We start from the raw sequence: 57,671 nt of genomic DNA on the forward strand, positions 1-57,671 counted from the left end.
AGTCCTCGGGGATGGAGGCGGGGGTCAGCTCCTCGACCTCCAGGTTCCGGACGGCGGCCTCGTTGAGCGTGAACCCCAGGAAGTTGGTGGAGAAGTAGAGGACGCCCCCGGGGGCGAGCACGGCCTGGAGGGCCTCCAGCAGCCGGGACTGGTCCCGCTGGACGTTGAACGAGCCGCTCATGCGCTTGGAGGTGGAGAAGGAGGGGGGATCGCAGACGATGAGCTCGTAGCGGTCCGGCTCGTCGCGCTGCGCGTCGAGCCAGGCGGGGACGTCGGCCCGGATGAGCGCGTGGTTCGCGTGGGCCAGGCTGTTGAGGGCCAGGTTCTCCTCCGCCCAGTCGAGGTAGGTGTTGGACAGGTCCACCGTGACGGTGCGCGCGGCGCCCCCGTCGGCGGCGTAGACGGTGAAGGCGCCCGTGTACGCGAAGAGGTTGAGGAAGCGCTTGCCGCGCGCCTCGGACCGGACGCGGGCGCGCGTGAGCCGGTGGTCCATGAAGAGGCCCGTGTCGAGGTAGTCGCCGAGGTTCACCCAGAACTTCAGCCCCTGCTCCTCCACCACGAAGCGCTCACCGCCCTGGCCCATCCGCTCATACTGCTGGCGGCCCCAGGGCTGGGGCGTGTGCGTCTTGACGAAGATGTTCGTCGGCGCCGTCTCGAGCACGCTCGACACCGAGGCGAGCACCTCCTCGCGCTGCTGCGCCACCGCGCCCGTCTTGAGGGCGCGCCGGCGGGGGTACTCCACGAGGTGGATCCGGTCTCCGTACAGGTCCACCGCGTAGGGGTACTCGGGGATGTCGCGGTCATAGACGCGGAAGCAGGTGAGGCCCCGGGCCTGCGCCCACTTGCGGAAGTGCCGGGCATTCTTGCGCAGCCGGTTCTCGAACATGCCGTCTGGTGAGGGAGGGGAGGGGTGTTCAGGGGGAGGGGTCATGTCCATGCGTCCTTCTGGCCAGCTTAGAGCACGCAAGCGCTGAGTAGAACGCTCAAGGAGCAACTGTCACAGGAGCGCCGTGCCCTTGCTTGGGTATTCGCTGGCTCAATCACATCCTTGGCTCACGGTGTGCAACTGGCCCGCCTGGTGAGCAAGCCACCGAGCGGCAATATCAAAATATGTAGCGCCCGGGGCCACAGCGGGACGCGGATTTGCAACACATCAAGCTACAAATCCATAAGTCTCCGGCTTGAGAGCCTTCTGGGAAAGACAGGCATGGGGAATGCAATCCCTCTCCGCATCACCCGCTGACCTTCCCGGAGCACAACTCATGACCATGAAATGGAAGAAGAGCCCTTCACCCGCTTGGACCGCGCTTGGACTCGGCGCCGGTCTCCTGCTCACCGCGACGCCGAGCGCCGCCGCGGAGTGCCAGGAGTTCGCGGGCCTCCAGCACTGCGCCGTGGGAGAGGCGTCCTTGATTCCCACGAAGAACGGACTCGCCGTGGAGACCTACGGTGAGGACTCCGGCGTCCGCATCTCGACCCCTGGGCTGCGCTCCTGGGGCGCCAAGTTTGATCCGATCGCGCTGGAGAAGGGCGCCTCCATGAGCGTGAGGGGCTATGGCATCCAGGCCGACGGCACCGAGCAGCGGGTCGCCGAGGTCGCCGTGGCCCCCAATGAGGCCTCGCCCGAGGAGAAGATCATCTATCTGGACCTGTCTGCGAGCCGTTCCCAGACATTCTCCTATCGCGGTTACCTGCAAGGACAACTGGTCTGTGAGGAAAACGGCCTCTCGGCGATGACCACGGCCGGTCGGCCCGGGAAGACGCTCCCACTCTGGCTGATCCCAGTGGGCATCTACATCCTCAACCACGCGGATGGCCATGTGGAGTACAGCCAGAAGGAGGGCTGGTCCGGGGGCGTGAGCTGGAACGGCAAGGCCACCGTCAAGACGGGCAAGAAGGGCGAGAAGTCGTGCGTGGCCGACCTGATCATGTTCACCCCGGAGAATGCGGAGGTCCGGGCCACGGAGCTTGAGGCCACCGAGCTCACGGGCACCCACCTCAAGGGGCTCCACATCCTCCGCGAGGATCTGGACTGCACGCGCTTCTCCGGCATGGATCACTGCCCGGTGGGAGCCTCGGTGCTGGAGTCCACGGACGAGGGGCTGACCGTCAAGAGCACGGATGGGCAGGGCGCCGGCGTGCGCATCGATACGGCGGGCGCGTCCGGCTGGGATGCCTGGCTGACCCCCCTGGAGCCGCAGCCGCACACCCGGATGGAGGTGACCTTCCGGGGCGTTCGCGCGGACGGCTCGCAGGAGCTCCGGGAGCGGATGACCGTGGCCTTCTCTCCGAAGCACGGCCAGGGCGCCCTCTACGTGGATCCGTCGGTCCATGGCGCCGCCACCTACACCGTGAGGGGTTACAACCAGGGCAAGCTGGTCTTCGAGCGCGCCCGCGTGGCGCCCGTCCGCGAGGAAATCGGTGAGGGCGTGACCGCGGCCCAGCTGCTCTCCTTCCCGGGACCCTGGAGCAGCAACCACGGCATCATGGGCCCTGGCGGCTGCATTCCGGGCTTTGACTTTCCGTGGCCCAAGCCGGTCCGCTTCCCGGACTTCAAGGACACGCTGGCCGTGGATCTCGTCACCATTCAGCCCGAGGGCGTGAAGTTCAACTCGACCACGCTCAGCGACGTCACCTTCCAGGCCGCCGGCATGGACAGCTTCACGCTCCAGCGGGAAGTGCTCTCTCCCTGAGCGCCCGCTTCGGGCTCAGGGCCTTCGGACCCCGGGGACTTCCGCCAGCACGATGGCGTCCCCGGGACCGGGCCAGCCGATGCCGGGAAGGTCCATGGGTTGGAGTTCCCGGGGCGGCAGCGCGCTGGGTCCCCAATAGGGCCAGGTGCAGTGGATGAAGGGACTGTCCCGCCACATGGCGGGGTAATCCAGCAGGTAGCCCACCCCCCGCTCCTGCATGTACGGGAGCAGCTCGCCCCGCTTCAGGGCCCGCGCGGCGTCCTCGTTCACCACCCCATCGAGGTTCACCACGGTGTGGGGGCTCACGTACCCCATGATGCCGGAGTTGAACGCGCCGACCACCGCGCCCGGCGGCACGCTCTGGGAGAGTTTCCGGCCCGCGTGCAGCATCTCTGCCTGCCAGGGATAGGCGGGCACCTTCCGGGTGGCGAGGGTCTGGGACACGTCGCGGAAGAGGGTGGTCCCGCTGGCCGCCAGGAACAGCGCCACCAGGCCGAAGGACAGCCCCCGCGGCGCGGAGGCGGGCAGGCACAACCGGAAGAGGGCGGCCGGGGCCAGACACGCCACGAGCGAGACGGAAGGAAAGTACCAGGGCCGGGGCAGCCACCGCACGTAGCCGTGGATGAAGTGGAGCCCGGTGAGCCCCACGGCCAGCCCCAGCACGAGGGCCGTGGCCCAGGCGCCCCGCGGCTCGGCGAGGCGCTGGCGGCACGCCTGGACGAGCAACACCCCCAGGGCTGCCAGGACGCAGAGCCACAGCAGCGCCAACTGGGAGCTTCCCAGGAGGTTCTGGGTGAGGCGCAGCGCCTCGGTGAAGACGTCGAGGCCGTGCTGGTGGAGCTGCTCGGCGCTGGCGCCCGGGTGGAGGCGTTTCCAGTTGGCATGGAACAGCCAGGGCACGGCGGTGGCACTGCTCTGGAGAAACGAACCGGTCCGCAGCCAGTGGGTCAGGCTCAGGAGGACCACCCCGGCCGCGGTGCCTCCCGCGACGCGCACCGCATCCGGCCATGTCGCGCGGCGCAGCAGCAGCACCCCGCAGGCGGGCGCGAGCACCACCAGGGCATCCGAGCGCGCCAGCAGGGTCAGCCCCAGCAGCAGCGTCAGCCCCCAGGCCCGGCGCGAAGAGGGAGCCTCCAGGTAGCGCACCAGCGCCAGAACGCTCCCGGCCATGCAGGCCAGAGACAGGGCGGTCTCCAGTCCATTGAGGGACTCACGGACCACCCAGGGATTGGCCCCCAGGCACGCCCCCAGGACCAGCGCCAGGAGCCAGCTCCGCGTCCAGGCACGCACGATGAGCGTGACGCACACCGAGGCGAGCGCGATGAAGCCCGTGCCCAACCACAGGGCCCCTGTCACCGCCTGAGGGTCTCCCACCTCCGAGAAGGCGAACACCGGAAGCAGCAGCAGGAGCCACAAGTAGTGCAGCCCCGTGGCGGGAGCCGTGCCATCGAAGGTGATGCCTTGCCCGGCCCACACCCGGCGGGCGATCTGGAAATAGTAGAAGGCGTCATCGGGGATGACCCCGGCCACGAGCGCATCCAGGTCCGCGCGCAGCCAGTTCCACCTCAGGACTACGGCGAGCACGAAGTGGCCCACCCACAGCCCCACGAGCCCTGCGCCCACGAGAAGCCGCGCCCGGGTGCCCGGGCCCTCCGCTGGGTTCCTGACCGTCACAAGGAAGCGGAGATAGCACAGGCCGGTGCGGGCCCTGTCGCGGCCCGTTCCGGGAGGATGCAATCTTCCTGGCCTTTTCGCGTACGCTCTGAAGAGGGACGAGGCGGTACCGCCCGAGGAGCCGAGGACCATGAAGAAGGTGTGGGTGTTCGCCGTGCTGCTGGCCCTTGGCGCTGGCGCCGCGTATCACTTCGGCTATCTGGCGCGCTGGTTGGAGGGCCCCCGGTTCATTCCCAAGGATCCGGCGCTGCTGTCCTACTTCCGGCCGGACACCAGTGAGTGGCTGCTCGTGCAGGCGACCGAGCTGGACCTCCGGTTCTCGGGGGAGTCCCAGGCCAAGCTCGCGCAGCAGCTGCAGGAGTTCCATGCGAAGACGGGGATCGACGTGCGCAAGGACGTGGATGCGCTCGCCGTGTCCCTGGGGCTGGTGGCCGTGCGGGGACGCTTCGATTGGGAGCGGCTCTCGGCCCATCTCCAGTCCCAGGGGTATGCGCTCACCGAGCTGGGCGGTGTGCCCGCGGCGGTGAAGTCCGAGGCGGTGGATGTGGCGCTCGATGGGCGCTACCTGCTGCTCGGTCCCCAGGGGGAGCTGGAGCTGGCCCTCTCGCGCAAGCGGCGGGGCGAGGGCCTGGGGAACGGCAGCCCCATGGTGAAGGCGCTGGACGAGCAGGGCTGGGAGCACGCCCTGCTCGGGGGCATGGTGTCCGGTCCGCTGCTGTCGCTCCTCCAGGAGACCGTGGCCCTGCCGGCGCAGTCCCTCCTGGGCGTGCTCAACCTGAACGCGGAAGGCGCCGAGGTGCGCGGCTTCGCCACCACCAACGGCCGGATCCAGGCGGAGCTGCTGCGCGCGGCGCTGGAGGTGGCGCGCAAGGCGCTGCTCGTGGGCGCGGCGCTGGATTCGACTCCCGAGAGCCGCACGCTGCGCGCCTCCCTCGAGGCGGCCACGCTGGAGACGGATGCGCAGGGCCGGGTGCGCGGCACCCTTCGCTTTCCCCATGCGCTGGCGGAGCAAACCTCCGCGAACCTTTCCCAGTACTCGGTCCCGGAGCCGCTCCAGAAGTGGTTCCAGCTCTTCACGGGAGGGACACCGGCCGCGGAGGGAGCGCCTACCGCCGTCCCCCCGCCGGCGGTGTCCTCACCGGTGGCCGCCGCCACCGCCGGGGCGCCTGTGCGCTTGGACTGGAAGCCGCCCGTGCTCGGGCTGGTCCTGCTGGTGTTCGCGCTGGTGACGATGGGCGCCCAGACACGGCCGGGCATGTTCAACGTCCTGTTCCATCCGCTCTTCCTGCTGCCGTTCCTCGTCTCGACCCTGGGCGTGTTCGTGTTCCGGTGGACGGGGCACGCGGGCGGCGCGTTCGACGTGCTCGCCCTGCCGATGCCCGAGTGGCACCGCTTCGCCGCATACCCCGTGGCCCAGACCGTGGCGCTGAGCGCGGCGGTGCCCCTGGTCCTTGCCCTCCTCGCGGCGCCGGTGCGGTTCCTGCGGCCGTTCGCGGCGGGGCTCGGGGTGGGCTTCAGCGCCTACCTCGCGGTGAAGGCGCTCGCGGCCCCCTCCGTGCCGCTGATTCCTCCGGCCTACACGCTCTATTGGTACGTGGGCAACGCGGTGGCTGCCCTGCTCATCGCCCGGCTCGCGCTGCCCCCTCGCCGGGCGAAGGAGCCGCAGCCTCGGCGCGGGCCAGGATCTCGGAGATGACCGTTGTCTTGGCGTCCGCGTAGTGCTGCACGTACTTCCACGTGCGCGCGGCCAGCGCCTGCTTGGTGGTGGCGTACAGCGCGCGGTCCGCTGCGTTCGCGCGCAGCCAGTCCCGCATTCGCAGCATGAGGGTGATTTCGCGCGCGCCGGCGGAGAAGACGTGCAGGTTCACGTCAGGCTGGCGCCCTGTCAGGAGCCGGTGCTCTTCCCAGGCGGGCTCGCGAATGAGCAGCCGGTAGCCCGCCGCCTCCAGCGCAGGGACGTAGGCCGCTTCATCGGCGGAGTCCGCCACGGCGAGGACGAGGTCGAGGATGGGCTTGGCCGCCAGGCCCGGCACCGAGGTGGAGCCCACGTGCTCGACCGCGAGCGCCCGGCCTCCCAGCGCGGCGCGAATCTTCGCTTCCTCGCGCGCGAACTGGACCGGCCAGGCCGGATCGGAAGGGGAGAGGAGGATGGGACCGTTGAGCTCGGTGGGCCCACCGAGGGTCGCCGCGCGCAGCTCCTCCTCGGTCGTGGGGTTCTGCGCGCGGTCCGGGCCTCTCATCGGAGCGTCAGGCCGCGCTGCGGTGCAGGTAGTCGATGAGATCGATCTTCGTGAGGATGCCGACGATCTTCTCGCCCTCCTTCACCACCGCCACGTTGTCCTGCGCGAAGATTTCGCGCAGCCGGTTGAGGCTCGTGTCCGGAGAGACCACGCCCTGCAGCGGCGTCACGATGGCGTCGATGCTGTCGCCAAACCGCGTCTTGTTCGCCACCAGCGCGTTGAGCAAGTCGTACTCGTGGATCATCCCCACGGCCTGGCCCTCGGCGGTCAGCACGGGCATCTGGCTGATGCCGTGCTGGCGCATCTCCTCGACGATGCGGTCCACCCGGTCGCCCTTGCGCGCGGTGCGCACCTCGCGCCGCTTGTCCCCGAGCAGGTCGCGCACGGAGCCCGCGCCCTTCTCCTCGAGGAAGCCGTTGTCGCGCATCCACTCGTCCGAGTGGAACTTGCTGATGTAGACCATGCCGGAGTCGGGCAGCACGACGACGATGGTCTTGCCCTTGCCCACTTCCTTGGCGAGCTGCACGGCGACGTGCACCGCCGCGCCGGCCGAGCCGCCCGCGAAGATGCCCTCCTCGCGCGCCAGCCGCCGCGCCGCGATGAAGCACTGCTTGTCATCCACCTGCCGCACGTCGTCCACGACCTTGAAGTCCATGGCGCCGCACAGCATGTCCTCGCCGATGCCCTCGACCTTGTAGACGTGGGGCGTGGTGAGCTTGCCCGTCTTGAAGTAGCCCTCGTACACCGAGCCCATCGGGTCCACGCCCACGTTCTTCAGGCCGGGGATCTTCTCCTTCAGGAACTTGCCCGCCCCGCTCATCGTGCCGCCGGTGCCCAGGCCCGAGACGAAGTAGTCCATCTTCCCCTCGGTCTGCTCGTAGATCTCCGGGCCGGTGATCTTGTAGTGGGCCTCGATGTTGTCGGGGTTGTGGTACTGGTTGAGCATGAACGCGCCGGGCGTCTCGCGGTGGATGCGCTTGGCCGTCTCGTAGTAGCTGCGCGGATCCTCGGCCGGCACGTTCGTCGGCGTCACCACCACATGGGCGCCCAGGGCCTTCAAGCGGTTGATCTTCTCCAGGGACATCTTGTCCGGCATGGTGAAGATGCACTTGTAGCCCTTCACCGCCGCGGCCAGGGCCACGCCCATGCCCGTGTTGCCTGAGGTGTTCTCCACAATGGTGCCGCCGGGCTTGAGCTTCCCCTCCCGCTCGGCCTTCTCGAGGATGTAGAGCGCCATCCGGTCCTTGATGGACGCGCCGGGATTCATGAACTCACACTTGACGAGCACCGTTGCGTCGTTGGGCCCGACGAGCTTGTTGAGCTTGACCAGCGGCGTGTGACCAATTGCGGAAAGGATGTTCTCGTGGATGTCCATCGTGGCTTCCTGAGGGGATTCTGCTGCGAGGCGGGCCTTATACGCCGCGAACCCGGAGCGGGTCGATAGCCCCTCCGTCCGGGGGCAACACGCTGGGGGCCATGTCCCTTCCACCTCGTGTGAAGGGGTTCCATGACATGTCGCGTAACGGTCAGCCTGGATGCCTGCTGGCCGGGCCATCATCGCCTCTTTTGACCCATCTTTGGGGGACTTGGGTAGTGTGCGGCGGTCTTCCAATCTCTCCGGAGTGCGTTTTCGATGGAACTTGAGGCCGCCCTGCGCGACCAGGTGGGTCAGGCTGTTGGCCGTCCCTTTCCCCAGGCCCCCATTCAGAAGCTGAAGGGGGATGCGAGCAATCGCTCCTACTACCGCGTCGGCAAGCCCCCGGAGAGCTGGGTGGTGATGGTGATGCCCCCGGACGCGACGAAGAAGAGCGAGGAGGCCTCCAAGGGAGAGCCTCCGAAGGAGCTGCCCTTCGTCAACGTCCACCGCTACCTGGAGAAGCTCGGGGTGCGGGTGCCGCGCATCCTGCGCTACGACGAGCCCGCGGGGATGATGGTCCTGGAGGACCTGACGGACCTCACCTTCGAGGCGGCCCTGGAGGGCGGCAAGAACCAGCAAGCGCTCTACGGGCGGGCCGTGGAGCTGCTGGCGCGGCTGCGCGTCCAGGCGGAGCGGAACGCGGACCCTGAGTGCCTGGCCTTCACCCGGGCCTTCGACGAGGACCTGTACGACTGGGAGCTGCACCACTTCCGCGAGTGGGGCCTGGAGGCCTGGAGCGGGAAGAAGCCCACGGACGCCGAGCGGGCCGAGCTGGACCGGACCTTCCGGGAGATCGCCCAGACGCTGGCGGCCGCGCCGCGCGGCTTCACCCACCGCGACTACCAGAGCCGCAACATCATGGTGAAGGACGGGGAGCTGGTGGTCATCGACTTCCAGGACGCCCTGCAGGGCCCCCGGCAGTATGACTTGGTGGCGCTGCTGCGCGACAGCTACGTGGAGCTGGACCGCGGCTTCGTGGACCAGATGCTGGACCGCTACATCCAGGCGTTCCACGAGGCCGGGGGCGAGCGCATCGAGCCGGGGCCCTTCAAGGACTTCTTCGACCTGCTCACCATCCAGCGCAAGCTCAAGGACGCGGGGCGCTTCGAGTTCATCAACCGCGTGAAGGGCAACCCGGGCTTCCTGGTCTCCATCCCGGCCTCGCTGCGCTACGTGAAGGCGGCCTTCATGCGGCGCCCGGAGCTGCGCCCGCTGCAGGACCTGATCGCCCGGTACGTTCCCGAGCTCGCCGCCTGAGAGGGCTTCCATGAAGGCGATGATCCTCTGCGCGGGGCTGGGCACGCGCCTGCGCCCGCTCACCGAGCGCTGGCCCAAGCCCGCGCTGCCGTTCCTGGGCCAGCCCCTGCTGCGCTACCACCTGGCGGTGCTGAAGGCCGCCGGGGTCACCGCGGTGGGCATCAACACCCACCACCTGCCCGAGGTGATGGCGGCCACCGCCCGCGCGGAGTGTGCGCGCGTGGGGCTGCCGCTACACGTGGTGCACGAGCCCGTCATCCAGGGCACGGGCGGCGGCATCCGGGGCCTGAAGGACTTCCTGGCCGGGGACGACTTCCTCGTCTTCAACGGGGACATCCTCTTCCCGGTGGACCTGCGGCCGGTGGTCGCGGCGCACCGGCGCTCGGGGGCCGTGGCCACGATGGTGCTCATGCCCATGCCGCCCGGTGAGACGTATGCCGCGGTGGAACGGGACGCCGGGGGCCAGGTGCGGCGCATTGCCGGCCGGGGCCCGGGCGGCCCCGCGCTGAGCCCGTGGCACTTCACCGGCGTCCACGTCATGTCCCCGCGCATCTTCGGCTTCATGTCGCCCGAGGGCCCCGAGGACATCAACCGCGAGGTTTACGTGCGGGCCCTGGAAGCCGGGCAGTCCGTGCGCGGGGAAGAGGTGCGGGCGTACTGGTCGGACCTGGGCACGCCCTCGCGCTACCTGGCCACGGTGCGCGACGTGCTCCTGGGGCAGGTGCCGCTGGAGGGCCTGGGCGACGCGGCTCCCTTCACGGGGCTGGCCCGGGGGCCCGGCAACAGCTGGGTCCATCCGGAGGCGAACCCGGGGCAGGCCCAGGTGGAGGGCCCGGCGTACCTCGGGGCGGGCTGCGTCCTGGAGCAGGGCGCGCACGTGGGCTCCGCCGTAGCGGTCGGGGCGCGGGCGCGGGTGGGGGAGGGGGCGCGGCTTCAGCGCGTGGCCCTCTTCGAGGACACCCAGGTGGCCCCGGGCGAGACGCTGGAAGAGGTGCTGGCCTGGGGGCCTCACCGCATCCCCGCCCCCCTTTGAGGAAGGGGCGGGGCGCACCGGGCAGGACGGAGGCGTCCTGCCCGGCGTGGGGACATCAGAGGGACTTCAGGAACTTCAGCAGCGCGTCGCGCTCGGCGGCCGTCATGCCGACGAACTTCTGCTTGGCGGACTCGCCCTCGCCGCCGTGCCAGAGGATGGCCTCGGACAGCGTGCGGGCCCGGCCGTCGTGCAGGTACGCCTCACCGCCGCTGACACCCGCCGTCAGGCCGATGCCCCACAGGGGCGGCGTGCGCCACTCGGCGCCGGAGGCCTGGCCCTCGGACAGGTTGTCGGCCAGCCCCGTGCCCATGTCGTGCAGCAGCAGGTCCGTGTAGGGACGGATCGTCTGGCTGCGCAGCTCCGCGTGCGGGTGGTAGGCGCTGGTGGTCAGCGTCGGGGTGTGGCACTTGTCGCACCCGGCGCTCTTGAACAGGGTCTCGCCCTGCAGCGCCTGGGCATTGGTCAGGTCGCGCCGCGCCGGCACGCCCAGCAGCGCCACGTAGCGGGTGAGCTTGTCCAGGGACGCGGCATCCAGCTCCGCGCTGGAGCCCGAGCAGCCCGCCTGCGAGGCGCCGCAGTCCAGGGTGGGGAAGATGGACGAGGTGACGCCCATGTCTCCGTTGAAGGCCTCGGCGATCTGGTGCTTCACGCGCGCCGAGCCCGCCTTCCAGCCGAAGCGGCCCAGCCGCGTGGCGCCCGTCTCGGGGTCCCTCACGGCCTGGAGCCGGCCCGACACGCCGTCGCCGTTGCTGTCATTCGGATCCGCCAGCGCCGCGATGGCGCTCTCGGGCACCGCCTCCAGCAGGCCCATGCCGACCAGCTGCGGGGTGATGCGCGCCGAGTGGTTCGTGGGGGTGACGTTCAGGAAGCTGTAGGTGGGGCGGCGCAGCTGGTACGAGGCGCCATCCCGGAACGTCCCGGAGCTGAGCGTCCAGCCAGAGATGCGGACATCCGCCTCGGGGGTGCCGCTGGTGCGGCGGGGCTGCAGCTTGAAGCCGAGGCTCGGATCCGCGCTGCCATCGGCCCGTCCGACCTTGACCACGTAGTTGTTCAGCGTGGTGTTGGTGGTGGTGGGCGGCAGGCCGCGGCCGTTCTGCACATGGCAGGAGACGCACGAGCGCGCGACGTAGTCGGGCCCGAGCTTGTTCTGGTGCGCGGTGAGCGCGGGGTTGCCCTGCTCGGAGTGGGCGCCCGTGCCGAAGTCGGTGTGGTGGATGCGCCGGCCCTCGACGAACGTCTGGGTGTTCACGGGCGCCATGTTCAGCGCCATCTGGATGAAGCGGTTGTCCGGCTCATCCGAGAACGGCGCGTTGAGCGTCGTCCTGCCACCGCTCCAGCCCGCCTCGGGCATGGGGAAGGAGTCCCGGGTGCTGCCCTGGCCCTCGAACGGGACGATGCCGCCCTGGCCCACCATGTACAGCCAGGCGCGGGCGTAATAGTTGAAGCGGCCCTCCAGCGGCTGGGTCAGGAAGACGCCCACTTCGATTTCCATGCGGTCGCCCACCCGGATGGCGCGGCCTTCCTTGGCGTTGTAGTTGACGCTGGCGGTGTACTGGTTCGTCCCGGTCTGGGTGAACGTGCCGTTGTGGAAGTACTCGGCCGAGGTGTTGAGGCCGCGGAAGAACGCGCGGAAGTTCGTGCCGGAGTGGGGCGCCACGGTGAAGAGGTTGACCTTGATCTGGCTGCCGCCCTTGGCCACCTCGTCGATGATCTCCACGTAGAAGGTCCGCTTCTCGAAATACAGCGGCAGGTAATGGTCATACGCCTGGAACTCGTTCTCACGGGCGTGGCGGTCGCGCACGCGCTCGCCCACGCGGGTGATGATGGCCTGCGCGGTGTTCTCCACCGTGGACGGCTCCAGCGCCGTGCTGCTGTTGAACAGGGGGACGATGTTGCCCGCGTCCACGCCGCCACCGGCGTCCGGGGTGCCCGCATCCGGGGTACCGGCGTCGGGGGTGCCCGAGTCGGGGGTGCCCGCATCCGGGGTGCCCGCGTCCGGGGTGCTGCTGCCATGCCTGTAAACAGCCCACGCCGTGTCGCGGGCACAGTTGCAGGAGGTATCCCAATACGTGAAGGAGTAGTCGACGGTGTTGCCCGAGCTCAGGCCCGTCACCGTGAACTGGTTGCGGCCCTGGGTGACGGTCATCCGCACGTTGAGCTGGGCGCCGCCGTTGACCTTGTAGTGGATGTCGGCCCACGAAGTGGTGTCGACATAGAAGATGGCGGAGGAGCCCGAGGGCGTGACGCCAGAGGTGGCGGCCATCGAATTACTGGCCAACAGGACAGCGGCCACGAGGAGGATGGCCGCCCCGGAGGAGTGGAATTTCATGGGGTTCTCGCTGGAAGTGCTTTCAAGCCGGTAGCAGGGAAACTTCTGCCACTGGAAAGAGCGAGGATACCACTGAAATAACAATAATATGAGTAAAACATGGCCGCGGCCTGTCGGGCGGGAGACGGAGCCCTCGCGTTTTCCGCTTGGGTTTGCGCAATGCGCCATGGCTGGTGCGCCGCGTCATGGCATTGGCTGGGGATGACAGTGTTTCAAAAATGCGCGGGAGAACCTGAGGACAAACAATTGTAACGTTTGCGGCGGGCCTGAGAGGAATTGAAACGTTTGCGGGCCCGGGGCTCACCGGCGCACGCGAAGAATCAAATCCTGACGCGGGCCGCAGCTGCCGCGGCCGTCACAGTTGCTGGTGGTGACGTAGAGGTGGCCGTCGGGCCCCATGAGCGTCTCGCGCAGGCGGCCGTGGGTGTTGTCCAGGTACACCTCGTGCTGGGCCACCTGGGTGGGGTTCTCCGCGGAGAACACCACGCGGTGCAGGTGCCTGGCGCCGAGCGTGCCGATGAGCAGCGAGTCCTTCCACTCGGGGATGGCGCTGCCCGTGTAGAGGGCGGCGCCTCCCGGGGGCGCCGCGTCGTGCCAGGTGAGCGCGGGCGTGACGAGCCCCTCGCCGGCCTCGCAGCGGTAGACGGTGGGCCAGCCGAGGTTGTCCCCCTTGCGCGCCACGCTCACCTCGTCATGGCCGCGGAGCATCCGCTCGCCACTGGGCCCGTGGTCGGTGAAGTAGAGCGTGCCGGCGTCCTTCCAGTCGAAGCCCTGGGTATTGCGCACGCCGAGGAGGAAGGCGGGCTTGCCGGGGAAGGGGTTGTCCGAGGGTACCTCGCCCTCGGGCGTGAGGCGCAGGAGCTTGCCCTCGGGCGCGTCCGGATTCTGGGCGAGGTCCGGCTCGCGCGCGTCACCCGTGCCCACGTAGAGCATGCCATCCGGGCCAAAGCGCAGGCGGCCGCCGTTGTGGTACTTGCCCGCGCGGATGCCGCCGAAGATGACGCGCTCGAAGGTGGCGCGCTGGTGGTCCTCGGAGAGCACCCATCGCTCGACGCGGTTCCGCGTCTCCTCCCCCTCGTCGTGGGTGAGATAGACGTAGAACTGCCGGTTGGCCGCGAACTGGGGGTGGGCCGCGATGCCGAGCAGCCCTCCCTCGGTGCTCTCGCCCACTTGCAGGGTGGCCACGGGCGTGGGCTGGAGCGCGAAGTTCCGCAGCAGCCGGATGCGGCCCGGACGCTCGGTGACGAGCGCGTCCCCTCCAGGCAGCCAGGCGATGCCCCAGGGCACCTCCAGCCCCTCGGCGACGACCTCCACGGTGATGGGCACGGTGCCCGCGGGGCCAAAGCCGTCCTCGATGAGCAGACAGTCCGGGGCGCTCAGCTGGGTCTTGCCCGCGCGGCAGCTTGCGCAAGCGGTGAGGAGGAGGCAGGAGATCCGAAAGAGGAGCGGGCGCATGCGCCACATCTATGATGGGTGGACGCGGGTGCCGCCCCCTCCCATGCGTGCCCCTCCTTGGGGCGTCCACCTTCGGACAGCCCTGGAGGGCCATTGTCCTGGAGGGGCATAGACATTCGCCCCAGCACCTTGTAATCGGCGCTTGCATCCCTGATGCCATCAGTCCCGAGCCTCCATGCCCGAGCGGAACATCCATCAAGAGGCCGTCAGGGGATGGCGCGAGGGCTGGGAGGGCGTCCTGGATCATCTCGCGTTGCTGGACGTCTTCGAGCGCGCCCTGGATGCGCTCTGGCGCCGCGCGCACATGAGCCTGGGGGAAATTACCCTGATGGCCATCGTGGACCGGGTCATTCACCAGGGCCATGAGCTGTTCCCCCACCTCGGGATGCTCAAGGTCGAGCCGAGTGGGGTGCATTTCGGGGAGCTGCGCCAGACCGCACCTTCCCTCGACCGTCAGCTCCTCGAGGACTCCTTCATGTTCCTGGTGCCGGAGTTGCTCCGGGTGTTTGGGGCGCTGACGGGAGAAATCCTTACCCCGGGGCTTCATGCGGAGCTCCGCAAGGTGCGGGTGGTGTTGGCGGAAGCGCAGCGAGGAAAACCATGAGCGGGCCCGGTGAACCCTATTCGATTCCCAGGCTGGAGACGGGCATTCCCAACCTGGATGCCATCTTCCACGGCGGCCTGCCCAAGGGGGTCATCTCGGTCATCGCCGGTCCCCCGGGCTCGGGCAAGACCACCCTGGCCCAGCAGATGTGCTTCCACCACGCCGCCCAAGGGGGCCGCGTCCTCTACTTCAACACCCTCTCCGAGCCCACCGCCAAGGCGCTGCTCTACCTGCGCTCCTTCGGCTTCTTCGATGCGGCACTGCTCGAGGAGCGCATCCGCTTCGTCGACCTCGGCCTGAGCCTGCGCACCATGGGCATCGAGCTGACGTGCAACCTGCTCATCGAACAGCTCAAGCTGTTCAAGCCCTCGATGGTGGTCATCGACAGCTTCAAGGTGTTCGATGACCTGGCCAAGTCGGCCGAGGAACTGCGCAAGTTCACCTACGAGCTCACCGTGCGGCTGATGGCCTGGGAGTGCACCACCTTCCTGCTCGGCGAGTACAGCCCCAATCAATTCGAGCACCCGGCCTACTCCGCCATCGACGGCATCATCACCGTCAAGCAGCACCAGTTGTCCGGCGAGCAGCAGCGGCTCTTGCAGGTCGTCAAGATGCGCGGCACCGCGCACAGCCGTGACGAGCACCCGTTCGTCATCACCTCGGCCGGTGTCGAGGTGTACGCCCCGAGCATCACCCTGCGGCGCATGTCACGCTCCGCATCGGGTCCGGAGGGCATCCGCCGGATGAAGACCGGCATCTCCAAGCTCGATGCGCTCCTGGGGGAGGGCATCCCGCTGGGCTCGAGCATCATCGTCTCGGGCGTGGCGGGCACCGGCAAGACGGTGCTGGGGCTGGAGTTCGTCTACCGGGGCGCCCGGGATCTGAACCAGAAGGGCATCTACTTCTCCTTCGAGGAGACCGAGACGCGCCTGCGCGACACCGCCCGGGCGCTGGGCTGGGAGCTGGACCGGGAGCTTGAGCAGGGCAGGGTGCAGATCGTCTTCATTCCCCAGCCGGACATCCTGGTGGACCGGGACTTGTTGGAGATGCAGCGCCGCATCGAGGCGTTCGGCGCCCAGCGCGTGGTGGTCGACTCGATGTCGGTCTTCCTCCACAAGGTCGACGACCCGAGCATCACCCGGGACAAGGTGTTCTGGCTGGCGAACATCATCCAGAACCAGAACGCGGTGGGCTTCTTCGCCAACGACGTTCCCGCGGGAACGCAGCAGCACAGCCGCTACGGGGTGGAGGAGACGGTGATGGACGGGCTCATCCTCCTGTGGTCGGAGGCCCAGGGGCTCGAGCGCCACCGCTATCTCGAGGTGAACAAGCTGCGCAACACCGGGCACGCCTCCGGCCGGCATTCGATGACCATTGGTGTCGGGGGCCTCCAGGTCTTCCCGCGCCTCGATGACGTGCCCCCCCTCGCGTCCCCGGATCCGCTCGTGCCGCGGCGCGAGCGGGTGTCCTCGGGGCAGCCGCAGCTCGACACCCTGCTCGGCGGGGGGCTGCTGGACGGCAGCGTCACCCTGGTGTCGGGCAGCCCCGGCACCGGCAAGAGCACCCTCGGCATTCACTTCGTGCTCGAGGCGGCCCGCCGCCAGGAGCGCGCGCTCTACATCACCCTGGAGGAGGGGCCTCATCAGCTCGTCTGGGACGCCGAGGCCCTGGGGCTGCCGCTGCGCGAGGCCGTGGCGAACAAGCAGGTGGAGATCCTCTTCCTGCCGCGCGAGCACCTGCACGCCTCGCGTTTCCTGAGCATGGTGGAGCAGAAGATCCAGGAGTCCCAGCCCACTCGCCTGGTGCTCGACAGTGCGAGCGACATCGAGGTGCTCGGGTTCATCTCCGAGGAGCTGCGGCGGCTGCTCTATGGCCTCGTCATCCGCCTGCGCACCCTTCAGGTGACGAGCCTCTTCACCATCGAGGCCCGCTCGCTCTTCGTCTCCAACACCCTGAGCGAGCGGGGGTTGTCGCCGCTCGCCGACAACATCCTCATGCTCCGGTACCTCCAGGAAGGGCAGGGGCTCGTGCCGGTGCTCACGGTGGTGAAGACCCGCGGCAGCGCCCATGAGCGGTCGAGCCATCGCATCTCGATTGGAGCGGGCGGCTTGAAGTTGGGTGGCGCGGTCGAGGCGCAGGTCACACCTTCTGACGAGAAGCCGTAGCGCCGCCTGGGCCTCAGGCCTGGCAAGAGGTCGCCCCATGGTGGAATCAAGCTCATCCTCCCCGCCTTCCCCGGGCATGTCCCCGGAGGCCCAGCGGGAGGCTCGCTTGCAGGGCCCGCCTGGGGTCTTCCGCGAGTTCGAGCATGCCTGGCGTCACCTGGGCTACCTCTATGAGATCAGCAAGCTGCTCAGCCGCTTCGAGGACATGGAGCGCACATTCCCCCGGCTGATGACGCTGGCCACCCAGGTGCTGCCCGTGCGCACCGCCCTCGTGCTCGAGGGCGTGGGCGCCGATGGCCAGGCACTGCGGGAAGGGCCTCGCTTGAGCGCCTGGCGGGAGGACGGCGTGACGGACGTCCAGTTGGCCGGAGCCCAAGAGCAGGCCATCGCCAGCTATGGCTACCTGGTGGGCATGGGCCGGAGAGACCCCAAGCGGGGCGCGGTCAACGGACGGGACGCGCTGCAGGCTTGGGACGTTCCGGTGCCTCCCGCTCCCGGGGCGCCGACGCTCGTCACCCTGCCGCTGGTGGGCAAGGCGGGCATCTTCGGAACGATTCAGATGGAAGTGGCCGGGGGGGTGGCCGAGGAGGGGCTCGCGTTCATTGACGCGGTGGCCACCCAGCTCGCCACGGCCCTGGACCGGGCGCATGCGCTGCGGCGCGAGGTGGGCCTGCGCGAACGGGCGGAGGCGAGCGAGGGGGCCCAGCGCGAAATCCTGGAGCGTGAGCAGCGGGCGCGCCTGGAGCTGGAGAAGGCTCACCAGCGCCAGGCCTTCCTCGTCGAGGCGAGCGCGCGGCTGGCCCAATCGCTCGACTATCGCGCGTCGCTTCCCGAGGTCGCGAGCCTGCTGGTGCCCGCGTGGGCCGACGGCTGCGTCATGGATCTCTTCCCGGAGGACGCCAAGGACCCGCGCGGCACCGAGCGCGCCGCCCTGGTGGTCATCCAGCCTCCGGATGCCGAGCCCGCGAGCACCTCCTTCGTCGCCCGGACCTTCCAGGACCACCCCTGGGTGGTCCTGCCCGCGACCCCCGGAAGCCTGGTGGAGCCGCCCGGGGCGGTGGAGCAGACCGAGTGGTCCGGGTTTCCCTCCAACCTGCGTCTGCGCCTCCAGGTGCGCGGCCGCACGCTCGGGGTGTTGAGCCTCATCTCCGCCCGGCCCGGACGCTATGCGCCCGCGGACCTTGCCCTCTTCGAGTCGCTGGCCCAGCGCATCGCCGCGGCGGTGGACGCCGCGCACCTCTACCAGCAAGCCCAGGAGGCGGTGCGCTGGCGTGACGAGCTGCTCGCGGTCGTCTCCCACGACATCAAGACGCCCCTGCTCGTGGTGAGGCTCAACGCGGAGATCATCCTCCGGGCTTCCCAGGAAGGCAGGATGCACGCGCGGCAGTGCCGCCTCCTGGAGTCCATCCTCCACTCGGTGGAGCACATGGGCGCGCTCATCGGGGGATTGCTGGACCGCTCGCGCTTGCAGGGCATGCCCGTGCCGCTCACGCTCCAGCCACAGACGGTGGAGGCGCTCCTCGAGCAAGCGCTTCAGGTGCTGGAGCCCATCGTCCACAACAAGTCCCAGACGCTGCGGGTGGAGCTGTGCCCGGGGCTCCGGCGGGTGCATGCCGACCGGGAGCGCGTCCTCCAGGTGCTCACCAACCTGGTGGGCAACGCCATCAAGTTCACGCCCCCCGGGGGCCTGCTCACCCTGCGGGTGAAGCAGATGGACGGGATGGTGCGCTTCTCGGTGAAGGACAGCGGGCCGGGCATCTCGCCCGCGGACCTTCCCCACCTCTTCGAGCGGTTCTGGCGCTCCTCCAGCGCGGCCGAGCGGGGGACGGGGCTGGGGCTGACCATCGCCAAGAACCTGGTGGAGGCGCACGGCGGCACCCTCTGGGTGGAGTCCCACCTGGGCGAGGGCAGCACCTTCTTCTTCACCCTGCCCGCCGTGGACGCCCCAGCGCCGGCCTAGACGCGGCCCCGGGCGCCGGGGGCTCAATCGCCGTGGTAGCGCGCCAGCACGCAGGTGACGTTGTCGTTGCCCCCCGCGGCGTTGGCCAGGTCGATGAGCTGGGAGCAGGCCTTCTCCAGCTCCGAGGTGCGGCCGAGCACCTCCTGGATCTGCGGATCCGTCACCATGCCGGACAGGCCGTCCGAGCAGAGCAGGAAGACGTCGTTCTCCTTGGGCTCCAGCCGGGTCACGTCCACGAGGACGGATTCCTTCATGCCCAGGGCGCGGACGATGACGTTCTTGTGCGGGAAGTTTTCGATCTCCTCCGGCGAGAGCTTCTTGGCCTTGAGGTAGTCGTTGAGCAGCGAGTGGTCCTCGGTGATCTGCCGCAGGGTGCCCTCGCGGAAGAAGTAGACGCGGCTGTCGCCGACGTGCCCCACGTAGGCCGTGGCGTTGGCGAAGTACACGGTCACGATGGTGGTGCCCATGCCCTTGTACTTCGTGTCGCTGCTGGCCCGCTCGAAGATCTTCGCGTTGGCCAGTTTGATTCCGGTGGCCAGGCGGTTCTCATCGTAGTTGCGCGTCTTGTCCATCTTGAACGGCCAGGTCGCCTCCGCGTCCCGGGACGTCATCCGGAAGAACTCCCCCAGCTCGTCCACCGCGATCTTGGAGGCGATCTCTCCGGAGGAGTGCCCGCCCATCCCGTCCGCGACGCAGCAGAGGCTCTCCTCCGGCAGCAGGAGGTAGTTGTCCTCGTTGTGGTTGCGCTTCATCCCGACGTGGGTGATGCCGGCTACTTCGATACGCATGCGCGGGAACTCGCAGTCAACGCGTGGCGATGGACGCGTGGAAAACGCCGGGCAGGTTAACAAAGCGCCCGGATGGGGGCAAAACCCATGAAGTGTGGCCCCCGCTCTTTCCTCAGAGGGGCTCCGGGCCCGCCGGGGCCGCCGGTTCGAAGGCGAGCCGGTCGCCCTCCTGCGTCCCGCTGGCCGCCAGCGTCCCCGCGGGCAGCTCCAGCACCGAGTGGGCCTTGAAGACCAGGGAGCTCACGCGCCAGGGGGGCATCGCCAGAAGCTGCTTGACGACGGTGCCTTCCGGATCCAGGAAGGCCACGTCGATGGGGATGCGCATGAAGAAGGTGTGGATGGAGTTACACGGCACGATGTGCATGCCCTCGCCGAAGGCCAGCGAGCGGCGGCCCATGAGCCCCAGGAAGCGGTCCACGAACGAGGTGGCCCGCTCGGCGCGGTCCGCCAGGAGCTTGCCCCGGGTGAGGTTGTTCACCTTCCATCGCATGTGGAGGGTTCTACCCCATGCTTGAGCCGCTGGCGCGTCCGCTGCACCTGGTCCTGGTTTCTCCCCAGATTCCGCCCAACACGGGCAACGTCGCCCGCCTGTGCGCGGTGACGGGCAGCCGGCTCATCCTGGTCGAGCCCCTGGGCTTCTCCATCGCCGACCGGGACCTCAAGCGGGCCGGGCTGGACTACTGGGACAAGGTGTTTCTCAAGCTGTATCCGACGTATTCCGCCTACCTGGAGGAGTTCCCGGACGCCCGGCGGTGGCTGTTCTCGGCCCGGGCCGCCACCTCGCTGTACGCCGCCCGGTTCGAGGCGGGGGACCACCTGGTGTTCGGCTCGGAGGTGACGGGGCTGCTTCCCGAGGTGATGGAGGGGGGCTCCGGGCAGGCGGTGACGATTCCCATGCTGGAGGCGCGGCGCAGCCTCAACCTCTCCACCTCGGTGGGGATTGCCACTTATGAGGCACTCCGGCAGGTCCAGCTGGGGAGGGCGGCCGGTCAAGCGTTCCCGACAAGTTGAGGGAAGGGGGGGAGGGACTAGACTCGGTGGGGTTATGACGACCTCGTCCGTCGCCGAAGCGCTGTACTCCGCTCATAAATCCCGGGCCACGGGGCAGCTGACGCTCCATGCGGGGGGGCGCGAGTCGCTGTTGTTCCTGCAGGAGGGGAACCTGGTCGGCACGCGGCTCGGGTTCGGCTTCCAGAGCCCCGCCCAGGCGCTGCTGCAGTCCGGGCGCATGGGCGCCGAGGCGCTGGATGCGCTCTGGGCCCGGGGTGGCGCGGGCACGCCGGACGAGGATCTCCTGGAGGCGCTGGGGGTGGGGACGGAGACGGTGACCGAGTGCCAGGTGCTCGCGCATGTCCGGAGGCTGAGCCAGCTTGCCGAGCGGTCCGCGTTCGAGCCCGGGGGCGTGGAGGAGATGTTCCGGCCCATCGCGGGGATTCGGGTGGTCCGGGCCGCGCTGGAGTCGGTGCAGGGCCGGGGGGGGCCGTCCCGGGTGTACCGCTGCCTCGATGTGACGGCGTGTGCGCCGTGGCTGGCCCGGCCAGAGGAGCGGGCGCTCCTGGAGTCGCTCGTGGAGTTCCGGCCGCTGGAGCCTTCGGAGGCAGGAGAGGAGGCACTGCTCCACCTTCTTGAGCGCGAGGGGCTCGTCGAGTCACTTCGCGTGGAAGAGTGGGAGGCACGGGAGCGCGCCCGGATCGAGGAGGCGCGGCTGGCGGAGGAGGCACGGCTGGCGGAAGAGGCGCGGCTGGCGGAAGAGGCCCGCTTGGCTGAAGAGGCGCGGCTGGCTGAAGAGGCCCGGCTGGCGGAAGAAGCCCGCCGCTCGGCCGAAGAGGCGCGACTGGCGGAAGAGGCGCGGCTGGCCGAAGAGGCGCGCTTGGCTGAAGAGGCGCGGCTGGCCGAAGAGGTGCGGCTGGCCGAGGAGGCGCGCCTGGCCGAGGAGGCGCGGCTGGCTGAAGAGGTGCGGCTGGCCGAAGAGGCGCGTCTGGCCGAAGAGGCGCGTCTGGCCGAAGAGGCACGGCTGGCTGAAGAGGCCCGCCTAGCGGAAGAAGCCCGCCGACTGGCCGAAGAGGCACGGCTGGCTGAAGAGGCGCGACTGGCCGAAGAGGCACGGCTGGCCGAAGAGGCGCGGCTGGCCGAAGAGGCGCGTCTGGCCGAAGAGGCACGGCTGGCCGAAGAGGCACGGCTGGCGGAAGAGGCTCGCCTGGCGGAAGAGGCTCGCCTGGCCGAAGAGGCTCGCCTGGCCGAAGAGGCACGCCGCCTGGCGGAAGAGGCGCGTCTGGCCGAAGAGGCACGGTTGGCGGAAGAGGCACGCCTGGCCGAAGAGGCCCGCCGCTCGGCCGAAGAGGCTCGCTTGGTCGAAGAGGCCCGCCTAGCGGAAGAGGCCCGCCTGGCCGAAGAGGCTCGCCTGGCTGAAGAGGCGCGGCTGGCCGAAGAGGCGCGACTGGCCGAAGAGGCCCGCCTAGCGGAAGAGGCACGGCTGGCTGAAGAGGCGCGGCTGGCCGAAGAGGCACGACTGGCCGAAGAGGCACGCCGACTGGCCGAAGAGGCACGCCGACTGGCCGAAGAGGCGCGTCTGGCTGAAGAGGCGCTGCTGGCCGAAGAGGCCCGCCTGGCGGAAGAGGCGCGCTTGGCTGAAGAGGCGCGACTGGCTGAAGAGGCGCGACTGGCCGAAGAGGCACGCCGACTGGCTGAAGAGGCGCGACTGGCTGAAGAGGCACGGCTGGCTGAAGAGGCGCGCCTGGCCGAAGAGGCGCGCCTGGCCGAAGAGGCACGCCGCTCGGCCGAAGAGGCGCGCCTGGCTGAAGAGGCGCGCCTGGCCGAAGAGGTGCGGCTGGCGGAAGAGGCGCGACTGGCCGAAGAGGTGCGGCTGGCTGAAGAGGCCCGCCGCTTGGCCGAAGAGGCACGGTTGGTTGAAGAGACGCGACTGGCCGAAGAGGCGCGCTTGGCTGAAGAGGCGCGGCTGGCCGAAGAGGCCCGCTTGGCCGAAGAAGCGCGGCTCGCGGAAGAGGCCCGCCGCTCGGCCGAAGAAGCGCGTCTGGCTGAAGAGGCGCGTCTGGCCGAAGAAGCGCGACTGGCCGAAGAGGCGCGTCTGGCCGAAGAGGCACGGCTGGCGGAAGAAGTGCGGCTGGCGGAGGAGGCGCGCCTGGCCGAAGAGGCCCGCCTAGCGGAAGAGGCCCGCCGCTCGGCCGAAGAAGCGCGGCTGGCCGAAGAGGCGCGCTTGGCTGAAGAGGCGCGCTTGGCCGAAGAGGTGCGTCTGGCGGAGGAGGTGCGTCTGGCGGAGGAGGCCCGCCGCTCGGCCGAAGAAGCGCGACTGGCCGAAGAAGCGCGGCTGGCTGAAGAGGCCCGCCTGGCCGAAGAGGCACGCTCCCTTGAGCTGGCGAGATTGGCCGAAGAGGCGAGGGTCGCGGAGGAAGCTCGCCGGGATGAAGAGGTTCGGCTCGCGGAAGAATTGCGTCTCGCCGCTGAAGCGCGCCACGCTCAGGAAAATGCCCGCCAGGAAGAGGCGCGGCTGGCCGAAGAGGCGCGTCAGGCCGAGGAAGCCCGCCAGGAAGAGGAGCGGCGGCGCGCCAAGGAAGCCCGGCTGGCCGAGAAGGCCCGCCGCATCGAAGCCGCCGCTCTTGAAGAGGATGCACAGCAAGCCGAAGCGGAACGTCTGGCTCAGGAAGCACGGCTGGCCGAAGAGGCGAGACGGGCCGAGGAAGACCGGCTGGCCGAGGAGCTGCGCCAGGCGGCAGAGGCTCGCCGGATAGCGGAGGCCGCCCATCCCTTCGAGCCCACGGAGGCCCCTGCGGGGCTTGGGTTGGACGAGGAGGCCCGCCAGGAAGAAGAGCGGCGCCGCGCCAAGGAGGCCCGGCTGGCGGAGAAGGCCCGCAGGGCCGCGGCCATGGCTCCTCGCGAGGAGGAAGACACGCGCGAGCCAGCGCCCGAGGCGATTCCCTTGGTGCAGGAGGCTCCCAGGGCCGAGGAGGCTTCGCTCGTCGAGGCGCAGCGGCTGGCGGAAGAGGCTCGCCTCGTGGAAGAGGCCCGTCTGGCGCAGGAGGCGCGCCTGGCCGAAGAGCAGCGTCTGGCCGAGGAGCTGCGTCTGGCCGCGGAGGCTCGCCAGCTCGCGGAGTCCCACGCTCCTGCCGCGGAAGCGAACCCCGCCGAGGATGCACACCGGCAGGAAGAGGCCCGGATCGAGGAGCGGCGCCGCGCCAAGGAGGCCCGGCTGGCGGAAAAGGCCCGTCAGGCGGCCGAGGCGGCCCGTCTCGCGGAAGAGGCTCAACAGCAGGAGCAGGACGGGCGTGTCGTCGAGGAGGTGCGCTTCGATGATGCGATGCTCTTGATGGAAGAGGCCCAGCAGGCTGATGGGGCCCGTCAGGCGGAAAGCCCCCCGGCAGCGCCAGAGGCGCCTTCCCTCGATGAGGAGTTCCTGCTGGTCGAGGAGGCGCCTCCGCCCGCGAGCGCGCCCACCCCGCTCGCGGCGGAGCCCATCACCGACTTCTCCTGGTCCGATGCCATTCCCGCGCCGGCGCAGCCCCAGGACGTGCTGCCCCCGGAGGACCGGGAGGCCCTGCGTCTGGCGCGGCAGTGGGCGGAGAACGAACTGCTCCACGACATGGAGGAAGTGCAGCGCCGGTTGGTGGCCTCCCCAGCCGAGGAGTGGCTCATCGACGATCTGGAGCCGTCCTCCTCCGCCGGGCGCACCCCGCCGTCTCCTGCCCGGAGCGCTTCGGCCCCGGCCCCCGGGGAAGTCGACCTGGAGCAGGACGTGTGGAGCGATCTGGTCCCCCCTGGCGAGAACGCGGCGCCCCCGGCAGCCCCTCCAGCCCCTGTGGCGGCCCTCGCGCCGCCGGAGACGGTCTCCGAGGACGTGGCCTTGGCGCCCCCTGACTCGAAGGCGGGCGGGGCGCCTGCCCGGGCCGGAGAGGATGACCTCTGGCGCATCGTGACCTTCGAGCAGGGCGAAGGCCCCGAGGACTTCTCGTCCTCGTTCGAGGCCGCGCTGAATCAGGTGGACTCCCACCTGGAGAGCCTCGTCAACGCGGGGGCGGCCGGGTTCGAGTTGCCCGTGGAGGCCACCGTCGAGGCGGCGGCCGAGCCCGCGCCTGGAGGTTTCCTGTTGCCCCCTGATGACAAGGGAACGGCAACTGGACAGACTGCATCGGGCATCCCTGCCGGAACCGCTCAAGATGCCGATGACGACCTGAGCGGTCTGGATGATTGGGACTTCAACGAGGACGACGTGGCGGGAGACCCCTCCAATCCGGACGACGAGGCCAAGCTGAGGCGCCAGCGCCTGCTGCGCCGGGCCATGGAGAACATGGGGGCCCTGGGCGCCCGGCCCGAGAGCCCCTCTGGCGCCGTGGCCGAGAGCCCCGTGCCGGTGGCCAGCCCTCCCGAGGCCCCGCTGGCGGCCCCGAGCGCCGCGGAGCTGGGGCTGGCGCAGCAGATCGAGCAGCGCTACGCCGAGCTGCAGAGCCGCAGGGACCACTTCACCGTGCTGGGGATTCCCCAGGACACCCCGAAGGATCAGGTGAAGGCCACCTTCCTGAGCATGGCGAAGGTGTTCCACCCGGACCGGCTGCCCCCGTCGCTGGTGCACCTGGCGCCGAAGATGACCGCCGTCTTCGATGCCATCCGCGAGGCCCACGAGGTCCTCCACGACGATGCCAAGCGGGCCTCCTATGTGGAGGGCTTGAAGGCGAAGGCCGCGGCGGCCAAGTTCGCGGGCACGGGGTCCGCGCCTGCGGTGCGCTCGGGCTCCAGCGACAACCCGGACGACCTGTTCAAGATGGGCGAGGTCTACTTCCGCAAGCGGGACTTCGTGGCGGCGGCCGAGCACTACGAGCGGGCCTACACGCTGGCGCCCAAGGCGCTGTACCTGGCCGCCCGGGCCTGGGCGCTCTACATGGACCCCCAGCGCAAGGCCGAGGTGGCCAAGGCCAAGCAGATGATGGCCGATGCGGTCCAGGCGGACCCACAGTGTGACCGGGCCCACTACCAGCTGGGCGTCATCGCCCGGGTGGAGGGGGACATGGACCGGGCCGAGCGCCACTTCCGCGAGGCGGTGCGCACCAACCCGAAGCACCTGGAGGCCAACCAGGAACTCCGTTTGATTGAAATGCGGAAGAAGAATACCCCGTCGCCCAAGAAGGGGCTCTTCCGCTGAACAATCGCAGCCTGGCCGCCTGTTCGCCGGCCAGAGCGGCGGGGCGTCCGGGGGGCTCAAACCATTGACATGCCTGGAGAGGGGGCGTGATCATCACGCCACTCCTCGGCGCCCGGCTCACCTGAAGCCGTGGGCAGCGAAAGGCAACCGAACGTGGCCAAGCAGCACCTGCTCCTGGTCGATGGTGACGCGAAGAGCCTTCGCGTGATGGAGGTCAGCCTGAAGAAGGCTGGCTTCTCCGTCACGACCGCGATCCATGGCAAGGACGCGCTGGAGAAGGTTCAGATCAGCCCGCCGGATCTCGTGCTCGCCGATACGAAGATGCCCGAGATGGACGGCTTCGAGCTCTGCAAGGCGCTCAAGTCCGACGAGCGCTTCAAGTCCATCCCCTTCGTCTTCCTCACCAACCAGAAGTCGGTCGAGTTCAAGGTCCGGGGTCTGGAGCTGGGCGGCGACGACTACCTGACGAAGCCGATCTACATCAAAGAGATCGTCACCCGCGTCCGGATGATCCTCCAGAAGGCGGAGAAGGAGCGGATCGAAAAGCGGGAGACGACCAAGGGCGGCTTCAGCGGCAGCCTGGCCGACATGGGCGTGGTGGACCTCGTCCAGACGTTCGAGATCGGCCGCAAGACGGGCGCCATCTCCATCCAGGGCGAGCGCATCGGCGCCATCTACTTCAAGGAGGGCCGCGTCATCGACGCGGAGCTCGGGCGCCTCAAGGGAGAGAACGCGTTCTACCGGATGTTGAACACCTTCGAGGGCCAGTTCGAGGTGCAGTTCACCCCGCTGGACCGCCCCGAGCGCATCGAGGTCTCCACCCAGGGCCTGCTCATGGAGGGCATGCGCCGGCTGGACGAGTGGGGCCGCATGCTCGAGCAGCTGCCGCCGCTCGAGACGGTGTTCGAGATCGACTACCACCAGCTCGCCGAGCGCCTGTCGGAGATCCCCGACGAGGTGAACGGCCTGCTGCGCCTCTTCGACGGCAAGCGCACCTTGAGCCGCGTGGTGGAGGACTCGGACTTCGAGGACCTGGCCGCCCTCGGCATCATCAGCAAGCTCTACTTCGAGGGGCTGATCCGCGAGCTAGGCAACATCTCGCAGGAGCCCGTCCAGAGCGGCAAGCCGGGCATCGAGGCGTGGCTGCACGCGGTGGCCCCGCCGGCGCCCGCGGCCCCGGCCACGCCCCCCGCCGCCCCGGAGCCCGTGGCCCCTCCGGCCCCGGCTCAGGCCGCGGCGCCCGTGCCCGCCGCGCCGCCCCAGCCGCCGCCGCCGGTCGCCACCCCCGTGCCCCTTCCGCCCGTGGCCGCTGCGGCCGCCGAGGTGCCCGCGCCGCCGCCCAGCATTCCCGCGGTGGTTCCTCCGGTGGCTCCCGCCACGCCTCCGGCCGCGGCGGCGCAGCCGGCCAACGTCGTCGTCTTCCAGCCGAAGCCCAAGCGGCCCGGTGCGCCCATGGAGCCGGAGTCCGCTCCCAGCGCCGCCGCGCCGAAGGGCGAGTCTTCCGCGTTCCTCGTGGAGCCGCCTCCCGAGCACCGTGCCCAGGAGCACGCGCGGCGCAGCCTGCTGCTCGACTGGAGCCGCGTGGACACCGATGGCCTGGGCTCGGCGAGCACCTGGGCGCCCATCCCCTCGTGGTCCCCCTCGGGCCGGAGTGCCCCTCCGTCCAGCGGCCCGGCCCCGCAGGCCGCCGCCCCGGCCCCGCAGCCGTCTCCGGAGCCGCCTCCGGCGGTCCCTCCGGTGGGCGCCAGTGAGGCCGATGCCGCCGCGTCCCGTCCTCCCATCTTCGGGGGCGCCGCCATCGGGCCCAGCGCGGTGCCTCCGGTGCCGCCGCCCACGCCGGCCCCGCCCTCGTCCGAGGTGACGCTGGTGAGCGCCCCGGAGCCAGAGTCCGTGGCCGAGCCGATCAGCGTGGATGAAGTGGCCCCGCAGCTGGCGCTGCCTCCCTACCCGGGACACGGCGCCCCCGCGGCGTCTCCCTCCACCGCCAAGGCGCCCGAGACCAAGCCGTCCGAGCCGCCCAAGGCATCCGAGTCCAAGGCGTCCGAGTCCAAGGCCCCCGCCAAGCCCGCGGCGAAAGAGGACACGGCCTCCCTGCCGACGCTGGACCTCAAGCCCGCCCCGGAGCCGCGCCCCGCGCCGCCCAAGAAGGACGCTCCCGCGAAGGAGGCGCCTCGCGCGTCACCTCCGAAGAAGGCCTCCGGAGAGAAGAGCGGTGGGGTGGATGAGCAGGCGCTCTCCCAGGCCGTGAAGCCCAAGCGCACGGGGCTCTACATTGGCCTGGGCATCGTGGCGATCGCCGTGGCTGCGGCGGTGGTGGGGCTCAGCGGCTCCGCCGAGCCGTCTCCCGCGCCGCCTCCTGCCAAGGGGTCCTCGCAGGCCAAGCCTGCCGAGGCGCCGCCGAAGCCCGAGGAGAAGGCGGGCGCTGCCTCACCGGACACGGCCCTCGCGGCCAAGCCTCCGGTGGAAGCGCCCCCTACGCCTGGCACCACGCCCCCTCCGCCCACGCCTCCGGCGCAGGCCGCCGAGGCGGCCGAGGCGGCCGAGGAAGAGGACACGGCCGAGCCCACGCCCCAGGATGCCTCGAAGCCCGCGGATCCCGAGCGGGACTACTCGGACTTCATCAAGCAGGCGCGCTCGGCCATCATGAACGAGCGCTACAAGGCAGCCTCGAGCAAATACCGCAAGGCGCTGCGGCTCAAGCCGTCCTCGGACGAGGCCCGCGAGGGCCTGGGCTTCTCGCTGGTCATGGGCAGCACCAGCGATTCCGCCTACCGCGAGGCGGTCCGGCTGCTGCAGGACGTGGTGAAGGAGAAGGACACCAACTCCCGGGCGTGGTTCGCCCTGGGCATGGCGCTCCAGGTCACCAGCCAGAATGCGCAGGCGGTGAAGGCGTATAAGAAGTACCTTGCGCTGGAGCCCTCCGGGAAGTTCGCCTCGGATGTCCGCCTGGCCCTCAAGCAGTTGGGGAGCAACTAGGCGGCAGAGGGCTCGGGCCCTGGAGGGCCTGGGAGATCGCCGCCTTGCTCGTACTCGGACTGGAAACCAGCTGTGATGAGACCGCCGCCGCCCTCGTGGAGGACGGCCGCCGTGTGCTCTCGGACGTCGTCTCCACCCAGGTGGACATTCACCGGCGGTGGGGTGGGGTGGTGCCCGAGCTCGCCAGCCGCAACCACATCGTCCAGGTCATGCCGGTGCTGCACGAGGCGCTGACGCGGGCCGGCAAGACGCTCGACGACGTGGACCTCATCTCCGTCACCTCGGGGCCGGGGCTCATCGGCGCCCTGCTGGTGGGGGTGCAGGTGGCCAAGTCGCTCAGCTTCGCCACGGGCAAGCCGTTCGTGGGCGCCAACCACCTGGAGGGGCACCTGCTGGCCATCCGGCTGCTGGAGGATGCGCCCGAGCCGCCGTTTCTCGGGCTGGTGGTCTCCGGCGGGCACACCAGCTTCTACGAGGTTCAGGACTACGGGCGGTACCGGCTCGTCGGCAGTACCCGCGACGACGCGGCGGGCGAGGCCTATGACAAGACGGCGCGCATCCTCGGGCTGCCGTACCCGGGGGGCCTGCCCATCGACCAGCTCGCGCAGAAGGGCAACCCGGAGGCCATCCACTTCCCCCGGGCGCTGCCCCAGCAGGACACCCTGGACGTGTCCTTCTCGGGGCTGAAGACCTCCGTGCTGAACCATGTGCGCAAGCACGGCGTGCCCGAGGGGCAGGCGCTCGCGGACCTGTGCGCCTCGTTTCAGGAGGCGGTGGCCGATGCGCTGTCGCGGAAGTTCGTCGCCGCGGCGCGGCGGCTGGGGCTCCAGCGGCTGGTGATTTGCGGCGGGGTGGCGGCCAACTCGCGGCTGCGCTCGCTGTGCCAGGAGCGGGCCCAGGAGCGGGGGCTCCGGCTCTACCTGCCGCCCGTGCGGTTGTGCACGGACAATGGGGCGATGATCGCCGTTGCAGGGTATGAGGCGTGGCGCCGCGGGCTTCGCGGCGATGTCCGGCTCGCCGCCGATCCGGCGTGGCGGATGTAAGAAAGGAACACGTGGAATCTCCGCGCGACATTCTCAAGCGGCACGGGCTGCACGCGAAGTACAGCTGGGGGCAGAACTTCCTCGGGGACGCGCAGGCCCTCGAAGACATCGCCGATGCGCTGGAGCTGCGCGCGGGCGAGCCCGTGGTGGAGCTGGGCCCCGGGCTGGGGCACCTCACGCGGTTCCTGGCGGCCACCGGGGCGCAGGTCACCGCCGTGGAGCGCGACCGGGACATGGTCTCCGTGCTGGAGAAGGAGGCCATCCCCGGCGTGCGCGTGGTGGCGGGCAACGCGGCCACCGTGGACTTCGCGCAGGTGGCCGGGGTGCCGCAGGTGGCCGTGGTGGGCAACCTCCCGTACCACCTGACGAGCTCCATCCTCTTCCAGGTGTTGGACCAGCGCGCGAAGGTGTCCCGGGCCGTCTTCACCCTCCAGAAGGAAGTGGTGGAGCGCCTCGCCGCCAAGCCGGGCACGCGGGACTACGGGCTGCTCTCCGTGCTGCTGGGGCTCCACTTCGGCATCGAGCACCTCTTCACGCTGGAGTCCCACCTGTTCCACCCGCCGCCCAAGGTGGACTCGGCGGTGGTGCGGCTCACGCGGCGGGCCTCGCCGCTCGCCCCGGTGGTGGACGAGGAGCGCTTCACGCGCGTGGTGAAGGCCTCCTTCGCCCACCGCCGCAAGACGCTGCTCAACTCGCTCAAGTCCGACCGGACGCTGGCCACGCCCGAGCAGTACGTGAAGGCGCTGGAGACGGCGGGCATCGATCCGATGCGCCGCGCGGAGACGCTGTCGCCCGAGGAGTTCGCCGCGCTGGAGCGGGGCCTGGGGCCCGTGGCCCAAGGCGCCTGAGCGGGGCCGTTACCCCTCGCCCAGGCCGAGGTCCTTCAGCCGCCCGCCCTGCTGCTTCAGGAAGGCCTGGAAGTCGGCTTCCGGGATGCGCATGCGGGCCAGCACGCCGCGGAGGATCTCCTCCACGGTGCCCTCCTTGCGGCGCTTGAGCTCGAGCGCCACCTTGAGCAGCACCACGCCGTAGAGCGGGTCCGTCCCACCGGGGGGCGGGGGCGGTGCCTTCTGGAGCGGCGCGGTCTTGCGCGGCGCTTCCAGGTTCACCACCGTCTTGGCCCGCTGCTTTCCGCGCATCGCCGGCGGACCCTACGGAACACGCCCCGGGAGCGTCAAGCGCAGCCCCGAAGAACCCAGGAAAGTTGCTGGAAAAGCGGCCCCGTGCTTTGTGGTGCCGCAGATGGACAACCGCTACATCGTCGTCGAAGGGCCCATCGGCGTGGGCAAGACGAGCCTCTCCAACCTCCTGGCCGAGCGCTTCCGCGCGCGCCGGGTGCTGGAGGTGGTGGAGGAGAACCCGTTCCTCTCCCACTTCTACACGGACCGGCAGAAGTACGCCTTCCAGACGCAGACGTTCTTCCTGCTGTCGCGCTTCCGGCAGCAGCAGGAGCTCTTCCAGCAGGATCTCTTCAGCTCGGTGACGGTCAGCGACTACCTGTTCGCCAAGGACCGCATCTTCGCCTGCCTCACGTTGGACCCGCAGGAGCTGGCGCTCTATGACCGGGTCTTCGAGGCGCTGGGGCCCCGGGTGACCAAGCCGGACCTGGTCATCTACCTGCAAGCCCGCCTGGACGTGCTGCTGCACCGGATCAAGAAGCGCGGCCGGGAGTTCGAGCGCAAGTTCGACGCCGGGTACCTGGAAGAGCTGGTGCACGCCTACAACGAGTTCTTCTCGCACTACACCGAGACGCCGCTGCTCGTGGTGAATACCTCGGACATCGATTTCGTGAACAGCGAGACAGACCGGGAAGCGCTCGTCCAGTCCATCCAGAACGCGCGCCTGCCCGGCATCCACCACCACGAGGCGGCGCCAGGCAGGCGGGCGTAGCGCCGGGAGGGCGGTGCCCAGGGGGCGTGGCGGTGAGAGAAACCCCCAGCGGCCCCGGAAGGGCGTTAGAGTGCGGGTGGAAGCCTCGCGGATCCCTCAGGGACGGCGAAGGCCGACACCGCAGCACCTGACACCCTCACCCCACAAGGAGGTGAACCGTGAAGGACAAGGTCACCATCCATACCCTGAAGCGCATGAAGCAGGGCGGCCAGAAGATCTGCATGGTCACCGCCTATGACGCCACCTTCGCACACATCCTGGACCGGGCCGGCGCGGACGTCCTGCTGGTGGGCGACTCCCTGGGCATGGTGTTCCAGGGCCATGACTCCACGCTCCCCGTGACGATGGACCAGATGGTCTATCACTGCGCCGCCGTGAGCCGCGGCGCCAAGCGGTCCCACATCGTGGGGGACCTGCCCTTCATGAGCTACCAGACGTCGGTGGAGAGCGCGGTGCGCAACGCCGGCCGGCTCGTGGCCGAGGGTGGCGTGGGCAGCGTGAAGCTGGAGGGGGGCGCGGAGTTCGCCGATGCGGTGGCCGCCATCACCCGCGCCAGCATCCCCGTCATGGGGCACCTGGGGCTCACCCCCCAGTCGGTGCACAAGATGGGCGGCTACGTGGTGCAGGGCAAGGATGAGCAGGCCGCGGAGAAAATCCTTCAGGACGCGCTCGCGCTGGAGCACGCCGGGGCCTACGCGCTGGTGCTGGAGGGCGTGCCCACGGAGCTGGCCCAGCAGGTAACGCAGCGCCTGAGCATCCCCGTCATCGGTATTGGCGCGGGCGTGCACTGCGATGGCCAGGTGCTCGTCTGTTACGATCTCCTGGGGATGAACCCGGACTTCAAGCCCAAGTTCGTCAAGCGCTACGCGAACATGCACGGCTCCATCACCGAGGCGGCGGGCGCGTTCTTCTCCGAGATTCGCGCGGGCGCCTTCCCGGACGCGGAGCACTCCTTCCACTCGAAGACGCTGCGGCTGGTGCCCAGCAAGGCCGCCCCGGGGCTGGAGCTTGCCGAGCCCGCGGAGAAGGTGGGCCCCGTCTACGGAGTTCCCGTCTAGTCCCATGGCCCCCCTGGTTCTTCGTACCGTGGCGGAGGTGAAGGCGTGGGGGGCAGCCCTGCGCCGGGACGGGCGCACGCTCGCGCTCGTTCCGACCATGGGGTACCTGCACGACGGGCACCTCTCGCTCATGCGCGAGGGGCGCCGCCGCGCAGACGGGGTTGCCACCTCCATCTTCGTCAACCCCACCCAGTTCGGTCCCAAGGAGGACCTGTCGCGCTACCCGCGGGACTGGGAGGGGGACCTGGCGCGGTGCGCCAGCGCCGGGGTCGACGCCGTCTTTGCCCCCGAGCCCTCCGTCATGTACCCGCCGGGGTATGAGACGTATGTGGAGGTGACGGAGGTGAGCCAGGGGCTGTGTGGGGCGCGGCGCCCCGGGCACTTCCGCGGCGTGGCCACCATCGTCACCCAGCTGCTGTGCCTCTTCCGCCCCGAGGTGGCGCTGTTCGGGGAGAAGGACTACCAGCAGCTCCAGGTCATCCGGGCCATGAACCGGGACCTGCACTTGGGCGTGGACATCGTCGGCATGCCCACGGTGCGCGAGCCGGACGGCCTGGCGATGAGTTCCCGCAATGCCTACCTCTCGCCGGACGAGCGCAAGCGGGCGCTCGCCATCTCGCGCGGGATGGGCAAGGCCCAGGCCCTGTTCCGGGCGGGTACCGGGGAGGTGCCGGCGCTGCTGGAGGCGGTCCGCGAGGAGCTGCGGGCCGCGGACCTCCGGGAGGACTACGTGGAGCTGGTCGACGCGGAACGGCTGACCCCCCTGGCCTCTGTCCGGCCCGGCCAGCCCGCGCGTCTGTTGGTGGCCGCCTTCTGTGGGGCGACACGGCTCATCGACAACCAGCCTCTGGGCGGTTAGGGGAACATCAACTTATGTCGGGTGGTAAGGCGAAAGGGGCAGGGGGCGCGTCCGCGGTGAGGATCATCACCGAGAACCGCAAGGCGCGCGCGGCCTACTCGGTGGACGAGAAGCTCGAGGCGGGCCTGCAGCTGCTCGGCAGCGAGGTGAAGTCCCTGCGCGACGGCACGGCCAACCTGTCGGATGCCTATGCCCTGCCCAAGGGCAACGAGCTGTATCTGCTCAATGCCCACATTGGCACCTACAAGCCCGCCAATGTGTTCACGCATGAGCCCACCCGGGGGCGCAAGCTGCTCCTGCACCGGGAGGAAATCGAGCGATGGGCAGCGAAGGTGCGTGAGCGGGGTTATTCCATCATCCCGCTTATGCTGTACTTCAAGAACGGGCGGGCCAAGGTGGAGCTGGGGCTCTGCCGGGGCAAGACGCACGAGGATCGGCGCCAGGACATCAAGGAACGGGAGACAAAGCGGGAAATGGATCGCGCCGTGCGCCGCCGTTAGGGCCCGGGCATCCCCCGCGAACAGCAGGATGGACAAGACGGTTCCCGACAAGAAAGAGCGGCTGCTGGCGGCACTCGAGCAAGGGCTGGTGATGGTCCACCTGGACGCTCGCCGCCCCGGGGTGCTCGTGCCGACGCACCTGCGCAACGAATCCCACCTGCGCCTGAACATCTCCTACCGCTTCGATCCGCCGGACCTGGCGGTAGGCGAGTGGGGCGTGCGCTCCACGCTCAGCTTCTCCGGGAGCCGCTTCACGGTGGCCGTGCCCTGGTCCGCGCTGTTCGCCATCACCAGCCACGTGACGAAGGAGTTCTGGCTCTACCCGGATGACATCCCCGTGGAGTTCCTCCAGCAGACCATGGTGACGTCCAAGGCCCCCATGCCCGAGGCGGCCACCCCGTCCCCGGCCCCGCAGGCGGAGCCCCGGGCGCGGACGTTCCTCCGCGAGGTGCCCGTCGAGCGGACGGAGCCCGCGCCGGACGAGGCGCCCAAGGCCCAGGCCGAGGAGCCTCGGGAGGAGCCTCGGGACGAGCCCCCGTCTCCCTCTCCGCGCCGGGGCCACCTGCGCCTGGTGAAGTGAGCCGCCTCAGCGTTTCTGGAGGCGCTCGTCGAGCGTGGCCGGTGCGCCCCCGGTGAAGGTGCCCTTCCACGGCTTGTAGCCCGGCAAGGTTGGCGGGAGCCTCCCGGGCCACCTGTTCAGCCGGGCGGGAGGCCAGCCCTTCCAGGAGCGGCAGGGGCTCGGCGTGAAGGGCGCAGCCCTGGGAGCGAGCCCGGCGCCGAGCGTCGTGGAATTCATCTCCGGCGCGGGTAGCGTTCGTTCATGGGCCGCTTCCGGGCTCAGCTCGCCGGCTGGGTGAGGTCCCGGAGCAGGGGCCAGGGGTAGATGCCCGTGGCGTGGCCGTCGCTGAAGACGGGGCTGAGCGCGTAGTTGCCCACCGGGTGCAGCTGCTGGATGCGCAGCTCCGCGGGCACGCGGGACGGGTCCAACGTGCGCTGGTTCGTCCACTCATCCACGCACCCCGCGCAGGGGCACTGCTGGCGCAGCACCTGGGCGGTGGCGGAGGTACTCGTCCCATCGTCCCAGACCAGCGTCAGCCGGGCCCCGTCCGGCGAGAGCCGGACATCCGTGGCCGAGATGGGCTTGGGGGCGGGTTTGATGCGATCCCAGAAGCTCAACGGTTCACCTTTCCGCGCCACAATGGCGTTGGTGCGTGCTTACCACCCCCGGGCACGGGGCGGGAGCACGCACACCGCTCAGGAGGCGAGCTTCACCGGTTGGCGGTGCCCCTCCAGGCGGACGCCCTTCTTCTGCAGCACCCGGCGCAGGGCCTCCACCACGGCGGGGTCCAACTGGGCCCCGCTGAGCTTGTCGAGGATCTGCACCGCCTGCTCCAGCGGCATGGCCTTCTGGTAGGGCCGCGTGGAGGTGCAGGCATCGAAGGTGTCCGCGCACGCGACGATGCGCGCCAGCATGGGGATGTCCTCGCCCTTGAGCTTGTCCGGGTAGCCGGTGCCGTCCCAGCGCTCGTGGTGGTTGCGCACGCAGGCGCGCACCCCGGTCAGGAAGCTCACCGCGCCGATGATGGAGTCGCCGATGCCTGGGTGCTCGCGCATGATGTCCATCTCCGCGTCCGTCAGCCGCGACTGCTTGCAGAGGATGGACTCGGCGATGCCAATCTTGCCGATGTCGTGGAGGATGCCGCCGTACTGCAGCTGCTTGAGCTGGCGCTCGGGCAGGCTCAGCTCCTTGCCGATCTCCACCGCCACGTCGCCCACGCGCTGGCTGTGGCCGCGGGTGTACGCGTCCTTGGAGTCGATGGAGTTGGCCAGCGCGACGATGGTCTCCAGATAGCCCTGCTCCAGGCTCTCGTAGAGGCGGCGGTTCTCCATGTCGTAGGCCATGAGCTGCTTGCTCATGTAGTTGAAGGTCTGCGCCAGCTCCCCCAGCTCGTTCTTCTGGGGCAGGCTCACCTCGGCGCCGAAGTTGCCGTTGGCCAGCTCCAGCGCCTTGGCGGTGAAGTTCTTCAGCGGCCGGGTGAGGTTGCGCGAGAAGATGTACGCCAGCGCCACCGCCACCAGCATGGCGCCGCCCACCCCCAGCAGGATGCGGTCCTCCATCACCTTCACCTGGCGGTAGGCCTGCACCACGGGCTGCTCGGAGAAGATGGTCCAGCCCAGGTCCTGCACCAGGTTGTAGGCGGACACCGTGGCGTCCGTGCCCTGGCCGAAGTTGCCCACGTGGAAGTGCTCCGCGTCCGGGGAGTGCGCCACTTGCTCCAGCAGGTGGCTCACCGGGCCGCGCTGGGACACGTCCGTGCCGGGGCTCAGCCCCGCGCCCCCCGCGACGACGCGCCCATGGCGGTCGGCGACATAGAAGAAGCCGTTGGAGCCCACGCGCTCCTGCTGGAGCATCTCCTGGAGCCCCGCGAGGGACACGTCCGCGGCGATGTAGCCCTTCACGGGCTCGCCCACGGAGATGGCCAGCGTCATCACCGGGGCGCCCTGGACCTGGGGGGCCACCTCGCCGTAGCGCAGGCCGTTGAGCCCCTCCAGCAGGGCGCGCGCGCGCGCCTCGTGCTCGCCCACCGCGCTGGGCGGCAGCTCATGGACGGCGAAGGCCTGCAGCCCGGGCAGCCGCTCCTTCTGCGCGGAGAAGGCGGTGATGGCCAGCACGTCGCGGCGCTGGGTGAGCACCGAGGCGATGAGCGCCTGCTGCTCGGCGGGAGACTTCGCGAAGAAGGGGGTGTTTGTCAGGCCCACCACGGCTTGCACCGGGCCGGACAGGACATCTTCCAGCTTCAGCCGCAGCTGCTTGACCCGCTCTTGGGCCAGCTCCTGCGCATCGCGCACGAGCAGCTCCCGGGTGTGGGACACGGACAGCCAGCCCACCATCACCGTGGGGATGATGCTGGCGACCAGCATCAGAAGGAGGATGGCTTTGAACAGGCGCACGTGGTGTCAACCCCTTGGGACTACTTCCAGGCGGGACTTCCGACCTGGAGCTTCACCGCATCTTCGACCAGCTCGAACAGGCGCTCGGCCGCGGGGGCCGGCTTCTGGCCCTCGCTCAGGGCCCTGACACTCCACCGGTAACGGCCTGCCGGCAGCGGCGGCAGCTCCAGCTGCAGCTGCGCCGGTGAGACCGTGCCGTGGTGGACGGGCGTCCCCTGTGCCGAGAGTACGTCCACCCCATAGCCGGTGGCACCCTGCACGGCGGTCCACGAGAGTGTCACCGGGCCAAGCTTTCCGCGCACGGGCACGAGCTTGAGCCGGGCGTTCGCGTCGGGCTTGCGCAGCGTGGGGGCCGCCAGCGGGCGCCGGGGCGCGGGCGGCGGCTGGCCCTTCTCCACGCGCACCTCCTCGCCGGCGTGTACCGGCTGGGTGACGTTCTCGGCGGTCACGCGCACGGCGGGACCGGTCTGGACGGCGACGGTGGTGGCGCCCTCCGCGTCCACCGACACCTGGAAGGACGAGCGGCCCGCCAGGGCCGGCGTCACCAGCCGCCAGGCCCCATCGGCCGCCTGGGCCGCGGACTGGTACTGGGCGGTCTGGAAGTGGGCCTCGGCCTCCCGGAGCCGCGCCGCGGCCTCCTCGTGCTTCGAGGCCTCCGCGCCCGCCTGCGCCATGGCCTGGCGCGCGGCGGTGAGCGCCCCGAGCGCCTTGGCGCGGTCGGCCTCGGGCGGCAGCTTGAGCACGGTGCCCGCCGGAACGGCATCGGAGGTGAGCCCGTTGAGGGCCTTCAGCTCGCTGGCGCCCAGGGGGTCTCCCAGCAGACGTTCGGCGAGCTGGGACAGCGATTCGCGCTCGCCCACCACCACCTCGGTCACCGGGGGGGTGGCACAGAGATAGGCCAGGAGCAGGAGTGCGGGTTTCATTGGAAGACGATCTCCCGGCCGGCCTGGATGGTGGCCGAAGGCGTGGAGACGGAGAGCGTCTGGGTGGCGGGGGCCTCCAGGGTGGCGTCCACCTTGCCCTTGCGCACCGTGACGTCGGCGCGCCCCTGGCCGGGCCGGGGCCGCGTCTCGGCGATGCCGATGAGCGCATCCTCCGCCAGGTTCACCGAGCCGCCGTGAACGAACACGATGTGCGCGCTGGCGCCGCCCGCGGTGCTCACCTTGTCGTTCTCGAACAGGGGCAGCCCCTCGCGGGCCGCGAGCCACTCGTCGCCCGAGGCGCGCTTGAGCTTCACATCCCCCTTCACCTCCTTGAGGTGCGCATGCGGCGTGGGGGGCCGGAGGGGGGGAGGAGGGGGAGATGACGCCTGCGGCTTCCCGTCGGGGCTACAGCCGGCGGGGAGGGCCGAGAGCGCAAGGGCCATGAGCATGTAGGTCCAGCGTCCGTTCACGAGCGGTTCCGGGTCCGGAGTCTAGCCGGGGTTCATCCCCGCTCGCACGTGCCGGGGGAAGCCCTTGCTAGTCCAGTAGGCGGCGGTGTTCGAGGCAGGGGAGGTTGCGGCGGATGCGCTGCTGCAATTCATCATCCACCGGGGCCAGGGCCAGCCCTTCACCCTCCGAGGCGCGTGCCGTCACGAGCCCCCAGGGGTCTACCACCATGGCATGGCCATAGGTGATGCGTTTGTCGGAGTGGCGCCCACCCTGGGCGGGGGCGAGCACGTAGCACTGGTTTTCGATGGCGCGGGCCCGGAGCAGCACCTCCCAGTGGTCCTTGCCCGTCATCAGCGTGAAGGCGGCGGGGACGGCCAGGAGGGTGGCCCCGTCCCGGGACAGGCGCCGGTACAGCTCCGGGAAGCGCAAGTCGTAGCAGACCGAGAGCCCCAGCCTGCCCACATCGGTGGTTGCCGCGACCACCTCCGTGCCCGGGGCGACCGCCGCGGACTCGTGGTAGGTGGCCCCATCGCCCACCTCGACGTCGAACAGGTGCATCTTGCGGTAGACGGCGAGCCGCTCGCCCTGGGGGCCGAGGAGGACGCTGGTGTTGTACAGGCGCCCACCCGGGGCGCCGGTCTCCAGGATGGAGCCCGCCAGCACCGTGACGCGCAGCTCCCGCGCCAGCTCCGCCATGCGCCCGAGGGTAGGGCCCTCCAGGGACTCGGCGGCCGAGGCGCGCTCGGACTCGGAGCCCATCCAGCTGAAGTTCTCCGGGAGCCCGACCAGGCGGGCGCCCAGCTGGGCGGCCTGCCGGACGAGCCGGGTGGCCACCTCCAGGTTGTGAGCCTTGTCTGCGGTCGACACCATTTGAGCGGCGGCGATGAGGTGCATGGGGGCCTTATAGAAGGTGTCCGGTAAGCATGGAACCCTTGGGAATCATTGTCCTTGGGTGCTCTGTTCTCCCCGGCACGTGGGCGCGTCATCCTTTACACTCCGTCAGGCCGTGTGGTAGGGGACCCGCCCGACATTTTTCGATGGCCGTTTTTCGAAAAGTGGGCCGCCGTGCCCGCTTTTCTTTTTTTGGAGCCAGGTAGACCGGACGCGTATGGCGGAAAGCAACTTCAAGCAGACGGTGGAGGCCCGGGCGCTGAGCCTGCTGGAGCCCATCGTTGCGGGCGAAGGGCTCGAACTGGTGGATCTCGAGTTCGTCCGTGAGCGTGAGGGGTGGGTGCTTCGCCTGTTCATCGACAAGCCGGGCGGCCGGGTGGGGCTGGACGAGTGCAGCCAGGTGTCCCGCGCGGTGGATCCAGCGCTGGACGTCGAGGATCTGGTCCCCAACGAGTACAGCCTGGAGGTCTCCAGCCCCGGGGTGAACCGGCCGTTGAGGAAGCCGTCGCACTACGAGCGGGTGAAGGGGCAGAAGGTGAAGGTGAAGACCTTCGGCCCCATCGGCGACCCGCCCCGCAAGAACTTCTCTGGCACCCTCACCGAGGTGTCGGCAGAAGAGATCGCGGTCGAGGTGGAGGGGGCGGGCGCTTTCCGCATCCCCTTCAAGGACATCGCCAAGGCGAACCTGGAGTTCGAGTTCTAGCCGTCCCACATACAGGGCGCGCCCGTTTCGGCGGGCCCGTGGACCATTTAGGAGAGAATCATGCCTGCTCAAGCCAACCCCAACATCAACCTGAACCTCGTCCTCGACCAGGTGGCCAAGGACAAGGGCATCGAGCGGAGCGTGCTCGTCGCGACCCTTGAGGACGCGATGAAGACCGCGGCCAAGAAGCACTTCGGCCAGGACCGCAACCTCGAGGCCAAGTACGATGTGGACAAGGGCGTGGTCGAGCTGTTCCAGGCCATCACCGTGGTGGAGGAGATCGTCGACCCCGTGCAGGCGGTGAATCAGATCACCATCGCCGAGGCGCACAAGAAGGGGATGGAGGTGGAGCAGGACGACGAGCTCGTCTTCCAGATCTTCTACCGGGATGAGGACGCCGCCGAGGCCAAGGCCCAGGACGACCAGTACGGCGACATCCTGCGGCTGAAGACGTTCCGGCGCGGCTTCGGCCGCATCGCGGCGCAGACCGCCAAGCAGGTCATCCTGCAGCGCACGCGGGATGCCGAGCGCGAGAACGTCTTCAACGAGTACAAGGACCGCAAGAACGAGATCGTCACGGGCATCGCCCGCCGGTTCGAGCGCGGCAACATCATCGTGGACCTGGGCCGCGCCGAGGCGGTGCTGCCGGTGCGCGAGCAGGTGCCGCGCGAGACGTACCGCCCCGGGGACCGGGTGCAGGCGTACGTGCTGGACGTGCTGCGCGAGTCCAAGGGCCCGCAGATCGTCCTCAGCCGCGCGTCGGTGAACCTGCTGACGAAGCTCTTCGAGATGGAGGTGCCGGAAATCGCCGAGGGCATCGTCGTCATCGAGGCGGCGGCGCGCGAGCCGGGTGGCCGCGCGAAGATCGCCGTGAGCAGCCGGGACTCGGACGTGGACCCCGTGGGCGCGTGCGTGGGCATGAAGGGCAGCCGCGTGCAGGCGGTGGTGCAGGAGCTGCGCGGCGAGAAGATCGACATCGTCCCCTTCGACGAGGACCCCGCCAGCTTCGTGTGCTCCGCGCTGGCGCCCGCCGAGGTCAGCCGCGTCATCATCGACGAGGCCAACCACGCCATGGAGCTCATCGTCCCGGATGACCAGCTGTCGCTGGCCATCGGGCGCCGCGGCCAGAACGTCCGCCTGGCGGCCCAGCTGACGGGCTGGAAGCTGGACATCAACAGCGAGAGCCGCGTGCGCGAGATGCGCGAGTTCGCCAACCGCTCGCTCGGCTCGCTGCCGGGCGTCAACGAGATGCTCATCGAGACGCTCTACGCCCACGGCTTCCGCCAGTCGAAGGACGTTGCCGAGGCGAGCCCCGAGGTGCTCTCGCAGATTCCGGGCCTGGACCCGACGCGCCTGGCCGCCATGCAGGAGGCCGCGCGCAAGCAGATGGTGGACGACGCGGCGGAGCTCTCCCGCATGGACCACGAGCGGGAGGCGGCGCGCATCGCCGAGGCCCGCCGTCATCCGGACGAGCTCAGTCAGCCCGAGCGCATGGCGCGCGTCCGGGGCCTGGGCGAGAAGACCATCGAGGCGCTCATCGTCAGCGGTTACAAGACGGTGGAAGACATCGCCAACGAGAAGGACCTCCAGAAGCTCGGCGACGTGCCGGGCGTGGGCATCAAGAAGGCGCGCCAGCTCAAGAGCGCGGCCGAGAACTATCTGGTGGAGGAAGCCAAGCTTCGCGTGGAGTTGAACGCCGAGCGGGGCCTGCCTCCGCCCTCCGCGTCCGGGAGCGCGGAAGTCGCCAAGTCGCCGTAAACTCCTGGGCCGGATGATGGGAACGCGCTCGAAGTCCCGTTCCGGCCCTCCGCAGGGCTCGCTTTTTGAGGGGCCCATCCGCAGTTGTATTGGCTGTGGGAGCCGTAAGGCCCAGGCCGAGTTGACCCGGGTCGCCTTGGACCCAGCGGGCGAGGTGGTGGTGGACAAGGAGAGGCGGTTGCCCGGCCGGGGCTCCTACCTCTGCGGTGCCGGATGTCTAACGGCAGCGCTCAAACGAAAGGCCTTCGGGCGTGCTTTTCGTGGGAAGGCGGGCAAGGTTGACCCGTCGAAGCTCGGGCAGGCGTGGGAGCTTGTTCCGGGGCCTTGAGGGGTGGGGTGGGGGAGTGGGTGTTAAAGACCACTCACACACATTTTTGGATTAGGGTGCTGCGCCCCGGAGTCGGCGGAGCAGAAGGCCAAGCAACGTATGTCGAAGAAGCGCGTTCACGAAATCGCGAAAGAGCTCAAGGGCCACGGCATTGAGCTCGACAACAAAGAGGTCGTCACCGAGCTGGCGGGGCTTGGGTACGACGTCAAGAGCCATTCGTCCTCTCTCGATGACGATCAGGCGACGGCTGCGGTCCAGAAGATCTTGGACAAGCGCAAGCCCAAGCAGGCCGCCGCGCCTGTCACGGCCAAGGGGTTCGTGGTGCGCCGCAAGGTCGGCCCCCCCACGGGCTCGGGGGCTTACGACGCCTCTCAGGAGCAGCAGCAGGCCGCCCACGAGGCTGCTTCGCTGCCTCCCGAGCCTGCCTACGAGGCTCCCGGCACCGAGGCCTCGGCCCCGGAGCCCGTGGCCGAGACGGCCCCTGCCGCGCCGCCGGAGCCCGTGACGGAGGCTCCCAGGGCCGCCGCGCCCGTGGCCCCGCCGGAGTCTGCTGCCGAGGCTCCCAAGGCCGCCACGCCCGTGGCCTCGCAGGAGCCTGCCGCCGAGGCTCCCAAGGCCGCCGCGCCCGTGGCTTCGCAGGAGCCTGCTGCCGAGGCTCCCAAGGCCGCTGCGCCCGTGGCCTCGCAGGAGCCTGCCGCCGAGGCTCCGAAGGCCGCTGCGCCCGTGGCTCCGCCCGCGGCGCCTGCGGCCCCCGTGCAGCCGCCCATGGCGGCTCAGCCTCGCTCCCCTGTTCAGGAAAGGACCCACTTGCCCACAAACCCTCCTTCGCGCAATCCAGTAGCGCCTTCTGTCCGGACGCCCGGCACGCAGGCGACTGTGATTTCCCGTCCTCCTCCGGGAGGCGGTATGCCGGGCCGCCCTGGCGGCCATCAGGGAGGCCGTCCCACGGGACCGGGAGGCCGTCCGGGAGGACCGTCGCACGGCGGCCGTCCGGGAGGACCTGGGCAGCGTCCGGGAGGACCGCCGTACAGCAGCAGCCGGCCTGGCAGCCAGGGCCCGGTGCGTCCCACGGTCTCCACGGCGCCGGGTTCGCCCTCGGCTCCGGGTGCGCAGGCCTCGGGTCAGCCCCAGAACGTCACCATGGTGGGCGGCATCCCGCACGCGCCCACCGCGCCGGACGCCCGCGCGCTGCGCCCCACGGCCACTCAGGCCGTCGTCATCTCGCGCCCGCTCATCCAGGTGCGCCGCGTCACGCCGACCACGTCCTCGGCCAAGCAGTACCCGATGGCGCCCGGCAAGAAGGCCATCGGCGAGGTGCGTGAGTTCAAGGTCGTTCCGGATCATGCCGGCCGGGGCCGCGAGCTCGTCGACGTCTCGAAGAACAAGGACAAGACGCCGCGCAAGAGGGGCGGTCCGAACGACACGTCCATCTCCAAGCAGGAGCTGACGGACCTGGCCTGGGGCCGCGTCAATATCCCCCTGCGTGGCAAGAAGAAGAAGCCCACGAAGAAGGGCGCCAAGACGCAGATCACCCAGATGGCCGAGGACAAGAAGGTCATCAAGCTCCAGGAGGGCATCAGCGTGTCCGACCTGGGCCAGCGCATGGGTGTGCGCAACTCGGACATCATCAAGAAGCTGATGGGTCTGGGGAAGATGGCGACCGCCAACCAGATGGTCGACGCGGACACGGTGGAGATCATCGCCAGCGACTACGGCTGGAAGGTGGACCGCGTGGGCTTCGAGGTGGAGGACTACCTGCCCGAGGTGGAGGCCCGTCCCGAGGATGCGCGCACGCGTCCCCCGGTGGTCACCGTCATGGGTCACGTCGACCACGGCAAGACGAGCCTCCTGGACGCCATCCGCGCGGCCAACGTGGCCTCGGGTGAGGCCGGCGGCATCACCCAGCACATCGGTGCCTACAGCGTCACCACGGCCCGCGGCGACATCACCTTCCTGGACACGCCGGGCCACGAGGCCTTCACGTCCATGCGCGCCCGCGGCGCCAACGTGACGGACATCGTCATCCTGGTGGTCGCCGCCGACGACGGCGTGATGCCTCAGACGATCGAGGCCATCAAGCACGCCAAGGCCGCCGAGGTGCCCATCGTCGTGGCCCTCAACAAGATGGACGTGCCGGGCGCCAACCCGGACCGCGTGAAGAAGGACCTGGCCAACCACGAGCTGGTGCCCGAGGAGTGGGGTGGTGACACCATCATGGTGCCCGTCTCCGCCAAGCAGAAGATGGGCATCGACCTGCTCTTGGAGAACGTCGTCCTCCAGGCCGAGGTGCTCGAGCTGACGTCCAACCCCAGCCGTCCGGCGGTGGGCGCCATCATCGAGGCCAAGCTGGACCGCGGCCGGGGCCCCGTGGCCACGGTGCTGGTGCAGGAGGGCACGCTGCGGCTGGGCGATGCCGTCGTCACCGGGACGGACTACGGCCGCGTGCGCGCCATGAACAACAGCCGCGGCGAGTCGGTGAAGGAAGTGCTGCCCGGCTACTGCGCGGAGGTCATCGGTCTGTCCGGTGTCCCTACCGCCGGCGACACCATCAACGTGGTGGCGGACGAGAAGGCGGCCAAGCAGATCGCCGAGCACCGCGGCATGAAGTCGCGCCAGACGGAGCTCAGCAAGGTCAGCCGCGAGACGCTGGATCAGCTCTTCGCCAAGACGAAGGCGGGCGGCGGTCCGAAGGAGCTGCGCGTCGTCATCAAGGCGGACGTGCAGGGCTCGGCCGAGGCCGTGAAGCAGGCGGTGCAGAAGCTCACCACCCACAAGGTCAAGGTGGAGGTCATCGACACCGGCGTGGGCGCCATCACCGAGTCGGACGTCATGCGTGCGGCCGCCTCGAAGGGCGTGGTGCTCGGCTTCAACGTCAAGCCGGAGTCGGGCGCGGAGTCCGCCGCCAAGGCCGAGGGCGTGGATCTGCGCAGCTTCAGCATCATCTACGAGCTCATCGACGGGGTGCGCTTGTCGATGGAAGACCTCCTGGAGCCCATCCGCACCGAGCGGAAGCTGGGCCGCGCCGAGGTCCGCAACACGTTCAACGTGCCGAAGCTGGGCACCATCGCGGGTGCGGCGGTGCTCGACGGCGTCATCAAGCGCGGCTCGTTCGTGCGCCTCATGCGCGAGAACAAGCAGCTGTTCGCCGGGAAGATGGCGTCCCTGCGGCGCTTCAAGGACGACGTCAAGGAAGTGGCTCAGGGCTTCGAGTGCGGTATCGGCATCGAGAACTTCAATGATCTCAAGGCCGGCGACATCATCGAGGCGTACGAGATCGAGGAGACCCGTCAGAGCCTGACGTAACCCTTCGTTGTTGCCTTCGGAGCTGTCCACCGGTGGCCCCGGCGGCTGGCCTTGTGCCGCCGCCGGGCGGAGGGTTTTTTCATGTTCGTGTGTGTCGCGCGTCTGACGCTGCAAATTCCCGAGAGCGGCTCCCTCAAGGCGAAGCGCCAGGTGCTCCGCCGGGTCACGGACCGGGTGAAGGCCCGGTTCAACGTCGCCGTCGCCGAGGTAGACGACCAGGACCTCTGGCAGAAGGCGTCCATCGCGCTGGCGGTGGTGGGCAATGAGAGCCGCCACGTGGATGAGCAGATGGAGAAGATCATCCACTTCGTGGAGGAGATGTACGTCGCCCCCCTCATCTCCCGGCAGAAGGAGATGATGGCCTTTGGCGACCAGCTCTACCCGCACGAGGTGGCGGCCTTGCCCCCGTCCTCCCGTGGGGCCGGGGCGGAGGACGAAGAGGACGGCGGGGAAACAGAAGCAGAGCCGCAGGGCTTGAGCCCGGATGAGCTGATTGCCAGCTTGAACCGGGGAGAGCGGTCCATGGCCGAGGCGGAAGGCCTGGGCGACTGGGAGCGGCGGCACGATGGGCGGGAGGGCGCGAGCAAGCCCGCGCCACCGGCGGGAGCGCCACGGACGTTGGATGAAGCCCGGGCACGCGCGCGCTCCCTGCGCAACCCCCGGGATTGGGAGAAGAAATGACGACGCATTCCCGACCGGAGCGTGTGGGCCAGGAAATCCAGGCCGCTATTGGCCAACTGCTCACCCGGGGCGAGCTGAGAGATCCACGCATCGGTTTCATCACCATCACCGGGGTGAAGGTGTCCCCGGACCTGCGCGTGGCCCGCGTCTTCTATTCGATGATGGGCACCGACAAGGAGCGCGAGGAGACCCAGAAGGGGCTGGAGGCCGCCAAGGGCTTCGTGCGCCGCGAGGTGACCTCCGCGGTCAACCTGCGGGTGTCCCCCGAGATTTTCTTCTCCTTCGATGAGTCCGTGGGCGAGGGCGACAAGATCGACCGCCTGCTGCGCGAGGTGAAGCAGAAGGAAGGCTGGTAGCCACGGCGCCCGGCATCCGGGAGGATAGGCACGTCATGGACGGAGTCCTGGTCGTCGATAAGCCCTCGGGTCCCACTTCTTTCGACGTGGTGCGTCAGGTGCGCACGCTGTTGAAGGTCAAGAAGGTGGGGCATACCGGTACCCTGGACCCCATGGCCACGGGCGTGCTGCCCATCTGCCTGGGGGAGGCCACCAAGGTGGCCGGCTTCGTCACCGAGGGGGACAAGGCCTACGAGGCCACGGTGCACCTGGGGGTGGAGACGGATACCCAGGACGCCGAGGGCAAGGTGGTCGCCGAGGCGCCCGTGCCCCCGCTGACGGCCGCGCTGGTGGAGAACGCGCTGGCCTCCTTCCGGGGCACCTTCGCGCAGGTGCCGCCCATGTACTCGGCGGTGAAGGTGGCCGGCAAACGGCTCTATGAGCTGGCGCGCGCGGGCGAAGAGGTGGAGCGGGCCAGCCGCCAGGTGACGGTCTACGAGCTGACCCTGCGGGACTTCTCCGCCACGCAGCTGCGGCTCTCGGTGCGCTGCTCCAAGGGGTTCTTCGTGCGCACCCTGGCCTATGACATTGGCCGGGCGCTGGGCTGCGGGGCGCACCTCACGGCGCTGCGCCGCACGGCCAGTGGGCCCTTCGTCCTGGCCCAGGCCCTGCCCCTGGCGGAGCTGCCCGCGCTGGCGCAGGACCGGGAGGCGATGGCGCGCAAGCTGCTGCCCCTGTCGGCGGCGCTGACGCACCTCCCCGAGCTGCGGGTGAGCGCCGAGGCCGCCGTGCGCGTCTCCCACGGCGTGCCGCTGGAGGCTCTGCCCCTGCCCGGCCGCATCCGGGTGGTGGGGCCCGAGGGGGCGCTCCTGGCCGTGGCCGAAGTCATCCGGGGGCGGTTGAGTTACCTGCGCGTGCTGGTCTGACTCAGGGGGGATGTGGCCCGGGCACTCGACATCACCGTGGTGCTCTCGCCGGTGCTCCGGAGCGTCTTCGACGGCCGCTCCACGGTGAGCCTGAGCCTGCCCGCCACGGCGCAGGTGGGGGACGTGGTAGAGTCGCTGCTCAACCTCTACCCCCGGGCCAAGGCGTTCCTGGCCGGAGACCTGAAAAACCCGGGAGGCCGCTTCCTGCACGTCGCGACGGCCTCCGGCGGCCAAGGGCTCGCTGCCGGACAGAAAGTGTACCTGCTGACCTTGTCCTGCCGCCCAGGAGACAACCGGGCAGGCCTGGAAGGTTGACCGGTTACGATGGCGAAGCTTATAAGCCCCCCCGCCCGTTAGTAGGCAAAGGCCCTGTCTGTACCCCTCCGCGGACTGAGGCGCCTCGGCAGTACCCCCGGAGTGGGAATCAAGAGAGAAGCCATATGTCGTTGCATCAGGAGCGTAAGTCCGAGCTGGTCACGAAGTTCCGGACCCATGAGTCCGACACGGGGTCCCCCGAGGTGCAGGTGGCGCTGCTGTCCGAGCGCATCAACATGCTCACCGAGCACTTCAAGACCCACAAGAAGGACCACCACTCCCGCCGCGGTCTGCTGAAGCTGGTGGGTCAGCGCCGCCGTCTCCTGGACTACCTCAAGTCCAAGGATACGAACCGGTACAAGAAGCTCATTGATGGCCTCGGTATCCGCAAGTAGGCACATCGCAGTTTTCGGGGCGCTGGTGAATGCCAGCGCCCCGTTCGTTTGTTGGTAGCGGGTTCGTTGAAAAGAGTCGGGGCGGCGAAGGAGCAAGGGCGGGGTGGGGCTGGAGGTTTTGGTTTCCGTTCGAGAGGGCTGACCTGTGGGTCGGCCCCTTCGATCAGGGATCAAAAGTTCCGCAACATCCCTCCGGCGCACCTCCAAGCGCCCCCAGTGCAGTCAGGTTGCGGTTGCCCGATTCCGCCTGTCCAAGGCCCGGCGACCGCTCATCACGTGAGGCCCTTCTGGGGCGTGGACTCCCCTCGCGGGTGCGAGGCGGGACGCGCCGGATGGAGCCTTCAGGAAGCAAAGGCAAGGACATGCTGAAGAAGAGCGTCAAGATTGGTGACAGTGAGCTGAGCATCGAAGTGGGCCGTCTGGCCAAGCAGGCCGACGGCGCCGTCGTGGTGCGCTACGGCGACACGATGCTGCTGGTGACGGCGGTGAGCGCGCGCGAGAAGAAGGACATCGACTTCCTGCCGCTCACGGTGGAGTACCAGGAGAAGCTGTACTCGGCCGGCCGCATCCCCGGCAGCTACTTCAAGCGCGAGGGCCGCCTCACCGAGAAGGAGACCCTGGCGAGCCGTCTGGTGGACCGCTCCTGCCGGCCGCTGTTCCCGGAAGGCTACGCGTACGAGACGCAGATCATCGCCAGCGTCGTCTCCGCGGAGCCGGACAACGAGGGTGACATCCACGGCATCACCGGCGCCTCCGCGGCGCTGTGGGTCTCGGACATCCCGTTCAACGGCCCCATCGCCGGCATCCGCGTGGGCCGCGTGGACGGCAAGTTCGTGGCCAACCCCACGATGAAGCAGCGCGAGCAGAGCGACATCGACCTGGTCATGGCGGTGAGCCGCGAGGCCATCGTCATGGTGGAAGGTGGCGCCGAGGAAGTGGGCGAGGCGGACATGGTGGCCGCGCTCGAGTTCGGCAAGCAGGCCGTTCAGCCCGCGCTGGACATCCAGGACGAGCTGCGCCGCGAGCTGAACAAGACGGTGCGCGCGTACGACAAGCAGGTCTCCATCGACGAGGGGCTCAAGGCCAAGGTGCGGGAGCTGGCCTGGGACGGCATCGTCAAGGGCTACACCATCAAGGAGAAGGCGGCCCGCTACGACGCGCTCGGCAAGGCGAAGAAGGAGACCATCGCCAAGCTCAAGGAGCAGCTCGGCGAGGGTTACACCCCCACCCTGGAGAAGCACGCCAAGCAGGTGGTGGAGGACCTGAAGTACGAGCACATGCGGCAGATCACCGTGGACGGGGGCCGCATCGGCGCCCGTGGCCACGCCGAGGTGCGCTCCATCACCTGCGAGGTGGGCGTGCTGCCGCGCACCCACGGCAGCGCGGTGTTCACCCGTGGCGAGACGCAGGCGCTCGTGGTGGCGACGCTGGGCACCAGCGACGACGAGCAGCGGCTGGAGCTCTTGGGCGGCATGGTCTTCAAGCGCTTCATGCTGCACTACAACTTCCCGCCGTTCAGCGTGAACGAGACGAAGCCCCTGCGCGGCCCCGGCCGGCGCGAGGTGGGCCACGGCGCCCTGGCCGAGCGCGCCCTGCGCAACATGGCGCCCAAGAGCGACAGCTTCCCGTACACCATCCGCCTGGTGTCGGACATCCTGGAGTCCAACGGCTCCTCGTCCATGGCCTCGGTGTGCGGTGGCACCCTGGCGCTGATGGACGCGGGCGTGCCCATCAAGGCCCCCGTGGCCGGCATCGCCATGGGCCTGGTGAAGGAGGGCGACAAGATCGCCATCCTCTCGGACATCCTCGGTGACGAGGACCACCTGGGCGACATGGACTTCAAGGTGTGCGGCACCTCGAAGGGTATCACCTCCATCCAGATGGACATCAAGATCACCGGCCTCACCACGGAGATCATGAGCCGCGCGCTGGAGCAGGCGCGTCAGGGCCGCCTCCACATCCTGGGCGAGATGCTCAAGACGATGGCGGAGCCGCGCAAGGAGATCAGCCAGTACGCCCCGCGCATCACCACCATCCAGATCCGTCCCGAGTACATCAAGAACGTCATCGGGCCGGGCGGCAAGGTCATCAAGGACATCATCGCGCGCACGGGCGCCGCGATTAACATCGAGGACTCGGGCCGCGTGGACATCGCCAGCGCGAACTCGGACTCGGTGAAGGCCGCCATCGCGATGATCCAGGCGCTCACGCGCGAGGCCGAGATCGGGAAGATCTACACCGGCACCGTGCGGAAGATCGCCGAGTTCGGCGCCTTCGTGGAGCTGTTCCCGGGCACCGACGGCCTCATCCACATCTCCGAGCTGTCCGACAAGCGCGTCAAGAGCGTCTCGGACGTGCTCAACGAGGGCGACGAGGTGCTGGTGAAGGTCGTCAGCATCGACAAGACGGGCAAGATCCGCCTGTCGCGCAAGGAGGCGATGGCCGAGCGCGCCGCCGCCCAGCAGACGCCGCCCCCGGGCGAGGGTGCCCCTACGGCCACCCAGCCGGACGCGAAGGCCTAAGCGGCCCTGCCGGCACGCTCCCTCCGGGGAGCCACCGCGCCCTCTCCTGCTCCGGCGGGGGAGGGCGTTCGCGTTTCCAGGGGGGGCTTGGCACGCGGGAGGAGGGCGGGGAAAGATCCTCCCGGCCGCTCGCGCGTTGAAGGCGGGCCCGCTCCTGGAGCCCCCGTGTCCCTGCGCCCGTTGACGCCTCCTTCCGCGCCCGCCGGTCCCCTGGCGGGGCTCTCGCGCTTCGTGGGCGGCTTCCGCTGGGCCTTCATGCCGCTGGGGCTGCTCAGCCTCATCGCCGTGGGCGTCCATGCCGCGACGGACACGGTGGATGACCGGCTGCTCACGCTGGTGGATGGGCTGGATGCCGCGTTCGACCGGTGGGTGGGCGGCTCCTCGTGGACGGAGGGGTGGGTGGACCTCCTGTCGCTGGAGCGGCGCACCCAGCTCGCGCGGGGCCTCGCCCTGGCGTGGGAGCTGGCCGTGGACCTGGTGCTGGCCCTGCCCGCGCTGGGCTACCGGGAGTCCCGGCCCCCTCAAGAGGAGGAGGAGCCCTGGCGCAAGTACCTCCCGCCCCGGGCGGGGAAGCCGGGCTGGAAGGCGCTCTTCGCGCGCTCGCTGCGCCAGCCCACCACGGTCCGGTGGGTGCGTCCGCTGGCCACGGCGGCCGTGGTGCTCGCCGGGGCGTGCTCGGTGGCGCGGCTCGTCCAGGGCACGGTGTATCTGTCCTGGCGGGAGCTGTTCGGGGAGGGCGCGGCGGATGTGGCGGCGCGGGGGCTGGCGCTCGCGGCGCTGGGCGGCCTCCTGGCGACGCTGGGCTGGCGCGCGGTGCTGCGAAACCTTCAGCACGCGGATGCCGCCTCGCAGGCGCATGTCCGCTCCCGGTGGCAGGCCTTCACGTATGGCCTGGTGGGCTCGGTGCTGGTGGTGCCCCTGGCCCTCGCGGCGGTGCGGGATGCCGCCCCCGTTCTCTCGTTCCTGCGCTGAGGAGGGGGCCCGTGTTCTCGCACCGTGCCAGAGGGCTGCTCGACTTCACGATGGCCCTCCTCTGTCTCTGGGCGGCCTACCACCACACGCCCGCGGGGGCGCTGGTGCGGCGGGGGGCGGCCTGGGCCTTTCGCACCCAGAGCACCGCGCGCCCCTTGCTGGCCTACTACGAGGGGGTGAGCAGCGCGGGCGTGGCGGCGGCCGCGCTCGTGCCGGAGGCGCCCTTGTCCCGGGCGCTCTCCCACGAGGAGGCCCTCGCCTATGGCACCCACCTGGCGCTGAAGGGGCTGAAGCCCTCCGCGCGCCGGGAGGTGATGGCGCTCGCCCAGGAAGTGGGGGTGCCTCCGTTGTCGCTGCTGGATGCCGAAGGGGGCCCGGCGGCGGCCCGGGCGCTCCACGAGGCCCTCGGGGCGGACTTTCCCGACCCGCAGGCCCGCCTCACGGCCGTGTTCGCCGGGCGTGTTCCCGCGCGCTACGCGGTGGAGCGGGTGGGGGCGGAAGGCGGGGCCCTCACGCTGGAGCGGCTGGCCCAGCAGCTTCCCCCAGGGTTCGAGGACGCGAAGGTGGCGGCCACCCAGACGCTGGCGCTCACCACCGCGTTCGGGCTGGGGTGGCCGGTGCCGGAGTCCACCCGCATCTCCAGCCCCTTCGGCTACCGCGTCCACCCCACGCTGGGCACGCGGAAGCTGCACACGGGGGTGGACCTGGGCGTCCCCATCGGGACGGAGGTGCGCACGGTGGCGGAGGGCACGGTGCGCCGCGCGAGCGAGGACGCCGTGAACGGCAAGGTGCTCCTCATCGACCACGGCAGCGGGGTGACGACCGCCTACTGTCACAACTCGGAGCTGCTGGTGCGCCCGGGGCAGCGCGTGGCGCGCGGCGAGCCCATCGCCCGCTCGGGCAACACGGGCCGGTCGACCGGCCCCCACCTGCACTACCAGCTCGAGCTGTCCGCGCAGGCGGTGGATCCGCTGCGCTTCCGGGTCCGGAAGCAGGCGGTCGCCGGCTCGCCCCCGCCCTGAGGCCGCGAATCTGACAGGTGTAGGGACGTGTGTTACTTGGAATGACATGCCTTCGTCCTTGAGCCTGCAGGTGCGCCGTGTGCGCCCGGACCACCCCACGCCCTTGCCGTTGCCGCGCTACGAGACGGCGCTCGCGGCGGGGATGGACCTGCGGGCGGACATCGAGGGGACGCGGACGCTGCGGCCCTTCGAGCGCCTGGCGGTGCCCACCGGGCTCGCCCTCGCGTTGCCCCCGGGCTACGAGGGGCAGGTGCGCCCGCGCTCGGGCCTGGCGCTCAAGCACGGCATCACCCTGCTCAACGCGCCGGGCACCATCGACGCGGACTACCGGGGCGAGGTGCAGGTCATCCTGGTGAACCTCTCGCAGGAGCCTTTCACCCTGAGCCGGGGGGACCGGATTGCCCAGCTCGTGGTGGTGCCCGTGTCCACCGTGGAGATTCAGGAGGTCTCCGTCCTGGAAGTCACGCCCCGGGGCGAGGGGGGCTTCGGCTCCACTGGACGATGAAACACGGCCGTTCCTTGCGGACCTGGGTACGGGCAGGATAGGGAATGACGCGGGCTGTCGGCCAAGGGCCCGTATGGATTTTGGAGCCCCCCCTCCGTGCTCTGCTACCGCTGCGGCAGCCACGTCCCTGACACGAGCGAGACCTGCCCGACCTGCGGCCAGAAGTACGACGCGGCCCGGCAGGCGGCGGGAGGCCCCGCGCGCCGCCGCAGTGGCTCCGAGAACGCGCCCTACAAGCCGGGAGACATCATCGCGGGACGCTTCACCATCCAGGAATGGGTGGGCAGCGGCCCGCTGGGCCACGTCTTCCGCGTGCTGGACCAGGCGCACGGCGTGGAGGTGGCCCTCAAGGTCATCAGCCCCCGGCTGTTGCAGGAGCCCGAGGAGCGGACCCAGTTCGCCCTGGCGCTCCGGGTGGGCAAGAAGCTCAACCACCCGAACCTGCTGCGCGTGTACGAGGAGGGCACCGACCGGGAGCGGCCCTTCTTCACCACGCAGATCGTGGAGGGCATGACGCTGCGCCGGATGATGGAGGGGCGCGCGGCGAAGGGGCAGCCCTTCACGCTCCGGGAAGTGGAGCCGCTGCTGGCGCAGCTCGCCTCCGCCATCGACGCCGCGCACCGGTACGGCCCCCACTCGGACCTCAAGCCCGAGAACATCATCGTCCTGCCGGACATGCTCAAGGTGACGGACTACGGGCTCGCCCTGGGGATTCCGCGCCCGCCGTTCGTCCAGGCCCAGAAGGGCCACCGCGTGGAGGGGTACATCGCCCCTGAGTACGTCTCCGGAGGGGAGATCGACACGCGGATGGACCTCTACTCGCTCGCGGCCATCGTGGGCGAGATGCTCACCGGGCTCACCCCCGATGGGGATGGGGTGCCGGAGCTCCTGGCGAAGAATCCGGACCTTCCGCCCGCCTTCGAGGCCATCTACCGGCGGACGCTCAACGCCAACCCGCTCGCCCGGCCGAAGACGGCGGGGGAATTCTCCGCCGAGGTCTCCGCCATCGTGGCGCGCAGTCCGGGGGCCCCGAGCCGCCCCTCGCGGAGCATGCCCCCGGTGCGCCAGGCGGAGAAACCGCCGCCGCCGGTTCCCACGGATCAGCTCCCCATCCCCTCCATGTCCCCCCGGGGAGGACAGCGGCCGGAGCCTCCCTCCGAGGCCACCCAGCCGATGGACGCGGAGATGCTGGCCGCCATCATGGCCGCCACCCCCGCGGCTTCCAGTGCGCGCAAAGCGGACGTGCCGGAGCCGCCGGTCCGCGCCGGTGGGGCCAGCGCGCCGGTGGCCAGTCCTCCCGGGGAGCCCCGGCCCGCGCCCGAGCCGCGTGCCAGCAAGCCTCACCCGGCCCCTCGGCCCGCCGTGGCCGCGCCGCCTCCCGCCGCCAGCCCTCCCATGGTGCCCCCGGCGCCTCCTGCGCCCCGGGCGCGCCCGAAGGGCCCGGCCCGGGGCAAGCGGGACACGGGGGAGCGCCGCCGCTTGCTCCTGTGGCTGGCGCTGCTGACCGTCGCGGGGTTGGTGACGGGCTCGGCCGTGGGCTATCTGCTGCTGAAGCGGCTGCGTCCGGCGCCCGCGCCCGGGGCGGTGGGGACGCCGTCCCTGCCCGCGCCTGCGGCCCCGCGTCCTCAGGCGCCGCCGCCCCGGCAGAGCCCCCCGGCCGTGGCGATGGCCCCCTCGGGGAGCTGTCCTCCGGGGATGAAGCTGGTGAGCGGAGGGGCCTTCAAGATGGGCACCGCGCCGGATGATCCGGACCAGGCCTCCGATGAGCGTCCGCTCGAGAGCCGGCAGGTGCCCTCCTTCTGTGTGGACGAGTTCGAGCACCCCAACCAGGCCGGGGCACTGCCCACCGTCAACGTCAGCTGGCTGGAGGCGAAGGATGCCTGCCAGAACGCGGGCAAGCGGCTGTGCACGGAAGAGGAGTGGGAGAAGGCGTGCAAGGGCGCGGGCAACGCGCGCTTCCCCTACGGCAACACGTTCGATGCGGACCGCTGCAGCACCGACGACGCGGCGGGCACGGACCGGGTGCTGGCCGAGGCGGGCCGGTTCCCGCAGTGCCGCTCCTCGTACGGGGTCGCGGACCTCTCGGGCAACGTGGCGGAGTGGACGGCCACGCCGTACGCCGGGGGCGCGGACATGACGCAGAAGGGCGGGGCGTTCAACCGCTCGGCGTTCGCGGTGCGCTGCTCGGCGCGGCTCAACGGGCTTCCCTCGGCACGCTCGGGCACGGTGGGGTTCCGCTGCTGCGCGGGGCTGCAGCCATGACTCTGGCAGTCCATTCATTTCCATAAAGGTCGACGCGTGATTCCTCGATACAGCCGGCAGGAGATGTCCTCCCTTTGGTCCGATGTGGCCCGCTTGCGCCGCTGGCGCGACGTGGAGCTCACGGCGCTGGAGGGCATGGTGGAGGCAGGGCTCGCCCCGCGCGAGGCGCTGGACGACTGCCGGGCCAAGGCCGGGGACTTCACCCCCGAGGACGCCGCGCGCATCGAGGAGATTGAGCGCACCACCAAGCACGACGTCATCGCGTTCCTGACGTTCATGGAGGAGCGGGTGGGGCCGAGCGCCCGCTGGCTGCACCTGGGCATGACGTCCTCGGACGTGCTGGACACCTCGCTGGGGCTCACGCTGCGCGACGCGTTGGATCTCATCCTGAAGGGCCTGGGGCGGGTGATGGCCGCGGTGGAGAAGCGCGCCTTCGAGCACCGGCTCACGGTGATGATGGGGCGCAGCCACGGCATCCACGCCGAGCCCATCACCTTCGGCCACAAGCTGGCCATCTGGTACGACGAGCTGAGCCGGGGCCGGGCCCGGCTGGAGCGGGCGCGGGAGAGCATCGCCGTCGGCAAGATTTCCGGCGCGGTGGGCACCTTCGCGCACCTGCCGCCCGCGGTGGAGGAGACCGTGTGCCGCAAGCTGGGCCTGCACCCGGCCCCGGCCTCCAGCCAGATTGTCCAGCGGGACCGGCACGCGGAGTTCTTCGGGGCGCTGGCCCTCCTGGGCGCCAGCATCGAGAAGTTCGCGGTGGAGATCCGCCACCTGCAGCGCACGGAGGTGCGCGAGGTGGAGGAGGCCTTCACGCCGGGGCAGAAGGGCTCCAGCGCCATGCCGCACAAGCGCAACCCCATCCTGTCGGAGAACCTGTCGGGGCTGGCGCGGCTGCTGCGCGGCTACGCGGTGAGCGCGCTGGAGGACGTGGCGCTGTGGCACGAGCGGGACATCTCCCACTCCTCCGTGGAGCGGGTGATTGGGCCGGATGCCACCATCGTCATGGACTTCATGCTCCACCGCTTCGCGGGGCTGATGGAGAACCTGCGCGTCTACCCCGAGCAGATGCAGAAGAACCTGGAGCTGCTCGGCGGCGTGGTGAACTCGCAGCGCATCCTGCTGGAGCTGGCGCGCAAGGGCATGGACCGGCAGGCCGCCTACGTCATCGTCCAGCGCAACGCGATGAAGATGTACGAGGAGGGGGCGGACTTCCGCACGGCCCTCCTCGGGGACGCGGACCTGCTGAAGGTGATGACGCCCGAGGAGATCCGCGACTGCTTCTCCACGGGCTACCACACGCGGCACGTGGACGACATCTTCCGCCGGGTGTTCGGCCGCACCGCGTAGCGGCTACAGGTAGCGGCCCGCGCGCAGGTTCTTCTCGATGCGCGCGTGGACATCGCCCGGCTCCAGCGGGAGCGCGCCGCCGGTGATGCGCGCGTAGGCCGAGAGGTACTTCTCGGCCAACTCCACGCGCACGCCGTCGGGGATTGGCGGGGGCGTGCCCTGGCCCGAGAAGTTCCGCTCGCGGATGAGCCACTGGCGGATGTTCTCCTTGTCGAGCATCCGCTGGTCCTCGCCCTGGGCGAAGCGCGCCTCGTACTCGTCCGCCACCCAGTAGCGGCTGGAGTCCGGGGTGTGCATCTCGTCGATGACGTAGATTTCGTCGCCCACCTTTCCGAACTCGTACTTGGTGTCCACGAGGATGAGCCCCTTCTCGCGGGCCTGGCGCTGGCCCTCGGCGAACAGCCCCAGGGCGGCCTCGGAGAGCCGGGCCCAGTCGCGGGGGCTCGCCAGCCCCTTGGCGAGGAGGGCCGCCTCGGAGATGGGCTCGTCGTGCTGCCCGTACTCGGCCTTGGTGGAGGGGGTGATGAGCGGGGTGGGGAAGCGCTCGTCCTTGCGCAGCCCCTCCGGGAAGGGCAGGCCGTAGGCGGTGTGCGTGCCCTTCTGGTAGTCGCGCCACAGGCTGCCGGTGAGGTAGCCGCGCACCACCATCTCGATGGCGAAGGGCTGGCACGCGCGGGCCACGGTGACGTTGGGGTCCGGCACATCCAGCACGTGGTTGGGGATGATGTGCCGGGTCTTCTCGAACCAGAACGTCGCCAGCCGGTTGAGCACCTCGCCCTTGAAGGGGATGGTGGTCAGCACGTGATCAAACGCGGACAGCCGGTCGGTGGTGACCAGGATGAGCCGGCCGTCCTTCCGGTAGGTGTCGCGGACCTTGCCCTGGTAGTGCGTGCCCAGCGCGGGCAGGTGGGTCTGCCGCAGGGTGTGAGAGAGCTGCGCGTGGAGAGCGGACGTGTTCACGAGGCGCCTCGGGACCCGCGGGTTTGCGG

General features: G+C 69.9%; 47 protein-coding genes (1 of these 47 cut by a window edge). 32 read left to right on the forward strand and 15 right to left on the reverse strand.

Annotated features, from left to right (window positions below; all coding sequences use genetic code 11):
- Positions 1 to 931 carry the 5' portion of a class I SAM-dependent methyltransferase gene (locus tag KY661_RS15415; RefSeq protein ID WP_225410915.1) on the reverse strand. Its footprint begins 74 nt before the window's first position, so the window shows 931 of its 1,005 coding nt (coding positions 1-931); its start codon is at positions 929 to 931; its stop codon lies off the left edge, out of view.
- A gap of 331 nt (positions 932 to 1,262) precedes the next feature.
- Between KY661_RS15415 and KY661_RS15420 the strand changes: the two genes are divergently transcribed.
- Entirely contained in the window at positions 1,263 to 2,693 is a 1,431-nt protein-coding gene (locus KY661_RS15420) for a hypothetical protein (RefSeq protein ID WP_225410916.1), read from the forward strand.
- Between the two features lie 15 nt (positions 2,694 to 2,708).
- On the opposite strand, the gene KY661_RS15425 is transcribed toward KY661_RS15420, so the two are convergent.
- Positions 2,709 to 4,316, reverse strand: coding sequence for a hypothetical protein (locus KY661_RS15425; RefSeq protein WP_225410917.1), 1,608 nt, complete (start codon positions 4,314 to 4,316; stop codon positions 2,709 to 2,711).
- 181 nt (positions 4,317 to 4,497) lie between these two features.
- Between KY661_RS15425 and KY661_RS15430 the strand changes: the two genes are divergently transcribed.
- Entirely contained in the window at positions 4,498 to 6,063 is a 1,566-nt protein-coding gene (locus tag KY661_RS15430; RefSeq protein WP_225410918.1) for a hypothetical protein, read from the forward strand.
- Here the strand turns inward: KY661_RS15430 and KY661_RS15435 are convergent.
- Together KY661_RS15435 and KY661_RS15440 are read right to left on the reverse strand one after the other, a co-directional pair.
- On the reverse strand, positions 5,987 to 6,607 hold the full coding sequence (locus KY661_RS15435) for a GrpB family protein (RefSeq protein WP_225410919.1): 621 nt from the start codon (positions 6,605 to 6,607) through the stop codon (positions 5,987 to 5,989). The two genes, KY661_RS15430 and KY661_RS15435, sit on opposite strands and share 77 nt — an antisense overlap.
- A gap of 7 nt (positions 6,608 to 6,614) precedes the next feature.
- Positions 6,615 to 7,982 carry a pyridoxal-phosphate dependent enzyme gene (locus tag KY661_RS15440; RefSeq protein ID WP_225410920.1) on the reverse strand — a complete coding sequence of 456 codons (1,368 nt, stop codon included), beginning with the start codon at positions 7,980 to 7,982 and terminating at the stop codon, positions 6,615 to 6,617.
- A 258-nt stretch (positions 7,983 to 8,240) separates the two neighbouring features.
- Here KY661_RS15440 and KY661_RS15445 point away from each other — a divergent pair, with 258 nt between their 5' ends.
- Together KY661_RS15445 and KY661_RS15450 are read left to right on the forward strand one after the other, a co-directional pair.
- The gene (locus tag KY661_RS15445; RefSeq protein WP_225410921.1) at positions 8,241 to 9,281 is read left to right on the forward strand and encodes an aminoglycoside phosphotransferase family protein; all 1,041 of its coding nucleotides are present in this window, start codon (positions 8,241 to 8,243) and stop codon (positions 9,279 to 9,281) included.
- Between the two features lie 10 nt (positions 9,282 to 9,291).
- A complete protein-coding gene (locus KY661_RS15450; RefSeq protein WP_225410922.1) occupies positions 9,292 to 10,314 on the forward strand; it encodes a sugar phosphate nucleotidyltransferase in 1,023 nt (340 codons plus the stop codon).
- Positions 10,315 to 10,369: 55 nt separating this feature from the next.
- Here KY661_RS15450 and KY661_RS15455 read toward each other — a convergent pair whose 3' ends face one another.
- Positions 10,370 to 12,643 (reverse strand): di-heme oxidoreductase family protein, encoded by a 2,274-nt coding sequence (locus tag KY661_RS15455; protein WP_225410923.1) that lies wholly within the window; start codon positions 12,641 to 12,643, stop codon positions 10,370 to 10,372.
- 300 nt (positions 12,644 to 12,943) lie between these two features.
- Positions 12,944 to 14,098 carry a PQQ-dependent sugar dehydrogenase gene (locus tag KY661_RS15460; RefSeq protein WP_225410924.1) on the reverse strand — a complete coding sequence of 385 codons (1,155 nt, stop codon included), beginning with the start codon at positions 14,096 to 14,098 and terminating at the stop codon, positions 12,944 to 12,946.
- Between the two features lie 175 nt (positions 14,099 to 14,273).
- On the opposite strand from KY661_RS15460, the gene KY661_RS15465 reads away from it, so the two are divergent.
- From KY661_RS15465 to KY661_RS15475, 3 genes are all read left to right on the forward strand, one after another.
- Positions 14,274 to 14,702: a hypothetical protein gene (locus tag KY661_RS15465; protein WP_225410925.1), complete on the forward strand. Its 429-nt coding sequence runs from the start codon at positions 14,274 to 14,276 to the stop codon at positions 14,700 to 14,702.
- The gene (locus KY661_RS15470) at positions 14,699 to 16,867 is read left to right on the forward strand and encodes an ATPase domain-containing protein (RefSeq protein WP_225410926.1); all 2,169 of its coding nucleotides are present in this window, start codon (positions 14,699 to 14,701) and stop codon (positions 16,865 to 16,867) included. The genes KY661_RS15465 and KY661_RS15470 overlap by 4 nt, the downstream gene beginning before the upstream one ends.
- Positions 16,868 to 16,973: 106 nt before the next feature.
- Positions 16,974 to 18,827, forward strand: a complete 1,854-nt coding sequence (locus KY661_RS15475) for a sensor histidine kinase (RefSeq protein ID WP_225410927.1) — start codon at positions 16,974 to 16,976, stop codon at positions 18,825 to 18,827.
- A gap of 23 nt (positions 18,828 to 18,850) precedes the next feature.
- Here the strand turns inward: KY661_RS15475 and KY661_RS15480 are convergent, their stop codons facing one another.
- Positions 18,851 to 19,615: a Stp1/IreP family PP2C-type Ser/Thr phosphatase gene (locus tag KY661_RS15480; protein ID WP_225410928.1), complete on the reverse strand. Its 765-nt coding sequence runs from the start codon at positions 19,613 to 19,615 to the stop codon at positions 18,851 to 18,853.
- A 112-nt stretch (positions 19,616 to 19,727) separates the two neighbouring features.
- On the reverse strand, positions 19,728 to 20,105 hold the full coding sequence (locus tag KY661_RS15485) for a DUF192 domain-containing protein (protein ID WP_075006869.1): 378 nt from the start codon (positions 20,103 to 20,105) through the stop codon (positions 19,728 to 19,730).
- Positions 20,106 to 20,122: 17 nt separating this feature from the next.
- Here KY661_RS15485 and KY661_RS15490 point away from each other — a divergent pair, with 17 nt between their 5' ends.
- The 5 genes from KY661_RS15490 (at position 20,123) to rsmA (ending at position 30,630) form a co-directional block, all read left to right on the forward strand.
- A complete protein-coding gene (locus KY661_RS15490; protein WP_075006868.1) occupies positions 20,123 to 20,626 on the forward strand; it encodes a tRNA (cytidine(34)-2'-O)-methyltransferase in 504 nt (167 codons plus the stop codon).
- Between the two features lie 34 nt (positions 20,627 to 20,660).
- The gene (locus KY661_RS15495) at positions 20,661 to 25,763 is read left to right on the forward strand and encodes a DnaJ domain-containing protein (RefSeq protein ID WP_225410929.1); all 5,103 of its coding nucleotides are present in this window, start codon (positions 20,661 to 20,663) and stop codon (positions 25,761 to 25,763) included.
- 153 nt (positions 25,764 to 25,916) lie between these two features.
- Positions 25,917 to 28,739, forward strand: coding sequence for a response regulator (locus KY661_RS15500; RefSeq protein WP_225410930.1), 2,823 nt, complete (start codon positions 25,917 to 25,919; stop codon positions 28,737 to 28,739).
- Positions 28,740 to 28,783: 44 nt separating this feature from the next.
- Entirely contained in the window at positions 28,784 to 29,782 is a 999-nt protein-coding gene (tsaD, locus tag KY661_RS15505) for a tRNA (adenosine(37)-N6)-threonylcarbamoyltransferase complex transferase subunit TsaD (RefSeq protein ID WP_075006866.1), read from the forward strand.
- Between the two features lie 11 nt (positions 29,783 to 29,793).
- Positions 29,794 to 30,630, forward strand: coding sequence for a 16S rRNA (adenine(1518)-N(6)/adenine(1519)-N(6))-dimethyltransferase RsmA (rsmA, locus tag KY661_RS15510; RefSeq protein ID WP_225410931.1), 837 nt, complete (start codon positions 29,794 to 29,796; stop codon positions 30,628 to 30,630).
- Positions 30,631 to 30,639: 9 nt separating this feature from the next.
- On the opposite strand, the gene KY661_RS15515 is transcribed toward rsmA, so the two are convergent.
- Positions 30,640 to 30,921: a hypothetical protein gene (locus KY661_RS15515; protein ID WP_225410932.1), complete on the reverse strand. Its 282-nt coding sequence runs from the start codon at positions 30,919 to 30,921 to the stop codon at positions 30,640 to 30,642.
- A gap of 103 nt (positions 30,922 to 31,024) precedes the next feature.
- Between KY661_RS15515 and KY661_RS15520 the strand changes: the two genes are divergently transcribed.
- From KY661_RS15520 to KY661_RS15540, 5 genes are all read left to right on the forward strand, one after another.
- Positions 31,025 to 31,672, forward strand: coding sequence for a deoxynucleoside kinase (locus KY661_RS15520; RefSeq protein ID WP_075007048.1), 648 nt, complete (start codon positions 31,025 to 31,027; stop codon positions 31,670 to 31,672).
- Between the two features lie 158 nt (positions 31,673 to 31,830).
- Positions 31,831 to 32,730 (forward strand): 3-methyl-2-oxobutanoate hydroxymethyltransferase, encoded by a 900-nt coding sequence (panB, locus tag KY661_RS15525; RefSeq protein ID WP_225410933.1) that lies wholly within the window; start codon positions 31,831 to 31,833, stop codon positions 32,728 to 32,730.
- 4 nt (positions 32,731 to 32,734) lie between these two features.
- Positions 32,735 to 33,589, forward strand: a complete 855-nt coding sequence (gene panC, locus KY661_RS15530; RefSeq protein ID WP_225410934.1) for a pantoate--beta-alanine ligase — start codon at positions 32,735 to 32,737, stop codon at positions 33,587 to 33,589.
- 14 nt (positions 33,590 to 33,603) lie between these two features.
- Positions 33,604 to 34,089, forward strand: coding sequence for an SsrA-binding protein SmpB (gene smpB, locus KY661_RS15535; protein WP_075006861.1), 486 nt, complete (start codon positions 33,604 to 33,606; stop codon positions 34,087 to 34,089).
- 28 nt (positions 34,090 to 34,117) lie between these two features.
- Positions 34,118 to 34,669, forward strand: coding sequence for a ClpXP protease specificity-enhancing factor SspB (locus KY661_RS15540; protein ID WP_225410935.1), 552 nt, complete (start codon positions 34,118 to 34,120; stop codon positions 34,667 to 34,669).
- Between the two features lie 257 nt (positions 34,670 to 34,926).
- On the opposite strand, the gene KY661_RS15545 is transcribed toward KY661_RS15540, so the two are convergent.
- The 5 genes from KY661_RS15545 to KY661_RS15565 form a co-directional block, all read right to left on the reverse strand.
- The gene (locus KY661_RS15545; RefSeq protein ID WP_075006858.1) at positions 34,927 to 35,265 is read right to left on the reverse strand and encodes a DUF971 domain-containing protein; all 339 of its coding nucleotides are present in this window, start codon (positions 35,263 to 35,265) and stop codon (positions 34,927 to 34,929) included.
- 78 nt (positions 35,266 to 35,343) lie between these two features.
- Positions 35,344 to 37,041 carry an HD domain-containing phosphohydrolase gene (locus tag KY661_RS15550; RefSeq protein WP_225410936.1) on the reverse strand — a complete coding sequence of 566 codons (1,698 nt, stop codon included), beginning with the start codon at positions 37,039 to 37,041 and terminating at the stop codon, positions 35,344 to 35,346.
- Between the two features lie 20 nt (positions 37,042 to 37,061).
- A complete protein-coding gene (locus KY661_RS15555) occupies positions 37,062 to 37,964 on the reverse strand; it encodes a LysM peptidoglycan-binding domain-containing protein (protein WP_225410937.1) in 903 nt (300 codons plus the stop codon).
- Positions 37,961 to 38,434 carry a FecR domain-containing protein gene (locus KY661_RS15560; RefSeq protein WP_225410938.1) on the reverse strand — a complete coding sequence of 158 codons (474 nt, stop codon included), beginning with the start codon at positions 38,432 to 38,434 and terminating at the stop codon, positions 37,961 to 37,963. Before KY661_RS15560 ends, KY661_RS15555 begins: the two co-directional genes overlap by 4 nt.
- 67 nt (positions 38,435 to 38,501) lie before the next feature.
- Positions 38,502 to 39,308: a carbon-nitrogen hydrolase family protein gene (locus KY661_RS15565; protein WP_225410939.1), complete on the reverse strand. Its 807-nt coding sequence runs from the start codon at positions 39,306 to 39,308 to the stop codon at positions 38,502 to 38,504.
- 214 nt (positions 39,309 to 39,522) lie between these two features.
- On the opposite strand from KY661_RS15565, the gene KY661_RS15570 reads away from it, so the two are divergent.
- The 15 genes from KY661_RS15570 (at position 39,523) to purB (ending at position 56,682) form a co-directional block, all read left to right on the forward strand.
- Entirely contained in the window at positions 39,523 to 40,008 is a 486-nt protein-coding gene (locus KY661_RS15570) for a ribosome maturation factor RimP (RefSeq protein ID WP_225410940.1), read from the forward strand.
- A 60-nt stretch (positions 40,009 to 40,068) separates the two neighbouring features.
- Entirely contained in the window at positions 40,069 to 41,766 is a 1,698-nt protein-coding gene (gene nusA / locus KY661_RS15575; RefSeq protein WP_075006852.1) for a transcription termination factor NusA, read from the forward strand.
- A 16-nt stretch (positions 41,767 to 41,782) separates the two neighbouring features.
- Positions 41,783 to 42,094, forward strand: a complete 312-nt coding sequence (locus KY661_RS15580; protein WP_075007047.1) for a YlxR family protein — start codon at positions 41,783 to 41,785, stop codon at positions 42,092 to 42,094.
- A 99-nt stretch (positions 42,095 to 42,193) separates the two neighbouring features.
- Positions 42,194 to 45,397 (forward strand): translation initiation factor IF-2, encoded by a 3,204-nt coding sequence (infB, locus tag KY661_RS15585; protein ID WP_225410941.1) that lies wholly within the window; start codon positions 42,194 to 42,196, stop codon positions 45,395 to 45,397.
- An 81-nt stretch (positions 45,398 to 45,478) separates the two neighbouring features.
- On the forward strand, positions 45,479 to 46,078 hold the full coding sequence (locus KY661_RS15590) for a DUF503 domain-containing protein (protein ID WP_225410942.1): 600 nt from the start codon (positions 45,479 to 45,481) through the stop codon (positions 46,076 to 46,078).
- Positions 46,075 to 46,434 (forward strand): 30S ribosome-binding factor RbfA, encoded by a 360-nt coding sequence (gene rbfA, locus KY661_RS15595; RefSeq protein ID WP_075006849.1) that lies wholly within the window; start codon positions 46,075 to 46,077, stop codon positions 46,432 to 46,434. Before KY661_RS15590 ends, rbfA begins: the two co-directional genes overlap by 4 nt.
- A gap of 35 nt (positions 46,435 to 46,469) precedes the next feature.
- Positions 46,470 to 47,339, forward strand: a complete 870-nt coding sequence (gene truB / locus KY661_RS15600) for a tRNA pseudouridine(55) synthase TruB (protein WP_225410943.1) — start codon at positions 46,470 to 46,472, stop codon at positions 47,337 to 47,339.
- 12 nt (positions 47,340 to 47,351) lie between these two features.
- Positions 47,352 to 47,654: a hypothetical protein gene (locus KY661_RS15605; RefSeq protein WP_225410944.1), complete on the forward strand. Its 303-nt coding sequence runs from the start codon at positions 47,352 to 47,354 to the stop codon at positions 47,652 to 47,654.
- Positions 47,655 to 47,779: 125 nt separating this feature from the next.
- Positions 47,780 to 48,049: a 30S ribosomal protein S15 gene (gene rpsO / locus KY661_RS15610; protein ID WP_075006846.1), complete on the forward strand. Its 270-nt coding sequence runs from the start codon at positions 47,780 to 47,782 to the stop codon at positions 48,047 to 48,049.
- Between the two features lie 362 nt (positions 48,050 to 48,411).
- On the forward strand, positions 48,412 to 50,571 hold the full coding sequence (pnp, locus tag KY661_RS15615) for a polyribonucleotide nucleotidyltransferase (protein WP_225410945.1): 2,160 nt from the start codon (positions 48,412 to 48,414) through the stop codon (positions 50,569 to 50,571).
- 165 nt (positions 50,572 to 50,736) lie between these two features.
- Complete coding sequence (locus KY661_RS15620; protein ID WP_225410946.1) at positions 50,737 to 51,543, forward strand: hypothetical protein; 807 nt, start codon at positions 50,737 to 50,739, stop codon at positions 51,541 to 51,543.
- A gap of 11 nt (positions 51,544 to 51,554) precedes the next feature.
- Positions 51,555 to 52,565 (forward strand): M23 family metallopeptidase, encoded by a 1,011-nt coding sequence (locus KY661_RS15625; protein WP_225410947.1) that lies wholly within the window; start codon positions 51,555 to 51,557, stop codon positions 52,563 to 52,565.
- A 46-nt stretch (positions 52,566 to 52,611) separates the two neighbouring features.
- On the forward strand, positions 52,612 to 53,070 hold the full coding sequence (gene dut / locus KY661_RS15630; protein WP_225410948.1) for a dUTP diphosphatase: 459 nt from the start codon (positions 52,612 to 52,614) through the stop codon (positions 53,068 to 53,070).
- A 96-nt stretch (positions 53,071 to 53,166) separates the two neighbouring features.
- The gene (locus KY661_RS15635) at positions 53,167 to 55,332 is read left to right on the forward strand and encodes a protein kinase domain-containing protein (RefSeq protein WP_225410949.1); all 2,166 of its coding nucleotides are present in this window, start codon (positions 53,167 to 53,169) and stop codon (positions 55,330 to 55,332) included.
- A gap of 36 nt (positions 55,333 to 55,368) precedes the next feature.
- Positions 55,369 to 56,682, forward strand: coding sequence for an adenylosuccinate lyase (purB, locus tag KY661_RS15640; protein WP_225410950.1), 1,314 nt, complete (start codon positions 55,369 to 55,371; stop codon positions 56,680 to 56,682).
- 3 nt (positions 56,683 to 56,685) lie between these two features.
- Here the strand turns inward: purB and KY661_RS15645 are convergent, their stop codons facing one another.
- Positions 56,686 to 57,642, reverse strand: a complete 957-nt coding sequence (locus KY661_RS15645) for a phosphoribosylaminoimidazolesuccinocarboxamide synthase (RefSeq protein ID WP_225410951.1) — start codon at positions 57,640 to 57,642, stop codon at positions 56,686 to 56,688.
- Positions 57,643 to 57,671: the final 29 nt, after the last annotated feature.

Origin of the sequence: Allostigmatella hybrida, from assembly GCF_020103775.1 — a bacterium.
GTDB classification, from domain to species: Bacteria; Myxococcota; Myxococcia; order Myxococcales; family Myxococcaceae; genus Hyalangium; species Hyalangium aurantiaca.

Coding starts and splice junctions, on each gene's coding strand:
- KY661_RS15420 (WP_225410916.1), top strand. CDS start 1,263: ATGACCATGAAATGGAAGAAGAGCCCTTCACCCGCTTGGACCGCGCTT.
- KY661_RS15430 (WP_225410918.1), top strand. CDS start 4,498: ATGAAGAAGGTGTGGGTGTTCGCCGTGCTGCTGGCCCTTGGCGCTGGC.
- KY661_RS15435 (WP_225410919.1), bottom strand. CDS start 6,607: ATGAGAGGCCCGGACCGCGCGCAGAACCCCACGACCGAGGAGGAGCTG.
- KY661_RS15440 (WP_225410920.1), bottom strand. CDS start 7,982: ATGGACATCCACGAGAACATCCTTTCCGCAATTGGTCACACGCCGCTG.
- KY661_RS15445 (WP_225410921.1), top strand. CDS start 8,241: ATGGAACTTGAGGCCGCCCTGCGCGACCAGGTGGGTCAGGCTGTTGGC.
- KY661_RS15450 (WP_225410922.1), top strand. CDS start 9,292: ATGAAGGCGATGATCCTCTGCGCGGGGCTGGGCACGCGCCTGCGCCCG.
- KY661_RS15455 (WP_225410923.1), bottom strand. CDS start 12,643: ATGAAATTCCACTCCTCCGGGGCGGCCATCCTCCTCGTGGCCGCTGTC.
- KY661_RS15460 (WP_225410924.1), bottom strand. CDS start 14,098: ATGCGCCCGCTCCTCTTTCGGATCTCCTGCCTCCTCCTCACCGCTTGC.
- KY661_RS15465 (WP_225410925.1), top strand. CDS start 14,274: ATGCCCGAGCGGAACATCCATCAAGAGGCCGTCAGGGGATGGCGCGAG.
- KY661_RS15470 (WP_225410926.1), top strand. CDS start 14,699: ATGAGCGGGCCCGGTGAACCCTATTCGATTCCCAGGCTGGAGACGGGC.
- KY661_RS15480 (WP_225410928.1), bottom strand. CDS start 19,615: ATGCGTATCGAAGTAGCCGGCATCACCCACGTCGGGATGAAGCGCAAC.
- KY661_RS15485 (WP_075006869.1), bottom strand. CDS start 20,105: ATGCGATGGAAGGTGAACAACCTCACCCGGGGCAAGCTCCTGGCGGAC.
- KY661_RS15490 (WP_075006868.1), top strand. CDS start 20,123: ATGCTTGAGCCGCTGGCGCGTCCGCTGCACCTGGTCCTGGTTTCTCCC.
- KY661_RS15495 (WP_225410929.1), top strand. CDS start 20,661: ATGACGACCTCGTCCGTCGCCGAAGCGCTGTACTCCGCTCATAAATCC.
- KY661_RS15515 (WP_225410932.1), bottom strand. CDS start 30,921: ATGCGCGGAAAGCAGCGGGCCAAGACGGTGGTGAACCTGGAAGCGCCG.
- KY661_RS15520 (WP_075007048.1), top strand. CDS start 31,025: ATGGACAACCGCTACATCGTCGTCGAAGGGCCCATCGGCGTGGGCAAG.
- panC (WP_225410934.1), top strand. CDS start 32,735: ATGGCCCCCCTGGTTCTTCGTACCGTGGCGGAGGTGAAGGCGTGGGGG.
- smpB (WP_075006861.1), top strand. CDS start 33,604: ATGTCGGGTGGTAAGGCGAAAGGGGCAGGGGGCGCGTCCGCGGTGAGG.
- KY661_RS15540 (WP_225410935.1), top strand. CDS start 34,118: ATGGACAAGACGGTTCCCGACAAGAAAGAGCGGCTGCTGGCGGCACTC.
- KY661_RS15555 (WP_225410937.1), bottom strand. CDS start 37,964: ATGAAACCCGCACTCCTGCTCCTGGCCTATCTCTGTGCCACCCCCCCG.
- KY661_RS15565 (WP_225410939.1), bottom strand. CDS start 39,308: ATGCACCTCATCGCCGCCGCTCAAATGGTGTCGACCGCAGACAAGGCT.
- KY661_RS15570 (WP_225410940.1), top strand. CDS start 39,523: ATGGCGGAAAGCAACTTCAAGCAGACGGTGGAGGCCCGGGCGCTGAGC.
- nusA (WP_075006852.1), top strand. CDS start 40,069: ATGCCTGCTCAAGCCAACCCCAACATCAACCTGAACCTCGTCCTCGAC.
- KY661_RS15580 (WP_075007047.1), top strand. CDS start 41,783: ATGGGAACGCGCTCGAAGTCCCGTTCCGGCCCTCCGCAGGGCTCGCTT.
- infB (WP_225410941.1), top strand. CDS start 42,194: ATGTCGAAGAAGCGCGTTCACGAAATCGCGAAAGAGCTCAAGGGCCAC.
- KY661_RS15590 (WP_225410942.1), top strand. CDS start 45,479: ATGTTCGTGTGTGTCGCGCGTCTGACGCTGCAAATTCCCGAGAGCGGC.
- rbfA (WP_075006849.1), top strand. CDS start 46,075: ATGACGACGCATTCCCGACCGGAGCGTGTGGGCCAGGAAATCCAGGCC.
- truB (WP_225410943.1), top strand. CDS start 46,470: ATGGACGGAGTCCTGGTCGTCGATAAGCCCTCGGGTCCCACTTCTTTC.
- rpsO (WP_075006846.1), top strand. CDS start 47,780: ATGTCGTTGCATCAGGAGCGTAAGTCCGAGCTGGTCACGAAGTTCCGG.
- pnp (WP_225410945.1), top strand. CDS start 48,412: ATGCTGAAGAAGAGCGTCAAGATTGGTGACAGTGAGCTGAGCATCGAA.
- dut (WP_225410948.1), top strand. CDS start 52,612: ATGCCTTCGTCCTTGAGCCTGCAGGTGCGCCGTGTGCGCCCGGACCAC.